Source organism: Micromonospora sp. NPDC003197, assembly GCF_053590565.1.
The window spans coordinates 1-55,549 of record NZ_JBSFTE010000038.1 but is presented as its reverse complement, the minus strand read 5'-3'; the positions used below and the strand labels follow the sequence as shown (position 1 = coordinate 55,549).

At 69.3% G+C, this 55,549-nt stretch carries 57 protein-coding genes, 3 tRNA genes and 1 riboswitch (1 of these 61 cut by a window edge); of the genes, 26 read left to right on the top strand and 34 right to left on the bottom strand.

Features of this window, described 5'->3' with window-relative positions; genetic code table 11:
- From ACWDV4_RS28785 to purB, 5 genes are all read left to right on the top strand, one after another.
- On the top strand, positions 1-643 hold the 3' end of the coding sequence (locus ACWDV4_RS28785; protein WP_449985064.1) for an acetyl-CoA C-acetyltransferase. 650 nt of this gene lie to the left of the window's left edge; only the last 643 of its 1,293 coding nucleotides appear in the window; its start codon lies beyond the left edge, outside the window; it ends in the stop codon at positions 641-643.
- Between the two features lie 87 nt (positions 644-730).
- On the top strand, positions 731-1,285 hold the full coding sequence (locus tag ACWDV4_RS28780; RefSeq protein WP_449985061.1) for an ArsR/SmtB family transcription factor: 555 nt from the start codon (positions 731-733) through the stop codon (positions 1,283-1,285).
- A gap of 1 nt (position 1,286) precedes the next feature.
- The gene (locus tag ACWDV4_RS28775) at positions 1,287-2,579 is read left to right on the top strand and encodes an MFS transporter (RefSeq protein ID WP_449985058.1); all 1,293 of its coding nucleotides are present in this window, start codon (positions 1,287-1,289) and stop codon (positions 2,577-2,579) included.
- 71 nt (positions 2,580-2,650) lie between these two features.
- Positions 2,651-4,369, top strand: coding sequence for a sugar ABC transporter permease (locus tag ACWDV4_RS28770; protein ID WP_449985056.1), 1,719 nt, complete (start codon positions 2,651-2,653; stop codon positions 4,367-4,369).
- A 73-nt stretch (positions 4,370-4,442) separates the two neighbouring features.
- On the top strand, positions 4,443-5,867 hold the full coding sequence (gene purB / locus ACWDV4_RS28765) for an adenylosuccinate lyase (protein WP_449985054.1): 1,425 nt from the start codon (positions 4,443-4,445) through the stop codon (positions 5,865-5,867).
- 20 nt (positions 5,868-5,887) lie between these two features.
- On the opposite strand, the gene ACWDV4_RS28760 is transcribed toward purB, so the two are convergent.
- Together ACWDV4_RS28760 and ACWDV4_RS28755 are read right to left on the bottom strand one after the other, a co-directional pair.
- Positions 5,888-6,340 (bottom strand): YbjQ family protein, encoded by a 453-nt coding sequence (locus ACWDV4_RS28760; RefSeq protein ID WP_449985051.1) that lies wholly within the window; start codon positions 6,338-6,340, stop codon positions 5,888-5,890.
- Between the two features lie 129 nt (positions 6,341-6,469).
- The gene (locus tag ACWDV4_RS28755) at positions 6,470-7,144 is read right to left on the bottom strand and encodes a S1 family peptidase (protein WP_449985049.1); all 675 of its coding nucleotides are present in this window, start codon (positions 7,142-7,144) and stop codon (positions 6,470-6,472) included.
- 537 nt (positions 7,145-7,681) lie between these two features.
- On the opposite strand from ACWDV4_RS28755, the gene purS reads away from it, so the two are divergent.
- From purS to ACWDV4_RS28735, 4 genes are read left to right on the top strand one after another with little or no spacing between them, the layout of a single operon-like run.
- Positions 7,682-7,945, top strand: coding sequence for a phosphoribosylformylglycinamidine synthase subunit PurS (gene purS, locus ACWDV4_RS28750; protein ID WP_449985046.1), 264 nt, complete (start codon positions 7,682-7,684; stop codon positions 7,943-7,945).
- The gene (purQ, locus tag ACWDV4_RS28745) at positions 7,942-8,625 is read left to right on the top strand and encodes a phosphoribosylformylglycinamidine synthase subunit PurQ (RefSeq protein WP_449985044.1); all 684 of its coding nucleotides are present in this window, start codon (positions 7,942-7,944) and stop codon (positions 8,623-8,625) included. The genes purS and purQ overlap by 4 nt, the downstream gene beginning before the upstream one ends.
- A 47-nt stretch (positions 8,626-8,672) precedes the next feature.
- Positions 8,673-11,264: a phosphoribosylformylglycinamidine synthase subunit PurL gene (gene purL, locus ACWDV4_RS28740; RefSeq protein WP_449985115.1), complete on the top strand. Its 2,592-nt coding sequence runs from the start codon at positions 8,673-8,675 to the stop codon at positions 11,262-11,264.
- A 4-nt stretch (positions 11,265-11,268) separates the two neighbouring features.
- Positions 11,269-12,042 (top strand): 2-phosphosulfolactate phosphatase, encoded by a 774-nt coding sequence (locus ACWDV4_RS28735; RefSeq protein WP_449985041.1) that lies wholly within the window; start codon positions 11,269-11,271, stop codon positions 12,040-12,042.
- Between the two features lie 123 nt (positions 12,043-12,165).
- On the opposite strand, the gene ACWDV4_RS28730 is transcribed toward ACWDV4_RS28735, so the two are convergent.
- The gene (locus ACWDV4_RS28730) at positions 12,166-13,944 is read right to left on the bottom strand and encodes a carboxypeptidase regulatory-like domain-containing protein (protein ID WP_449985113.1); all 1,779 of its coding nucleotides are present in this window, start codon (positions 13,942-13,944) and stop codon (positions 12,166-12,168) included.
- 76 nt (positions 13,945-14,020) lie between these two features.
- On the opposite strand from ACWDV4_RS28730, the gene ACWDV4_RS28725 reads away from it, so the two are divergent.
- The 6 genes from ACWDV4_RS28725 to amcA all read left to right on the top strand — a co-directional run bounded on the left by ACWDV4_RS28725 (position 14,021) and on the right by amcA (position 19,245).
- Entirely contained in the window at positions 14,021-14,467 is a 447-nt protein-coding gene (locus ACWDV4_RS28725; RefSeq protein WP_449985120.1) for a hypothetical protein, read from the top strand.
- Positions 14,430-14,768, top strand: coding sequence for a sterol carrier family protein (locus ACWDV4_RS28720; protein ID WP_449985111.1), 339 nt, complete (start codon positions 14,430-14,432; stop codon positions 14,766-14,768). Before ACWDV4_RS28725 ends, ACWDV4_RS28720 begins: the two co-directional genes overlap by 38 nt.
- Before the next feature lie 122 nt (positions 14,769-14,890).
- Positions 14,891-16,459, top strand: a complete 1,569-nt coding sequence (purF, locus tag ACWDV4_RS28715; protein WP_449985109.1) for an amidophosphoribosyltransferase — start codon at positions 14,891-14,893, stop codon at positions 16,457-16,459.
- Positions 16,460-16,599: 140 nt separating this feature from the next.
- Positions 16,600-17,769 carry a phosphoribosylformylglycinamidine cyclo-ligase gene (gene purM, locus ACWDV4_RS28710; protein ID WP_449985038.1) on the top strand — a complete coding sequence of 390 codons (1,170 nt, stop codon included), beginning with the start codon at positions 16,600-16,602 and terminating at the stop codon, positions 17,767-17,769.
- A 173-nt stretch (positions 17,770-17,942) separates the two neighbouring features.
- Positions 17,943-19,046, top strand: a complete 1,104-nt coding sequence (gene amcB / locus ACWDV4_RS28705) for a cyclophane-forming radical SAM peptide maturase AmcB (RefSeq protein ID WP_449985106.1) — start codon at positions 17,943-17,945, stop codon at positions 19,044-19,046.
- Positions 19,015-19,245 (top strand): multiple cyclophane-containing RiPP AmcA, encoded by a 231-nt coding sequence (amcA, locus tag ACWDV4_RS28700; RefSeq protein ID WP_449985035.1) that lies wholly within the window; start codon positions 19,015-19,017, stop codon positions 19,243-19,245. The genes amcB and amcA overlap by 32 nt, the downstream gene beginning before the upstream one ends.
- 218 nt (positions 19,246-19,463) lie before the next feature.
- Here amcA and ACWDV4_RS28695 read toward each other — a convergent pair whose 3' ends face one another.
- Both ACWDV4_RS28695 and ACWDV4_RS28690 read right to left on the bottom strand, forming a co-directional pair.
- A complete protein-coding gene (locus ACWDV4_RS28695) occupies positions 19,464-19,682 on the bottom strand; it encodes a DUF3073 domain-containing protein (protein WP_184534769.1) in 219 nt (72 codons plus the stop codon).
- A 470-nt stretch (positions 19,683-20,152) separates the two neighbouring features.
- Entirely contained in the window at positions 20,153-21,238 is a 1,086-nt protein-coding gene (locus ACWDV4_RS28690; RefSeq protein ID WP_449985032.1) for a Glu/Leu/Phe/Val family dehydrogenase, read from the bottom strand.
- A 253-nt stretch (positions 21,239-21,491) separates the two neighbouring features.
- On the opposite strand from ACWDV4_RS28690, the gene ACWDV4_RS28685 reads away from it, so the two are divergent.
- Together ACWDV4_RS28685 and ACWDV4_RS28680 are read left to right on the top strand one after the other, a co-directional pair.
- Positions 21,492-22,331 carry a hypothetical protein gene (locus tag ACWDV4_RS28685; protein ID WP_449985029.1) on the top strand — a complete coding sequence of 280 codons (840 nt, stop codon included), beginning with the start codon at positions 21,492-21,494 and terminating at the stop codon, positions 22,329-22,331.
- 362 nt (positions 22,332-22,693) lie between these two features.
- Positions 22,694-22,903, top strand: a complete 210-nt coding sequence (locus ACWDV4_RS28680) for a BldC family transcriptional regulator (protein ID WP_007073996.1) — start codon at positions 22,694-22,696, stop codon at positions 22,901-22,903.
- A 100-nt stretch (positions 22,904-23,003) separates the two neighbouring features.
- On the opposite strand, the gene ACWDV4_RS28675 is transcribed toward ACWDV4_RS28680, so the two are convergent.
- Positions 23,004-23,258 carry a hypothetical protein gene (locus ACWDV4_RS28675; protein ID WP_449985026.1) on the bottom strand — a complete coding sequence of 85 codons (255 nt, stop codon included), beginning with the start codon at positions 23,256-23,258 and terminating at the stop codon, positions 23,004-23,006.
- A 145-nt stretch (positions 23,259-23,403) separates the two neighbouring features.
- Here ACWDV4_RS28675 and ACWDV4_RS28670 point away from each other — a divergent pair, with 145 nt between their 5' ends.
- Both ACWDV4_RS28670 and ACWDV4_RS28665 read left to right on the top strand, forming a co-directional pair.
- Positions 23,404-24,261 (top strand): 3-hydroxyacyl-CoA dehydrogenase family protein, encoded by an 858-nt coding sequence (locus tag ACWDV4_RS28670; RefSeq protein WP_449985024.1) that lies wholly within the window; start codon positions 23,404-23,406, stop codon positions 24,259-24,261.
- On the top strand, positions 24,258-24,995 hold the full coding sequence (locus tag ACWDV4_RS28665) for an enoyl-CoA hydratase/isomerase family protein (protein WP_449985022.1): 738 nt from the start codon (positions 24,258-24,260) through the stop codon (positions 24,993-24,995). The genes ACWDV4_RS28670 and ACWDV4_RS28665 overlap by 4 nt, the downstream gene beginning before the upstream one ends.
- Positions 24,996-25,070: 75 nt before the next feature.
- Here the strand turns inward: ACWDV4_RS28665 and ACWDV4_RS28660 are convergent, their stop codons facing one another.
- Positions 25,071-25,631: a hypothetical protein gene (locus ACWDV4_RS28660; protein WP_449985020.1), complete on the bottom strand. Its 561-nt coding sequence runs from the start codon at positions 25,629-25,631 to the stop codon at positions 25,071-25,073.
- A 204-nt stretch (positions 25,632-25,835) separates the two neighbouring features.
- On the opposite strand from ACWDV4_RS28660, the gene ACWDV4_RS28655 reads away from it, so the two are divergent.
- Together ACWDV4_RS28655 and ACWDV4_RS28650 are read left to right on the top strand one after the other, a co-directional pair.
- The gene (locus ACWDV4_RS28655; RefSeq protein WP_449985019.1) at positions 25,836-26,225 is read left to right on the top strand and encodes a hypothetical protein; all 390 of its coding nucleotides are present in this window, start codon (positions 25,836-25,838) and stop codon (positions 26,223-26,225) included.
- Between the two features lie 118 nt (positions 26,226-26,343).
- Positions 26,344-27,072, top strand: a complete 729-nt coding sequence (locus ACWDV4_RS28650; RefSeq protein WP_449985016.1) for a DUF2786 domain-containing protein — start codon at positions 26,344-26,346, stop codon at positions 27,070-27,072.
- On the opposite strand, the gene ACWDV4_RS28645 is transcribed toward ACWDV4_RS28650, so the two are convergent.
- From ACWDV4_RS28645 to crtI, 9 genes are all read right to left on the bottom strand, one after another.
- Positions 27,044-27,562, bottom strand: coding sequence for an SRPBCC family protein (locus ACWDV4_RS28645; RefSeq protein ID WP_449985013.1), 519 nt, complete (start codon positions 27,560-27,562; stop codon positions 27,044-27,046). The genes ACWDV4_RS28650 and ACWDV4_RS28645 overlap by 29 nt on opposite strands.
- A 147-nt stretch (positions 27,563-27,709) precedes the next feature.
- On the bottom strand, positions 27,710-27,994 hold the full coding sequence (locus tag ACWDV4_RS28640) for a hypothetical protein (protein ID WP_449985011.1): 285 nt from the start codon (positions 27,992-27,994) through the stop codon (positions 27,710-27,712).
- 247 nt (positions 27,995-28,241) lie between these two features.
- A tRNA-Phe gene (locus tag ACWDV4_RS28635) sits at positions 28,242-28,315 on the bottom strand.
- A 110-nt stretch (positions 28,316-28,425) separates the two neighbouring features.
- A tRNA-Asp gene (locus tag ACWDV4_RS28630) sits at positions 28,426-28,499 on the bottom strand.
- A gap of 26 nt (positions 28,500-28,525) precedes the next feature.
- Positions 28,526-28,598, bottom strand: a tRNA-Glu gene (locus ACWDV4_RS28625).
- A 163-nt stretch (positions 28,599-28,761) separates the two neighbouring features.
- Positions 28,762-29,595 (bottom strand): polysaccharide deacetylase family protein, encoded by an 834-nt coding sequence (locus ACWDV4_RS28620; protein ID WP_449985008.1) that lies wholly within the window; start codon positions 29,593-29,595, stop codon positions 28,762-28,764.
- Positions 29,596-29,685: 90 nt separating this feature from the next.
- Positions 29,686-30,666: a MerR family transcriptional regulator gene (locus ACWDV4_RS28615; protein WP_449985007.1), complete on the bottom strand. Its 981-nt coding sequence runs from the start codon at positions 30,664-30,666 to the stop codon at positions 29,686-29,688.
- Complete coding sequence (idi, locus tag ACWDV4_RS28610) at positions 30,656-31,219, bottom strand: isopentenyl-diphosphate Delta-isomerase (RefSeq protein ID WP_449985003.1); 564 nt, start codon at positions 31,217-31,219, stop codon at positions 30,656-30,658. Before idi ends, ACWDV4_RS28615 begins: the two co-directional genes overlap by 11 nt.
- Positions 31,216-32,787: a phytoene desaturase family protein gene (gene crtI, locus ACWDV4_RS28605; protein WP_449985001.1), complete on the bottom strand. Its 1,572-nt coding sequence runs from the start codon at positions 32,785-32,787 to the stop codon at positions 31,216-31,218. The genes idi and crtI overlap by 4 nt, the downstream gene beginning before the upstream one ends.
- Before the next feature lie 165 nt (positions 32,788-32,952).
- On the opposite strand from crtI, the gene ACWDV4_RS28600 reads away from it, so the two are divergent.
- Both ACWDV4_RS28600 and ACWDV4_RS28595 read left to right on the top strand, forming a co-directional pair.
- Positions 32,953-33,831 carry a phytoene/squalene synthase family protein gene (locus ACWDV4_RS28600; protein WP_449985000.1) on the top strand — a complete coding sequence of 293 codons (879 nt, stop codon included), beginning with the start codon at positions 32,953-32,955 and terminating at the stop codon, positions 33,829-33,831.
- Positions 33,832-33,981: 150 nt separating this feature from the next.
- Positions 33,982-35,400 carry a dihydrolipoyl dehydrogenase family protein gene (locus ACWDV4_RS28595; RefSeq protein ID WP_449984998.1) on the top strand — a complete coding sequence of 473 codons (1,419 nt, stop codon included), beginning with the start codon at positions 33,982-33,984 and terminating at the stop codon, positions 35,398-35,400.
- A gap of 82 nt (positions 35,401-35,482) precedes the next feature.
- On the opposite strand, the gene ACWDV4_RS28590 is transcribed toward ACWDV4_RS28595, so the two are convergent.
- The gene (locus ACWDV4_RS28590) at positions 35,483-36,463 is read right to left on the bottom strand and encodes an SDR family NAD(P)-dependent oxidoreductase (RefSeq protein WP_449984995.1); all 981 of its coding nucleotides are present in this window, start codon (positions 36,461-36,463) and stop codon (positions 35,483-35,485) included.
- 120 nt (positions 36,464-36,583) lie between these two features.
- Here ACWDV4_RS28590 and ACWDV4_RS28585 point away from each other — a divergent pair, with 120 nt between their 5' ends.
- Positions 36,584-37,204, top strand: a complete 621-nt coding sequence (locus ACWDV4_RS28585) for a TetR/AcrR family transcriptional regulator (protein ID WP_449984992.1) — start codon at positions 36,584-36,586, stop codon at positions 37,202-37,204.
- On the opposite strand, the gene ACWDV4_RS28580 is transcribed toward ACWDV4_RS28585, so the two are convergent.
- From ACWDV4_RS28580 to ACWDV4_RS28570, 3 genes are all read right to left on the bottom strand, one after another.
- Entirely contained in the window at positions 37,188-37,934 is a 747-nt protein-coding gene (locus ACWDV4_RS28580; protein ID WP_449984989.1) for a crotonase/enoyl-CoA hydratase family protein, read from the bottom strand. The two genes, ACWDV4_RS28585 and ACWDV4_RS28580, sit on opposite strands and share 17 nt — an antisense overlap.
- A 111-nt stretch (positions 37,935-38,045) precedes the next feature.
- A complete protein-coding gene (locus tag ACWDV4_RS28575) occupies positions 38,046-39,059 on the bottom strand; it encodes a ribonucleotide-diphosphate reductase subunit beta (protein ID WP_449984986.1) in 1,014 nt (337 codons plus the stop codon).
- The gene (locus ACWDV4_RS28570; protein WP_449984984.1) at positions 39,050-41,518 is read right to left on the bottom strand and encodes a ribonucleoside-diphosphate reductase subunit alpha; all 2,469 of its coding nucleotides are present in this window, start codon (positions 41,516-41,518) and stop codon (positions 39,050-39,052) included. The genes ACWDV4_RS28575 and ACWDV4_RS28570 overlap by 10 nt, the downstream gene beginning before the upstream one ends.
- Positions 41,519-41,683: 165 nt before the next feature.
- Positions 41,684-41,901, bottom strand: a riboswitch (cobalamin riboswitch).
- Positions 41,902-42,152: 251 nt separating this feature from the next.
- Between ACWDV4_RS28570 and ACWDV4_RS28565 the strand changes: the two genes are divergently transcribed.
- Positions 42,153-43,004: a Rieske 2Fe-2S domain-containing protein gene (locus tag ACWDV4_RS28565; protein WP_449985104.1), complete on the top strand. Its 852-nt coding sequence runs from the start codon at positions 42,153-42,155 to the stop codon at positions 43,002-43,004.
- A 98-nt stretch (positions 43,005-43,102) separates the two neighbouring features.
- Here ACWDV4_RS28565 and ACWDV4_RS28560 read toward each other — a convergent pair whose 3' ends face one another.
- From ACWDV4_RS28560 to ACWDV4_RS28505, 12 genes are all read right to left on the bottom strand, one after another.
- Positions 43,103-44,197, bottom strand: coding sequence for a LysM peptidoglycan-binding domain-containing protein (locus tag ACWDV4_RS28560; protein ID WP_449984982.1), 1,095 nt, complete (start codon positions 44,195-44,197; stop codon positions 43,103-43,105).
- Between the two features lie 12 nt (positions 44,198-44,209).
- Complete coding sequence (locus tag ACWDV4_RS28555; RefSeq protein WP_449984980.1) at positions 44,210-44,680, bottom strand: hypothetical protein; 471 nt, start codon at positions 44,678-44,680, stop codon at positions 44,210-44,212.
- Entirely contained in the window at positions 44,680-45,180 is a 501-nt protein-coding gene (locus ACWDV4_RS28550; protein ID WP_449984977.1) for a TadE/TadG family type IV pilus assembly protein, read from the bottom strand. The genes ACWDV4_RS28555 and ACWDV4_RS28550 overlap by 1 nt, the downstream gene beginning before the upstream one ends.
- The gene (locus ACWDV4_RS28545; RefSeq protein WP_449984974.1) at positions 45,177-45,563 is read right to left on the bottom strand and encodes a TadE family protein; all 387 of its coding nucleotides are present in this window, start codon (positions 45,561-45,563) and stop codon (positions 45,177-45,179) included. The genes ACWDV4_RS28550 and ACWDV4_RS28545 overlap by 4 nt, the downstream gene beginning before the upstream one ends.
- A gap of 40 nt (positions 45,564-45,603) precedes the next feature.
- Complete coding sequence (locus tag ACWDV4_RS28540) at positions 45,604-45,810, bottom strand: hypothetical protein (RefSeq protein WP_449984972.1); 207 nt, start codon at positions 45,808-45,810, stop codon at positions 45,604-45,606.
- Positions 45,811-45,942: 132 nt separating this feature from the next.
- Positions 45,943-46,806, bottom strand: a complete 864-nt coding sequence (locus tag ACWDV4_RS28535) for a type II secretion system F family protein (RefSeq protein ID WP_449985101.1) — start codon at positions 46,804-46,806, stop codon at positions 45,943-45,945.
- Positions 46,806-47,714, bottom strand: coding sequence for a type II secretion system F family protein (locus tag ACWDV4_RS28530; protein ID WP_449984969.1), 909 nt, complete (start codon positions 47,712-47,714; stop codon positions 46,806-46,808). Before ACWDV4_RS28530 ends, ACWDV4_RS28535 begins: the two co-directional genes overlap by 1 nt.
- Before the next feature lie 67 nt (positions 47,715-47,781).
- Positions 47,782-49,332, bottom strand: coding sequence for a CpaF family protein (locus tag ACWDV4_RS28525; protein WP_449984966.1), 1,551 nt, complete (start codon positions 49,330-49,332; stop codon positions 47,782-47,784).
- Entirely contained in the window at positions 49,322-50,122 is an 801-nt protein-coding gene (locus tag ACWDV4_RS28520) for a ParA family protein (protein WP_449984964.1), read from the bottom strand. The genes ACWDV4_RS28525 and ACWDV4_RS28520 overlap by 11 nt, the downstream gene beginning before the upstream one ends.
- A 2-nt stretch (positions 50,123-50,124) precedes the next feature.
- Entirely contained in the window at positions 50,125-50,784 is a 660-nt protein-coding gene (locus ACWDV4_RS28515; protein ID WP_449984962.1) for an SAF domain-containing protein, read from the bottom strand.
- On the bottom strand, positions 50,781-51,806 hold the full coding sequence (locus ACWDV4_RS28510) for a hypothetical protein (protein WP_449984959.1): 1,026 nt from the start codon (positions 51,804-51,806) through the stop codon (positions 50,781-50,783). The genes ACWDV4_RS28515 and ACWDV4_RS28510 overlap by 4 nt, the downstream gene beginning before the upstream one ends.
- On the bottom strand, positions 51,800-52,366 hold the full coding sequence (locus ACWDV4_RS28505) for a hypothetical protein (protein ID WP_449984956.1): 567 nt from the start codon (positions 52,364-52,366) through the stop codon (positions 51,800-51,802). The genes ACWDV4_RS28510 and ACWDV4_RS28505 overlap by 7 nt, the downstream gene beginning before the upstream one ends.
- Before the next feature lie 678 nt (positions 52,367-53,044).
- On the opposite strand from ACWDV4_RS28505, the gene ACWDV4_RS28500 reads away from it, so the two are divergent.
- Positions 53,045-53,839 (top strand): prepilin peptidase, encoded by a 795-nt coding sequence (locus ACWDV4_RS28500; RefSeq protein WP_449984953.1) that lies wholly within the window; start codon positions 53,045-53,047, stop codon positions 53,837-53,839.
- A gap of 28 nt (positions 53,840-53,867) precedes the next feature.
- On the opposite strand, the gene ACWDV4_RS28495 is transcribed toward ACWDV4_RS28500, so the two are convergent.
- Together ACWDV4_RS28495 and ACWDV4_RS28490 are read right to left on the bottom strand one after the other, a co-directional pair.
- A complete protein-coding gene (locus ACWDV4_RS28495) occupies positions 53,868-54,257 on the bottom strand; it encodes a DUF742 domain-containing protein (protein ID WP_449984950.1) in 390 nt (129 codons plus the stop codon).
- Positions 54,254-54,670, bottom strand: a complete 417-nt coding sequence (locus ACWDV4_RS28490) for a roadblock/LC7 domain-containing protein (RefSeq protein ID WP_449984948.1) — start codon at positions 54,668-54,670, stop codon at positions 54,254-54,256. Before ACWDV4_RS28490 ends, ACWDV4_RS28495 begins: the two co-directional genes overlap by 4 nt.
- Positions 54,671-55,549: the final 879 nt, after the last annotated feature.

Sequence of the window (55,549 nt, the reverse complement as noted above, 5' to 3'; positions counted from 1 at the left end):
CCTGATGACGCCGTACCTGGGGCTGACCCGGGACCAGAACCTGCGCCCGGACACCACGATGGACCGACTGGGTGGCCTCAAGCCGGTCTTCGGCACCCGAGGGGCGGACGGCGCACAGGCCACCATGACCGCCGGTAACTCGTCACCGCTGACCGATGGCGCGTCGACCGTGTTGCTCGCCTCCGAGGCCTGGGCAGCCGAACGCCACCTGCCCGTGCTGGCGTACCTGACCTTCTCCGAGGTGGCCGCCGTCGACTACGTACACGGCGAGGAGGGGCTGCTGATGGCCCCGGCGTACGCCGTACCCCGAATGTTGGCCCGGGCCGGGCTGGCGTTGAGCGACTTCGACTACTACGAGATCCACGAGGCGTTCGCCTCGCAGGTGCTGGCCACCCTCGCCGCCTGGGAGTCGGCGGAGTTCTGCGAGACCCGGCTCGGGCTGAATGCCCCGTTGGGGCCGATCGACCGGAGCCGGCTCAACGTCAACGGCTCGTCCCTGGCCGCCGGGCACCCGTTCGCCGCCACCGGTGGGCGGCTGGTCGCCACCCTGGCCAAGCTGCTCGCCGGGCGAGGCTCTGGCCGGGGGCTGATCTCCATCTGCGCCGCCGGTGGCCAGGGCGTGGTGGCGATCCTGGAACGCTGAGGTGTTAGGAAGGGGCCCCTCCTAACGCTTTCGCACCCCCCAACAGTTGTTTGACGGTTGTCGAGTGAGGCGCTTAGACTCCCCAACATGTCTTTGGGAGATGAGGCGGTTGACCGTGATCCCACCGTCGAGTTACGGGCGCTGGCCCACCCCGTACGGCTGCGGATCCTGTCCCTGCTCACCGCGACGGAGCTGACCGCCGCCGAGGTGGCCCGGGAGTTGGATCTCACCCACGCCAACGCCAGCTACCACCTGCGGCACCTGCTCGACGCCGGTGTCATCCAGGTCGCTGGCGAGGAGCGGATCCGGGGCGGGGTCGCGAAACGCTACCGGTACGACGCGACACGCGACTTCGACCGCCGCCAGACGCCACCAGACAGCCCCGAGCCGACCCAGGACCACCGGCTGCTGTACACGGCGCTCGCCACCGAACTACGCCGTCGCAGCGAGCAGGTCCGCCGCTCGTCGGGCAACTTCCTCACCGACGCCGAACTCTGGATCGACCCGGAGACCTGGCAGACGGTACGGGCGCAGATCGCCACCGCCGCCGAGACACTGCATCGGGCGGCTGCACCACCCCGTACTCCGGGAGCCATTCGGGTGAGCGCCACCGTCGCGCTGTTCCAGATGGCGGAGGACTGAGATGGCAGCCGCGAAGACTGAGAGGGCCACCACACCGTCCACCTGGGCTCCGCTACGGCACAGCGCCTTTCGCTACCTGGTGGCCGGTCGGTTCACCACCATGCTCGGTAACTCGGTGGCCCCGATCGCGCTCGCCTTCGCCGTACTCGACCTGACCGGCTCCGTACGCGATCTGGGGCTGGTCGTCGGGGCCCGGTCGCTGACCAATGTGCTCTTCCTCCTCTTCGGCGGAGTGCTGGCCGACCGGTTGCCCCGACAGGTGGTGATGGTGGCTGCCTGCATGCTCGCCGGAGTCACCCAGGCCACGGTCGCGGTGCTGGTGCTGACCGACACCGCGACGATTCCGCTGCTGATCGCGCTCGGCGCGGCCAACGGGGTGGTGACCGCGTTCGCCTTCCCGGCCGCCGCTGCCCTCGTGCCACAGACCGTGCCGGCAGAGTTGTTGCAGTCGGCCAACGCGCTCAACCGGCTCGGCATCAACGCCGCCATGATCGGTGGGGCGTCACTGGGCGGGATCCTGGTCGCCGCCGTCGGACCGGGCTGGGGGCTGGCCGCCGACGCCGCCACCTTCGGACTGGCCGCGCTCGCCTTCGCCCGGGTACGCGTCACCGCTGTCCGCGACCGAATCCAGAAGGACAGCACCTGGACCCAGTTGCGGCAGGGCTGGACCGAGTTCATCTCCCGATCGTGGCTCTGGAGCGTCGTACTCGGCTTCATGCTGATCAACGCGGCGTTGACCAGCGGCGTCAACGTGCTCGGCCCGGCGGTCGCCGACGACACCATCGGGCGGCAGTCCTGGGGGATCGTGCTCGCCGTACAGACCGCCGGGATGGTCGTCGGGGCGTTGGTCGCGTTGCGGATCCGAGTCCGCAGGCTGCTTCTGCTGGGCGTGCTCTGCATGCTGGCCGAGGTGCCGCTGCTGGTCGCCCTCGCCTGGACTCCCCAACTCGTGGTGCTGCTGCTCGCCGGTTTCGTTGCCGGCCTGGCGGTGGAGCAGTTCGGCATCGCCTGGGAGACCTCCATGCAGCGCCATATCCCCGCCGATCGGCTGGCCCGGGTCTACTCGTACGACGCGCTCGGCTCCTTTCTGGCCATCCCGATCGGACAGATCGCGGTCGGACCGTTGGCGTTGGCCATCGGCACCGGGCCGACCCTGCTGGCCGCCGCCGGTCTGGTGGTGCTGGCGGTGCTCGGCATGGTGGCCAGCCCAGGGGTCCGGCGGCTCACGAATCCCCCGACAGTCGAAGCGGTAGGTGCGCCAGTCGATCCGGAGCCCGCCGTAGCGGCGAGGTAGTAGATATCGGATCAGCGCTCCTTCACTTGCGCGCTCTGTGGTGGGGTGGCCGACCCCGTTAACCTCGACGGGTGACCGCCATCCCACCCCCTGCGCCAGGGCCACCGTCCACTCCGGCCACTCCGGCCGTTGTTGCGGCACAGCCGCCGGCCCGCGTCCCGGGTTCGGGCCCGAGCCTCGGCGTACGCATCGGGCTGGGTCTGGCGTTGTTGGTGCCGGCGGTCGTCGCGCTGCTCTGGTCGTACGTGATTCCGAGCATCTCGACGGTGGAGATGAGTTTTCAACGTGCCAGGCCTAATCTGCCGCCAGCGGCCGCCGGCGGGTTGAACTACGACCGGTTGTCCGCGCTCGGGTTCTTCGACTCGATCGGGTTCGCCCTGCTGCTCAGCCTCGTGCCGTTGCTGCTGGCCCTGGTTGCTGCCCCGCTGCTCGCCGTCGTCGCCGACCGGGCCGGTCGGGTTGCCCGCCTGGTGACCCGGGGACTGCTCGCCCTCCCACTGGCCTGCTACGCCCCGACCGCGCTGGCCGTTGCCTGGTGGACGTACCGGGTCGACCTGGACACCTGGATGGAGAACCAGCGCCTCACCAGTGTGGGCGCGGCGGCAGGGATGACGTTTGGGCTGGTCGTCGCAGTCGCGGCCACCCTGTTTCTGAGCGTGGTACGGCGTCGCGCCACCGCTGGCGGACGGATCGGACTGGCGCTGGTCGCGGTCGGCGGCACCCTCGGGCTTGGCGTCGTCGCTACCGGCCTCCAGTCGTTCACCTTGCAGAACACCATCCCGTCGGTTCGGAACGAGGCGGCAACGCCGGTGTTCGTTGCCCTGGTGAACAGCATGCGCCGGTTCGACTTCGGCCTCGGTGCCGCCGCGCTCACCATCCTTCTCGGCATCCTCGCGGTGCTCGGCCTGCTGGCCGTCGGGTTGCTCATCGCCACTCGTACCCGGATCGAGTTCGAGGGGCGGCGGGACCGTACGTCCGAAGGGGCAGCCAAGGTCCCTTCTGCCTCGGCGCCGTCGGTTGTAGCGGGTCGGCAGCAGTCCAACCCGGTCATGATCGTCCTGCTGGTGCTCGGCCTGGTGGGGTTCCTGAGCATCCTCGGTTATGCGTTGTTCCCGTGGCTGCGGTCGTTCTTCGGCCCCAGCACACCGATGTCGGATCAACTGAGCACCGGATCGTTGGTGGTCAACACCTGGATACCGCCGCTGATCTCGGCGGTGGTCGCGGTCGGCATCGCCGTACTCGGCGGATTCGCCATCGGCGGACTGCGTCCGCTGGGTCGGTTCAGCGAACTGCTTCTGCTGCCGTTCGCGCCCTGGTTCTTCGTTGGTACCGGCCCGTTGGCGCTCGCCGGGTTCGAGCGGGCCCGGGAGGCCGACCAGTTCAACACCTTCGTTGGGCTGATCCTGCCGAGTTGGCTGTCGATTCCGGCGCTGGTGGCGTTCACCCTGCTGTTCCGGGGACAGCACGAACGCTGGCGGGCGGGCCAGGGTTTCGCAGCGAGCATGCTGCTGCCGGCGCTGCCGATGCTCGGGTTGGCCGGGCTGCTCACCTGGCTGCTCGGCGCGCAGGACCTGCTGTGGCCGTATCTCGTCACTGCCGGGGAGGTGACGACGGCCCCGCTGGCAACGATCATCGCGATGCGGCAGGGACTGCTGCCGGGCGGAAACATCTCGGAGGTGGTCGGCCTGGTCCTGCCGATTCCGGTGGTGCTGTTGCTACTTGTCGCGTTTGGCGTATTTCAGGTCTGCTACCTGGACCGGCTCGCCATTCGGGCTGGCCGTCGCGAGTAGCCGGCCGACAGCCGGCCGACAGCCGTCGGACCTGGGTCGGGTCACCGGATTCGGGTGGGGAAGAATCCGGGGCGTGACGAGTATCCCGAACGTCCTCGCCAACCGGTACGCCTCGGCCGAGCTGGCCGCCCTCTGGTCGCCGGAGGAGAAGATCCGGATGGAACGGCGGTTGTGGCTGGCTGTACTCCGGGCGCAGCGGGATCTCGGCATCGCGCTGCCCGACGGGGTGGTCGAGGCGTACGAGCGGGTGCTCGACCAGGTCGATTTGGGCTCGATCGCGGCCCGGGAGCGGGTTACCCGGCACGACGTGAAGGCGCGGATCGAGGAGTTCAGCGCGCTGGCCGGGCACGAGCACGTGCACAAGGGCATGACCTCGCGGGATCTCACCGAGAACGTCGAGCAGCTACAGGTGCGCCGGTCGCTGGAGCTGATCCGGGACCGGGTGGTCGCCACCCTGGCCCGGTTGGCCCGGCTGGCGGTGGAGCACTCCGACCTGGTTCTGACCGGGCGGTCGCACAACGTCGCGGCGCAGGCCACCACGCTGGGCAAGCGGTTCGCGTCGGCGGCCGAGGAACTGCTGATCGCGTACGAGCGGCTGACCGACCTGATCGAGCGGTATCCGCTGCGCGGGATCAAGGGGCCGGTCGGCACCGCCGCCGACCAGCTCGACCTCTTCGACGGCGACGCGGAGAAGGTCGCCGAGTTGGAGCGGCGGGTGGCTGCGCATCTCGGCTTCTCCCGGGTGTTGGAGAGCGTCGGCCAGGTCTACCCGCGCTCGATCGACTTTGACGTGGTCTCCGCGCTGGCGCAGACCGCCGCCGCGCCGTCGTCGCTGGCGACCACCATCCGGCTGATGGTCGGCCAGGAGTTGGCCACCGAGGGCTTCAAGCCGGGGCAGGTCGGCTCCAGCGCCATGCCGCACAAGATGAACACCCGGTCCAGCGAGCGGGTCAACGGCTTCGCGGTGATCATCCGGGGTTACCTGTCGATGATCGGCGAACTGGCTGGTGACCAGTGGAACGAGGGGGACGTCTCCTGCTCTGTGGTCCGCCGGGTGGCGCTGCCGGACGCCTTCTTCGCCGCCGACGGGTTGTTCCAGACCTTCCTCACCGTGCTGGACGAGTTCGGCGCGTACCCGGCGGTGATCAACCGCGAGTTGGACCGGTTCCTGCCATTCCTGGCGACCACGAAGATCCTTGTCGCGGCGGTTCGTCGAGGTGTCGGCCGGGAGGTCGCGCACGAGGCGATCAAGGAACACGCGGTCGGCGTGGCACTGGCCATGCGGGAGAAGGGGGCGACCGAGAACGACCTGTTCGACCGGCTCGCCGCCGACGAACGGCTGGGCCTGACCCGCGTCGAGATCGATTCTCTGGTGGCCGATCGGGCCGACTTTGTCGGTGCGGCTCCGGCCCAGGTGCGGGCGGTCGCCGAGCGGGTCGCCAACGTGGTCGCCGCCCATCCGGTGGCTGCGGCCTACCAGCCCGCGCCGATTCTCTGACCGTCGCCTGTCGCCCGTCCTCAGTTGCGGGGGGTCGGGGTGCCGGCAGCGCTGCCCAGGTCGGGAGCGCTGGCCGGTTCGGCGATCGCCCCCAGGCTGGAGCCGCTGGCCGGCTGCGCCGTCTCCGCCGCCACCAGCGGCTGGTCGGGCGCGGGCGTCGCCACCGGGTACGCGATCACGGCGGTGCCGTACGCGCACAGCTCCATCCACATCTCGCCGACCTCGCGGTGGTCGAATCGCATTCCGATCACCGCGTTGGCGCCGAGTCGCCGGGCCTCCTCGCCCAGTTTGGCCACCGAATCGGTACGCCACCGGGTGAGGTTCTCTGGTGCTTTCGGGTCGTACGCACCACCGCGCAGGTTCTTGACGCCCTCGCGGTACGGGTTACGAGTCCGGGCCATCGACGACACCACCTCGCCGAGGATCTGGCGGATCTCGTAACCGGGTAAATGGTCCATCGTCACGACCAGCACGTTTTGATGTTGGCAGAGCCCCGGACCGGCTGAATTGTGAGCGGGCTTCACGTGCCGCGTTCTGCGAAACGACGCGGCGCGGACGGCCCGACCGATCGGGTACGTCCGCGCCGCCGGAACACGAATGGGTTATACGCCGGACACCGAGGTGATCCAGGACCGGTTGTAGGCCACACTGCCGTAGTTCTGGATGCTCTGGCCGTCGGCGGTCGAAGCAACCCCAACCTGGGCACCGTTGTAGAACTGGGGCCCGCCGGAGTCACCCCGCCACGCGTTGCCGTTGATTCGAGTGCTGCGGATGGCCCGACCGCCGTACGCGTCGGTCACGTTGGTGCTCGTCACCTGGACGCTGGCGGTCTTGAGCTGGGACGACGCGGAGCAGCCGCTGTAGCAGGTCATGCCCCAGCCGTAGATCGTGTTGGTGGAGCCGACCGGCGGGTAGCTGCTGGACAGGGTCACGTACGAGGTGCTGACAGCGCTGCTCAGCTGGAGCAGCGCAAGGTCGTAGCGGGAGTACGAGGCGGAGACGGTCCGGGTGACGCCACCGGAGGCCCGGTAGACGCTGCCGACCCGGACCGACATGGTGCCGCTGACACAGTGCCGGGCGGTGAGTACCCACTGGGACGCGATGATCGTGCCGGAGCAGGTGAACGAGCCGTTGCTGAAGACGGCGGCGGCCCAGGGGGCCGACGAGACGGTGCCGCCACCGATGATCGGCTGCGGCGCGGCCGAGGCGACCGAGGGGGCGGCGAGCACCCCGGCGAGGGCGGTGGCGAAGATCGCCGTGGCGAGACGGAGACGCATGCGTGTGGCTCCTTCCGAGGGGGAGGCACCCGGGGTTCCGGGTCGGGGTGAGCCCCCGTAAGCGGCGAGGATTCCGCCGTACGGGTTGATGCCTTGGAACGTTTAGTCGGAGACATCAGCCGTTCCGACGCCACACGCTAGGTTGTTCGGCTGCCATATACAAGAGTCAAATCGAAGTTTGACGATCAGTTGGCAATCTGGTGGGCCCCCGTACCCAGGTGTTTGGGCAGGCCGCCGGCTGTTCTCCTGGTTGGGAGGCGATCGGCGATGCGGGTCGGTACGCGATGTGGCCGCGTTTCCGGCGGTCTCCAGCGCCGGCGGCGATGGACTCCAGCGCCCACAGCGGTGGGCGCCGGTGCGTCTGACGGCATTCGAGGCGATGCGCCCGGATCGATGCGGTACGCGGCTCGAAGCGCCAGCCGCCGGACGCGCCCCAGGCTGACCCGTGCGTCACCTGCTCTACCTGCCAGGTAGGCTGGCTCTTGCTCGCCCCTCGAGGGGCCGGATCCCAACTGCGTACACAGTCAGGAGTGCCCCGTGCCTCGCGTCGTCGTCGACGTCATGCTCAAGCCGGAGATTCTTGATCCCCAGGGCCAGGCTGTCGCAAACGCGCTGCCACGGCTTGGGGTCAGCGACGTGTCCTCCGTGCGTATCGGCCGCCGGGTCGAGATCGAGTTCACCGGTGAGCCGGACCTCGATCGAGCCCGGGAGATCGCCGACAAGCTGCTTGCCAACCCGGTCATCGAAGACTTCACGCTTCGCGTGGTCGAGGCGGACGACACCGAGGGCGCTCGGTCGTGACCGCCCGCATCGGTGTGGTGACCTTCCCCGGTTCGCTCGATGACGGGGATGCCGCCCGGGCGGTACGGATCGCCGGGGCCGAGGCGGTGCGTCTCTGGCACGACGACGCCGACCTGCACGGCGTCGACGCTGTGGTGCTGCCCGGTGGCTTCTCCTACGGCGACTACCTGCGCTGCGGAGCGATCGCCCGGTTCGCCCCGGTGATGGGGACGATCGTGACCGCGGCCCAGGGTGGGCTGCCGGTACTCGGCATCTGCAACGGCTTCCAGATCCTGTGCGAGTCGCACCTGCTGCCCGGTGCGCTGACCCGCAACGAGCACCTGCACTTCCGCAACCGCGACCAGTTGCTGCGCATCGAGTCGGCGGGCACGGCCTGGACCAACGCCTACCAGGCGGGCCAGGAAGTGCTCATTCCGGTCAAGAACGGCGAGGGCCGGTACGTCGCCGACCAGCGCACCCTGGACGAGCTGGAGGCGACCGGCCGGGTGGTGGCCCGCTACGTGGGCGGTAACCCGAACGGCTCGCAGCGCGACATCGCGGCGATCACCAACGAGGCTGGCAACGTGGTCGGCATCATGCCGCACCCTGAGCACGCCGTGGAGGCGCTGACCGGCCCCTCACTCGACGGCCTCGGCTTCTTCACCTCGATCCTCAAGCACTTGGCGGGGGCGCCGGCATGACCACTCAGTCCGACATCGGAGCGAACGAGGAGGGGGCGGCGGTGGCCATGCCAGCCGACGGAGTCGCTCCCGCGCCGCGGCACCCGGTCCCGGGCAACGAGCCGGCTCCGACCGATCCGCCACTGGCCGCCGCGCTGTCTGATGCCATCGCCGACGACCTGGCCGACGGTCCCGACACCGTCGGGCGCGCGGTCGCCAGCCCGGACGAGTTGCAGCCCTATCCGGAGCTGGGGCTCCGCGACGACGAGTACGACCGGATCCGGCAGATCCTCGGCCGTCGACCCACCCAGTCCGAGCTGGCCATGTACTCGATCATGTGGAGCGAGCACTGCTCGTACAAGTCGAGCAAGGTCCACCTGCGCCAGTTCGGTGAGAAGGCGCCGCCCAGCGAGCGGCTCCTCGCCGGCATCGGGGAAAACGCGGGCGTCGTCCAGATCTCCGACGAGCTGGCCGTGACCTTCAAGGTCGAGTCGCACAACCACCCGAGCTTCGTCGAGCCGTACCAGGGTGCGGCGACCGGTGTCGGCGGCATCGTCCGGGACATCCTGGCCATGGGTGCCCGCCCGGTCGCGGTGATGGACCCGCTGCGCTTCGGCGCGGCCGACCACCCCGACACCGCCCGGGTGCTGCCCGGCGTGGTCGCCGGGGTCGGCGGCTACGGCAACTGCCTGGGCCTGCCCAATATCGGCGGTGAGGTCGTCTTCGACCCCTGCTACCAGGGAAACCCGCTGGTCAACGCGCTCTGCCTCGGAGTGCTGCCGGTCGACCGGCTACAGAACAAGGCCGCTGCCGGCCCCGGCAACGTCGTCGTGCTGATGGGCGCGAAGACCGGCCGGGACGGCATCGGGGGCGTCTCCGTGCTGGCCAGCGCCACCTTCGAGGAGGCCAGCGAGCAGCGCCGCCCGTCGGTGCAGGTCGGTGACCCGTTCACCGAGAAGCTGCTGATCGAGGCCTGCCTGGAGCTCTACGACGCCCAGCTCGTCGTCGGCATCCAGGACCTCGGCGGTGCCGGGCTGACCTGCGCGCTGACCGAGACCGCTGCCGCTGCCGGCACCGGAATGCGGGTCTGGCTGGAGCGGGTGCCGCTGCGCGAGCCGTCGATGGAGCCGCACGAGATCCTGGCGAGTGAGTCGCAGGAGCGGATGCTGCTCGTCGTCGCGCCGGAGAAGCTCGAAGCCGTACTCAAGACCGCCGAGAAGTGGGGCGTTCTGGCCACCGCCATCGGTGAGGTCACCCCGGCCCAGGCCGACGGCGAGCCCGGTCGGCTGCTGGTCACCTGGCGGGACCAGGTCGTGGTCGACGTGCCGCCGGGCTCCCTGGTGGACGACGGACCGGTCTACGCCCGACCGATGCGCGAACCGGCGGACCTGATCCTGCTCCAGGCGGACCGGGCCGAGACGCTGCCCCGACCGGCCACCCCGGAGGCGCTGCGCGACACCGTGTTGCACATGATCGCCTCGCCGAACCTGTGCGACAAGTCCTGGGTGACCGAGCAGTACGACCGCTACGTGCTCGGCAACACGGTGCTCGCCCAGCCGGAAGACGCGGGCGTGATCCGCATCGACGAGGAGAGCGGCCTCGGTGTGGCGCTCTCCGTCGATGGCAATGGTCGCTACGCCCGGCTCGACCCGTACAACGGGGCGAAGCTGGCGCTGGCCGAGTCGTACCGCAACGTCGCGGTCAGCGGTGCGCAGCCGATCGCCGTCACCAACTGCCTCAACTTCGGCTCGCCCGAAGACCCGGGCGTCATGTGGCAGTTCGCCGAGGCGGTACGCGGCCTCGCCGATGGTTGCGCGGAACTGGGTATCCCGGTCACCGGGGGCAACGTCAGCTTCTACAACCAGACCGGTGCGGCGGCGATCCACCCGACGCCGGTCGTCGGGGTACTCGGTGTGCTGGACGACGTCGCCCAGCGGGTACCGATGGGCTTCGCTCGGTCGGCGAGCACCGACCGGGATCTGATCTTCCTGCTCGGTGAGACCCGCGTGGAGCTGTCCGGCTCCGAGTGGGCCTGGGTGACGCATGGCCACCTCGGCGGCGTTCCGCCCCGGGTGGACCTGGCCCGGGAGCGGGTACTGGCCGAGGCGATCGCCGAGGCGGCCCGGGTGGGTCACCTCCGGTCCGCGCACGACCTCTCCGACGGTGGTCTCGCCCAGGCGCTGGTCGAGTCGACCCTGCGGTACGGCGTCGGCGCGCAGATCGCGCTGCCGGAGGAGTTCGCGGGCGGCTCGATGCCATTCGTCTACCTCTTCAGCGAGACGACCGGGCGGGCCCTGGTGACCGTGCCGCACGGCCAGGAGAAGGCGTTCACCGCACTCTGCGAGGAGCGCGGACTGCCCTGGACCCTGATCGGGGTCACCGACCCGAGCAGCGGTGCACTGGAGGTCCGCGACCAGTTCCGGCTGCCGCTGGACGAGCTGCGGAACGCCTTCACCTCGACCATGCCGCGCCTTTTCGGCGGTACGGTGTCCGGCACCAAGGAGTCCGCCTCGGCGATCGTGGGCTCCGAGCAGGACGCCCCGGCCGACCAGGCTGAGTCAGGCGATCAGACTGCGGCATCCAGCCCGGTCGACCAGGTTGAGTCGGCGGACGGCCCGACGGACCCGGCGGGCGGTGTGCCGACCTCCGCCGACCACTGAGGCCTTGGCCAGGGCATCCACCCGGGCCGAGGCCGCCCACACCCAGCCGGGTACGGGCGCTCGCTTCGACTGGGGCCTCACCGGGGCTGCCGAGTTGGGGCGGGTCTGTGCCGCGCTGGTGGTCGTCGACGTGCTCTCCTTCACCACCTCGGTGCAGGTGGCGGTAGCCCGGGGGATGCGGGTACACCCCTTCCCCTGGGGTGCCCAGGCAACCGACTACGCGATGCGGGTGGGCGGAGTGGCAGCGGTCGCCAGGTCGGCGGCCACTCCGGACCACCCGTGGTCCCTGTCCCCAGCGGCGTTGACTACTGCCCCGGTCGTGACGGACCTGGTGCTGCCCTCCCCGAATGGCTCGGCGATCTGTGCGGCAGCCGCCGCGACCGGTCGGCTGGTGCTCGCCGGCTCCGTCCGTAACGCAACCGCCGTCGGACGCTGGCTGCGCAGCCGGGGGTACGGCACGACGGACGCCCCGATCGGGGTGATCGCCGCTGGGGAGCGCTGGCCGGATGGCACGCTGCGGCCCTGCGTGGAGGATCAGCTCGGGGCGGCGGCGATCCTTGACGTGCTCGCCACCGTACCGGCTGGACTGTCGGTGGAAGCAGCGATGGCGCTGGCGACGCTGGCCAGCATCACCGATGTGCCAGCCGCCATCCGAGGCTGTGTCTCCGGTCGGACACTGGCCGAACGGGGCTTCGCGAAGGACGTGGAGATCGCGGTCCAGGCGGATGTCTCCCGGGTGGTGCCGGTATTGCACCAGGGTGTGTTCGTCGCCGGCTGACAACGCTGACCTGGAATTCTCGGAAAGCACTGTGGCGGACCGATGCCCTCGCGAAGAGGGCTCGATCCGCCACCTGCGTACGTTCACCGGCTGGCGAGTCCTGGTCGGACCGACGGAGAACGGTCAGTCGTCCAACCAGTCCAATGAGCGTCGGTTGGACCGGTTCTGCTGTGGAGGGCCATCCACCCGGGTACGGTCCTCCGGCGCTGTGCCACCGTAACCGCCCTGATCGTAACCACGGGTGGTGTCGTATCCGTCCCCGCGCTGATCTGGGACCTGGCCGTAGCCGCCGCCCCGATCCTCGTAACCGCCCTGGTTGCCGTAGCCGCCGCGATCGGGGTAACCCGCCCGATCGTCGTAGCCGCGACCGGTGGTGGGCTGGTCATCGTAACCGGCTGCCCCGGACCCGTAGCCACGCTGATCGTGACCACTGGATCCGTAGCTGTCGCGCTGGCCGTAGTCACCGCCGGCACTCGGCGCGTCATAGCCGCCGGACTGGCCGTACTGGCCGTAGCCCCCGGTCGGCTCGGCTCCGCCGCCACTATCCCGGCCGTACTGGTCCTGACCGTAGCCTCGGCCGCCAGAAGCGCCGGACTGGCCTTGGCCATAGGAGCCGGTGGTGTAGGGATCGGATGCGGGGCCGTAGTCGTCCTTGCCGGGCTCGTAGCGTCCGGTTGGCTCGTCGTAGCGCTGACCGTAGCCGCCAGCCTGCCCGTAGCCGCTGGACGAACCGTAGTCGCGGTCACGGTTGTCGTAACCACTGCCGCTGTCGTAGCCGCTGCCCGAGGACGGGGTGCTGCCGTACCCACTACCGGACGCGGGAGCGTTGCCGTAGCCGCTGCCCGAGGACGGTGCGTTGCTGCCGTAGCCGCTGCCGGAGGATGGGGCGTTGCCGTAGCCGCTGCCGGACGAGGGGGCGTTGCTGCCGTAGGCACCGCCCGCCGCTCCGGCGCCATAGCTGACCTGAGTCGGGGCGCTGCTGCCGTAATCGTCGCCCGCCCAGCCCTGCTGACCGCCGCCGTAGCTCGGCGACTGTGGGTTCTGGCTGGGCAGCGGTGCGCCGTACGGGTCGGGGAACTCGTCGTCGACCAGGGGCCGGTTGTGCATCATGGTTGGCGCGTCCGCAAGTGACGCTCCGGCGACCATGGTCGGATCGGCCCCGGGCCGAGTGGTGATCCGGGTTTCGTCGAGATCGTTCCGGTAGGCGGCACCCCGTCGTCCGGACGGCGAATCGGACGGGCCGCCGTCGTCCTCGTCGTCCTCGGAGTTGTTCTCCTTGCGACGCATCATCAGCAGGACGATGGCTCCTACGCCGAGCGCGACGAGGAGACCGCCGAGGATGATCAGCACCCACGACATCCCGCTCCCGCCGGACTCGTCGCTGGCGGGGTCCTGGGCGGCAGCGGGCGGGGTTTCGGTCGCGTCGGCCGTCTCTTCCGGGGGGGTCTCGTCAGGGTCCACGGTAGGCGGAGCGCTGACGGTGGCGGTCGGTGTCGGACCGGCGATCTCCAACCGGAGCGACTGGCCGGTGAGCCGTTGCCCGGCCCCACCGGAGAGGTGCTTCGTGGTGGTGATGCCTTCCTTGGCGGCACCGAGGCTGAGCGCACCGGGAGCGATTGGCCGCTGCTTGCTGCCGGTGAACGAGAACCGGCCGCTGCTACTCGAAGTGGCCGAGAACCGACCGCCCTTCGAGTCGGTGAGTACGACATCCGCACCCGATATCGCGTTGCCGCTGGTACCGCTTACCCGCCCGGAGACCTCCGCGACCGTCTCCACCTCCGGCTCGGCGGCGGTGACGGTGAGCGAGAAGTTCGCGGTGCCCGGCTCGGATTCCGATTCTGCGCGGACCGTGACCGAGACGCCGTTGGCTGCCGGGGCATTACTGGCGGCCTTGATCGTCAAAAGTTGTCGTTTGCCTAGGGGGCCGGCCGAGATCTGACCGCAGCCGCTACTACAGCTCACTCCCTGCGGGAGGCCGGTGAGGCTGATCGTCACGCTCTCGTTTGGCACGTTGGAGCGGACGTTCACCGTTACGGTGGCATCGCCTCCGGCGCGCATCGTGACCGAACCGGGGGACACGCTGATCTCCGCAGCCGATGCGGGTGTGGCGGGAAGAGCTAGTAGGGCGCTCGCCGCCAGCGCCAAGACCACACCGGCCCGCTTCGTCCAGGCTCTTCGGTGTGTTGTCACGTCCACCGCCTTCCGGGCTGGCCTTCCGGCTACGCTGTGCGGCCGGCAGGCGTCACCGTACGAATACACCGTCGGCAACTATGCCTTGTCCGACCGGATCGGCGCGACCCAGGGGCAGCGTGGAATACCCCACCTGTCAGTTGTAACGTCCCGTTGTGTCCTTTCCGCACAAAAACTTCTCGCCGGTACCACTGGCGATGGCGGACCTAGACGCTGGTCGTACGCCGGAACGTGAGGTCCTGCGTGCTGCCGTCCGGGAGTTGCTTGCGGACCTGGCTCGACATGCACCAGGCCGTTCGGTGGAGGTGCGGGTCCCACCTTACGGTGCAGTTCAGTGCATTACTGGTCCGCGACACACGCGAGGGACGCCGTCGAACGTCGTCGAACTGGATCCGATCACCTGGATCATGCTCGCGACCGGCCGAATGGAGTGGTCGGCGGCGGTGGAGGACGGCCGGATCCGGGTCAGTGGAACGCGAGCGGACCTCTCCGCGTACCTGCCGATTCGGACGGTAACCGAGGAATCATCGACTTAACGCTATGTAGTCATCGAGTGGCGCTCGGTGTGGCGAGTGGGCTCGCGTACACTGTTGAAGCGATGGCGACCCCCGATACGGTGCGGATTGCAGTCCAAATGACCAGCATGAGGGAGCGGCAGGTGCCCCGAGGCGACGGCCGGTTGAGTCACGAACTAGACCCCCAACGGCCCGGCCCGCAAGACGCGTGCGGTGTGTTCGGAGTCTGGGCGCCCGGCGAAGAAGTGGCGAATCTCACCTATTTCGGTCTCTACGCTCTGCAACATCGGGGGCAGGAGGCCGCGGGTATCGCGGTGAGTGACGGCTCCAGCGTGGTCGTTTACAAGGATCTCGGTCTCGTCGCCCAGGTCTTCGATGAGCCCACCCTGGCGAGCCTGCGTGGCCACCTGGCCATCGGGCACACCCGCTACTCCACCACCGGCGGCTCTACCTGGGAGAACGCGCAGCCGACGATCCGGGCCACGACGACCGGTACGACGATCGCCCTCGCCCACAACGGCAACCTCGTCAACAGCGCCGACCTCGCCAGTGAGATTGGCGAGCGCGGGCTGAAGGCAGACGTCTCCACCTCCGACACCTCGCTGGTGACCACGCTGCTGGCCAGCCGGCCGGACCTCTCCGTGGAGGCCGCCGCGCTGGAGCTGTTGCCGACCCTGCGCGGTGCCTTCAGCTTCGTCTTCATGGACGAGACGACCCTCTACGCCGCCCGGGACCCGTACGGGGTACGCCCGCTGGTGCTGGGCCGGCTGGAACGGGGCTGGGTGGTGGCGAGTGAGACCGCCGCCCTCGACATCGTCGGCGCCAGCGTGGTCCGCGAGGTGGAGCCCGGTGAGCTGCTTGCGATCGATGAGGACGGCTTGCGCTCGGCCCGGTTCGCCGCGCCGGAGCCCAAGGGTTGCCTCTTCGAATACGTGTACGTCGCCCGTCCCGACGCGACCATCGCCGGCCGCAACGTGTACGCGGCCCGGGTGCAGATCGGGCGGCAGCTCGCCAAGGAGCACCCGGTCGAGGCGGACCTGGTGATCCCGGTGCCCGAGTCCGGCACTCCCGCCGCGATCGGCTACGCCGAGGAGTCCGGTATCCCCTACGGCGCCGGCCTGATGAAGAACCCCTACGTCGGGCGTACCTTCATCCAGCCGTCGCAGACCCTGCGTCAGCTCGGCATCCGCCTGAAGCTCAACCCGTTGCGGCAGAACGTCCGCGGTAAGCGGATCGTCGTGGTCGACGACTCGATCGTGCGCGGCAACACCCAGCGGGCGATCGTCCGGATGCTCCGCGAAGCCGGCGCACTGGAAGTGCACGTACGTATCTCCTCACCGCCGGTCAGCTGGCCGTGCTTCTACGGCATCGACTTCGCCACTCGGGCGGAGCTGCTGGCCAGCGGGTTGGACAATGACGGCATCCGCCGGTCGATCGGGGCCGACACATTGGGATACGTCTCCCTGACGGGTCTGGTCGGGGCGACCGAGCAGCCGAAGACGCGGCTGTGCCGGGCGTGTTTCGACGGGGAGTATCCGATCGAGCTGCCGACGGGGAACCTGATCGGCAAGCACGTACTCGAAGGGGTCGGCCGTCGGGTCCAGGGATCCTCGGCCGCCGACGAGCACGCTCAGCAGACCGGGGTCGAGGTACCCGAGGCCCAGTCCCTCGTCGCCACCACCGGCGGCCTCGATGCCACACACCGCCCATAACGCCCATTTGGTGCAGTCCGGCCTCGTGGGCCACGAGCCGCGCCCCCGCCCGTCGGTTGGTCGGGGATCGCAACAAACCGTTGAGCGACTTTCGATCGCCACCCCACGCGGCAACCGCGTGAGACACAAAGGGGAGAACCGTGACGCACGTGACTGAGCGAAGTGGCGCAGGAAGCGGGCCTGTCGGTGGCTCCAGCTCCGCCGAGGGAGCCGGCCACCAGCCTTGGACGGCCGGAGCCGGCCGGTCCGGCCGGAAGCGCAGCGTGTCGTACGCGGACGCCGGCGTCTCGATCCACGCCGGGGACCGGGCGGTCGAACTGCTCAAGTCGAAGGTGCGGCAGACGCGCCGCCCCGAGGTGCTGGGTGACCTGGGGGGCTTCGCCGGTTTGTTCCGGTTGGACACCAAGAAGTACCGCAACCCGGTCCTGGCCTCGTCCACCGATGGTGTGGGCACCAAACTGGTGATCGCCCAGCAGCTCGACATTCACGACACGGTCGGCATCGACCTGGTGGCGATGGTCGTCGACGACCTGGTCGCCTGCGGCGCGGAGCCGCTGTTCCTGCTCGACTACATCGCCACCGGTGAGGTCGTACCGGAGAAGGTCGCCGAGATCGGTGCGGGCATCGCCGACGGCTGCCGGTACGCCGGCTGCGCGCTGCTCGGCGGCGAGACCGCCGAGCACCCGGGTGTGCTGCGCCCCGACGAGTACGACATCTCCGCCACTGGTGTCGGCGTGGTGGAGGAGGAGGACATCCTCACCCCGGAGCGGGTGGAGGTCGGTGACGTGGTCATCGCGATGCGTTCCTCCGGTCTGCACTCCAACGGCTACTCGCTGGTCCGGCACGTGCTGCTCGGGGCCGGCCGGATGCGGTTGGAGACCGTCGTCGAGGAGTTCGGCCGGCAGCGCACCCTCGGTGAGGAGCTGTTGACGCCGACCAGGATCTACGCCCAGGACTGCCTGAAGCTGATCGCCGAGACCGAGACGCGGGCGCTGTCCCACATCACCGGCGGAGGCATCCCCGGCAACCTGGTCCGGGTGCTGCCCGAGAACGTCGACGCGATAGTGGATCGGGCCAGCTGGAAGCCGCAGCCGATCTTCGACCTGATCCAGGCCAAGGGCCGGATCGAGGATTCGGAGATGGAGTCGACCTTCAACATGGGGGTGGGCATGTTCGCGATCGTCTCCGCCGAGGACGCTGACCGGGCGCTGGCGACCCTTACCGGCCGTGGTGTCGACGCGTGGCAGGCTGGCGAGATCATCGAAGGCACCGGTCAGGTCCAGATGATCGGCCAGCACACCCGGGGCTGAACGGCCCAGGGTGATCGTCGGCTTACTTGATCAGGTCTTCACCCGAGTGGCTGTCGCGGCCTAGCCTGAGGACGATTACCTGCACCGGCGGCACGATGCGGTCGCCGGTGCAGGTAGCACCCTCAGGTACGGGGAGGAGGCCGATGGCTGTCCCACGGCAAGGGTTCTCCGGGATGCGGGGCATCGCCACGATGCCCAGTTACGTCGTGATGCAGCCGACGACCTTGTGCAACCTCGACTGCGCGTACTGCTATCTGCCCTTTCGGGCCCGGGATCGGCGGATGCCGGTTTCCGTCGCCACGGCGGTGGCCGGTCAGGTCGACGGCTGGGCCCGGGCGGGCCGGTTCTCGGTGGTGTGGCATGGCGGCGAACCGCTCGCCGCCGGTCGTGACCACCTGGCCGCGCTGTTGGCCCCCTTCGACCCGAGCGTCGAGCACCATGTGCAGACCAACGCCACGCTGATCGACGACGCCTGGTGCGAGTTCTTTGCCACCCACCGGGTGCGAGTGAGCGTCAGCGTGGATGGGCCCCAGGAACGCAACGCCGATCGGGTTACCCGGGGCGGGCGGCCAGCCTACGAGCGGATCATGGCCGGGGTCGAGGCACTACGCCGCAACGGGATCGGGTTCTCCGCCCTGTGCGTGGTCGCCCGGCCCGAGCCCGGACTGGCGACGGAGCTCTACGACTACTTTCTCGACCTGGGCTGTGACGTACTCGGTATCAACATCGAGGAGCTGGAGGGGGTCAACACCCGGGACAACGGCCATCCGGCCCGCGCGGTGACCTCGTTCTGGGCGGAGCTGGTCGCCGCCTGGCGTCGGACACCGCGCATCCACCTTCGAGAGATCGAGTGGTCGTTGCGGTACGCCGCAGCAGTGCTGGACGACACCGCGGACGGGGTCCTGCCCCGCCAACTCGACCCCATCCCGACGATCGGTCACGACGGCTCCGTGGTGCTGCTCTCTCCCGAGCTGGCCGGTTTCTCCGATCCGAGGTACGGGGACTTCACCAGTGGGAACGTGCTGGAGACCCCACTGGGGGAGATCCTCGCCAAGGCCACCACCACATCCTGGGTGGCGGAGTTCCTCACCGGGATCGAGGCGTGCCGGGCGCGGTGCCCGTACTTCGGGTTCTGCGGGGGTGGGCACGCCGCCAATCGCTACTTCGAACACGGGAGCTTCGGCGGTACGGAGACCAACCACTGCCGTAACAGCAAGATCCGCCTATTGGAGGGAGTGCTGGAACATGCCCGAGACCAGGAAGCAGCAACGGCCTGACCAGGTCGAGGAGTACCCAGACACGATCGCCGAGCGGTTGCGGGGTGCCCGCCTGGGCCTGACCTCGTTGCTGGGCGAGGCCGAAGAGGCGCGTCGTCAGCGGGCAGAGGCGATGGCGGCTGGCGACGGCGCAGTGTGCGCCTGGAACCACTTCGAGAACATCCCGACGTTCTACAACTGGAACAACCGCCCACGCTGATCCGGCGAGGTGTCACTCGTGCCCGTTTCGGCGGTTTCCCGAGAGCAGGGGACGCCAAGACACAGAGTTGTCGATGCCCGTAGTTTCGATCAAAGACCTGTCGCAGGACGGATCAGACGATCCACTGCGACAGGTCTTTGAACGACGGTGTCACATCGACATGCCGCCCGCACAGTTCTGCGCACGCGGAAGCTCCGCGTGCGCAATTACGAGCGGTGTCAGCGGGTTGGCGGCGCCCAGTTTCCCGGGCGGTCGTCCGCGTCGTGGTCCTCGTCATCGTCGTCGACATACTCTTTGTAGTCGTCGTCGAAGTCGCGGTCCGACTTGCCGCTGCCGCCGAGTTCTCGCTGCAAGGCGGCGAGGTCGGTGTTCGGGGAGTGGTATTTCAACTCCCGGGCCACCTTTGTCTGCTTGGCCTTAGCACGGCCGCGCCCCATGGCTCGACCCCCTCGCACAGAATTCGGGGCAGCCCGAAGGCGGGCCCCGATGACGTCAGGCATCTCTCGTGGCTCTTACGGTACATGGGAGGACCCTGGTTCGGCACCTCGGGTTACCGCCGGCCGTGCCAGCGCGTCGCGCGCGGCCCGACCACGCCAAATTCTACCCGGTAAGGACCACGCGCCTAGCCTGGTCGTGACGGGCCGGGGCGACTTCTCTTGCCGGCCAATTCGTCCCGCTTTGCGGATCGATCCTCGCTGACGTTACTTCCCGGCGATCCACTGGCCAAACCAGCGATCCTTCGGGCAAATCAGTGACTCGGGGGCGAAACAATAAACCCACTGGCCAAATCGGGTGAAACGGTCAGGTGAGGGCGGTGGGGCGGCCCGGACCCGACAAGTCCTCGACCGCCCCGTGATTCGCAACCGGGGATGCCCGTCAGTGGGCGACCCGACGCAGCGGGCCGAGATCAGCCCAGACGGATCGTCCGGAGCCGGCCGACCTCGGCCATCCGTAGTTCGGCGAGCCGGTCGGCGGCCACCGCCGGCGGTACGCCCTCGGCGTCGGCCAGCCGCAGGATGCGTTGCGTGGTTTGGAAGATCCCGGTCGCCCGGAGCTTGGCCCGCTCGAAGTTGAACCCCTCGATCTCGTCCGCGACCTGGATCACGCCCCCGGCGTTCACCACGTAGTCCGGTGCGTAGAGGATGCCCCGATCGGCCAGCATCTTCTCGATTCCCGGGTGGGCGAGCTGGTTGTTGGCCGCACCAGCAACAACCCGGGCCCGGAGCACCGGGACCGTCTCGTCGTTGAGCGCACCGCCGAGCGCGCATGGGGCGTACACGTCGATGTCCGACTTGATGAGCGCGTCGGTGTCCGGGACCAGATCCACCTGGGGGTAGGTCTCCCGGGCCCAGGCCAGGGCCTGCTCGTTCACATCGGTGGCGACGACCGACGCGCCGTCCTCGATCAGGTGGCCGGTCAGGTACCTGCCGACCTTGCCCAGGCCGGCGACACCGACCCGGCGGCCGGCCAGGCTGGGCGTACCCCAGGTGTGCTCGGCAGCGGCCCGCATGCCCTGGAACACGCCCCAGGCGGTGAGGATGGACGAGTCTCCCGCGCCGCCGTGCTGCACGCTGCGGCCGGTGACGTAGCGGGTCTCCCGGGCGATGTGGTCCATGTCGGCGACGTAGGTGCCGACGTCGCAGGCGGTGTAGTAGCGCCCACCGAGCGATTCGACGAAGCGGCCGTACGCACGCAGCAGGGGCTCGGACTTGATCTGCTCCGGGTCACCCCAGATGACCGCCTTGCCGCCGCCGAGGTCGAGGCCGGCGAGAGCGTTCTTGTACGCCATCCCGCGCGACAGATCGAGTACGTCGTGCAGGGCCTCTTCCTCGGTCGCGTACGGGTAGAACCGGGTGCCGCCGAGGGCGGGACCCAGCGCCGTCGAGTAGATCGCGATGATCGCCTTGAGACCGGTCTGCTTGTCCTGGCAGAAGATGACCTGCTCGTGTCCGGTCGCTTCCCGGTCGTCGGTGCTGTTGGCGAATACGCCCATTGTTGCTCCTGGTGGCGGGGGCACCCTTTTGGGATGCGAACCTGCGGTGGCCGGCGGGGTGACGCCGGTGATGGTGAGCCTAATATCGCTCGCTACCACTGATGGTCCTGCGCCCGACCGCTTCCGTCCCGCCTGCCGGACGGCACGGGTACGCAGACACCGGACAGCGTGGGCACCGGACGGCGCGGGTACGCGGATACCGGACAGCGCGGGTACGGGGAAGCGAGCTTGCGTTTCGTGGGAGGATCGCGCCGTGCCGTCACTCTTCGCTTCGTACCTGCGGGTGTACGAGCCGCTGGCCGCGTTCGACCGCGACCGGCAGACCTTCTGGCGTCGATACGTCCGGGAAGGGCGGGCGGTCGCCCCGACGGAGGGACCGGGCCGGCAGCGGACCGCGGTGATCGAGGCGCTGGGCGCGGGCTGGTCCCGCCTGCCGGAGCTGCCGGACGAGGCGTACGTCCTGGAGACCGACGACACGGTGCTGATCTGCCCGTGGAATCTCCGGATCCGGGTGGCCGAGGCGGCGTTGAACGCCCGGGACGGGGTGCCGGCGGTGCTGGCTGATGCCTTCGTGCCGCCGGTGCTCGCCGGGCAGGCCAAGGCGGTGGTGGAGGACTGGCGCAGCGGGGCCCGGGTGCTCGAACAGGGGGTGCCTCGGGTGCACGAGCAGATCGCGACCTGGGGCGTACCGCTGCGTTGGTTCGTTTTCGTCGATGCTGGGGAGCGGGAGTTGACCACCCGGCCGGAGCGGCGGGTGCTGCGCTACCGCACCGAGATCTCCAAGGCTCGGCGGCGTGCCTCGCGGGGACTGTCGGTGTTGCGTAAGACGGTGGGGAACGCGCCGATCACCGAGGCGGTTGAGGAGGCGGCCCGCTGGTTGGAGGAGTTCCATCCCCGCTCGGTGGTGGAACTCGACTACGGCGGGTTGGTCGACCTGTTGTCGGACGAGTCACTGGCGGCGGACGATTCGCCGGGTCTGGTGGCGGCCGGGTTGGCGGGGCTGTCTCGAGGGGACGCGGAGGCGGCCTCCGAGGCGTACGAGAACCTCGTCGCGCGCTGGCGGGCGGTGCAGTTGCTGGAACGCTCCAACTGATCATGGTGCTGGCCGGTCGGGTGTTGGCCCGGTCGGCCGCCTAGGGGTAGCTGAATCCGCTGGTTGGAGGCGTTGGGAGCGCGTCCGGGAAGGGGTGCGCCCGGGGTGTCGACAGGGCGATGAAAACGTTTCCAAGGTGAAGTCTGCTCGTAGCTAGTGAGTCACGAAGCGTGAGTATGAGTCCGAATAAGCCGGTTTCTGCTATATAAAAGCCGTATAAATCGGGCATGGTTCATCCGTCCATCCAGGGACGTTCGGCCGTTCGGCCCATGTCGGACATCGGGGACTAGCCGGACCATGGGAGACGCGTCGGCCGGCGGGACCCCGGCCGATGTCTATAGGTACATGTGGAGGAGTGACCGATGGCATCGCGAACGCACGAACCAGAGCCGCTACTTACCCCGGCCGAGGTCGCGTCGATGTTCCGTGTCGACCCGAAAACCGTGACCCGGTGGGCGAAGGCGGGCAAGCTCAGCGCAATCCGGACGTTGGGTGGCCATCGCCGCTACCGCGAGTCGGAAGTACGCGCTCTGCTGCAGGGGCAGATCCCCCAGCAGCGTCAGGGCGACTGACCAGTATTCGCACGTCCGGCCTGACACAGGGGCGGAGGAGGTACGCAAAGGTGCCCCCGCCGCCCCTGACTCGTGTCTTGGATCAGGCGGTCGTCTTGGATCAGGCGGTCGGTGGGTGGCCACCGTCGCCGTCGACCACCTCGTCCGGCGTACCGTCCTCGTCCAGGTCGACCATGGTGATGTCCACCTTGCCGTCACCGTCGGTGTCGAACTGGAAGAGGTCGGCCTTACCGTCGGCATCGGTGTCGACCACCCACACGTCGGTCTGACCGTCGTTGTTGGCGTCCGCCGCCAGCAACTCGACCCGGTCCTCGCCGCGCGTCTCGATGATCTCGGTCTCCGGTGAATCGCTCACGTAACTCTTCCCTTCCTCGGGTGAAGCCCGCTGGTAGCCCGGTACCCGTCCGTGGCGGCACGGGAAACCCCCTCTCGTGGGGGGAACACAACACCGGGTGGACCCATGCAAGCAGCCGGCGACAACGCCGCATATGGTCGCCCCCATGAGCGAGCGGTTTGTGGTCATCGGAGCAGGCACGATGGGGCTCGGCATCGCCTACTCGGCAGCCGGCGCGGGCTACGCCGTGGACCTGGTCGAAGTCGACGCCGGACGAGCCGAAGCAGCGATCGAGGCCCTGGGGCGACTCTGGGACCGGGCCGTCGAACGCAGCAAACTGACCGAAGAGGACGCGGCGGCGAGCCGGCAGCGGCTGACCATCCGCCGGGACCTGAGCGAGGTCGCCGAAGGGCCCGACGTGATCGTCGAGGCGGTGCCCGAACGGGCCGATCTCAAGCGGACGGTGCTTGCCGCCGCCGAGGCCCGGCAACCGGCGCTGCTCGCCAGCAACACCTCCAGCCTGCCGATCGGCGGTCTGGCCGGCGGGCTGGCCCACCCGCAACGCTTCCTCGGCCTGCACTTCTTCAACCCGGTCTGGGCGATGCCGCTACTGGAGATCGTGGTCGGGCCGGACACCGCCGAGGAGACCACCGCAGCGGCGGTCGCGCTCGCCGGCCGGCTGGGCAAGGACCCCATCGTCGTACGGGACATGCCCGGCTTCGCCACCTCCCGCCTCGGCGTGACGCTCGGCCTGGAGGCGATCCGGATGGTCGCCGACGGGGTGGCCAGCCCGGCCGACATCGACAAGGCGATGGTGCTTGGCTACCGGCACCCGGTCGGCCCGTTGGAACTCACCGACCTGGTCGGACTCGAAGTACGGCTGGACATCGCCCGAGCGTTGCAGGAGGCGTACGGGGACCGGTTCGCGCCACCGCCGCTACTGGAGTCGATGGTCGCCGAAGGACGGTTGGGCAAGAAGTCGGGCCACGGCTTCTACCGCTGGGAAGGTGGAGTGAAGCAGTGAGTCTGCGGATCGAGGAGCTGCCCGACCGGCTGGTGGTGACCCTGGACCGGCCGGAGAAGCGCAATGCCGTCGACGCCGACCTGGTGGCCGCCCTGCACGAGGTGTGCGCTCGATTGGAGCAGGAACCTCGGCTGTTGCTGCTGACCGGTGGCACGGACGGGATCTTCGCGGCCGGCGCGGACATCGGGCAACTGCGGGAACGGGGCCGGCTTGACGCGCTCGCCGCGATCAACTCGGCGCTCTTCGGGCGGATCCGGGCGCTGCCGATGCCCACCGTAGCCGCGATCGACGGGCCGGCGCTCGGCGGTGGTGCGGAGCTGTCGTACGCCTGCGATCTGCGGGTGTGTACGACGCGGGCGTTCTTCGGCCAGCCGGAGGTACGGCTGGGCATCATCGCCGGAGCCGGCGCGACCCATCGGTTACCCGCACTGGTCGGCGAGGCGCGGGCCAAGGAGCTGCTGTTCACCGGCCGGCGGGTCGATTCGGCCGAGGCGTTGCGGATCGGGCTGGTCAACCGGGTGGTCGACGAGCCGGGCGAGTTGCTGGGCGCGGCGCACCAGCTGCTGGATGAGATCGCGAAGGGCTCCGCGCTGGCCCTGCGGTTGACCAAGCTCGCGGTGGACGCCCCGGCGGCCGCACACCCACACCTCGACCTGGTCAGTCAGGCCGTTCTCTTCGAGGACGAGGAGAAGCGGCGGCGGATGACGGAGTTCCTCGACCGGAAGAAGAAGTGACCACTGCGGCCAGTCGCCGGTGTGCGGCGGTCGGTTGACTCGACCACCGCACACCGGCGCCCCCGTTACTACAGATCAGGCCGCGGCGTACGGGTTGCTGTCCGGGTCGGAGTAGGTAACCTCGTCCGGCACTCCGTCGTAGTTGGTGTCCCGGATCAACTTGTCGGTTCGCCCGTCCTCGTCCAGGTCGATGCGGGTGTAGTCCGGTTTGCCGTCGTGATTGGTGTCCCGGATCCAGGTGTCGGTCTTACCGTCGTGATCGGTGTCGGCGGAGATCGAGTCGATCCGACCATCGTTGTTGTGGTCGTACCCGTAGGTGTCGATCTTGCCGTCGGCGTTGGTGTCGATCTCCATTCGGTCGACCCGGCCGTCGTCGTCGTAGTCCTTGAGGATCGTGTCCATCCGACCGTCGTGGTCACTGTCGATGTAGACGACGTCGGCGACGCCGTCGCTGTCCTCGTCGTGCCGCGTCTCGTCGGCCCGGCCGTCGCCGTTGCTGTCGACGATCATGTCCGTCGACCCGTCCAGGTTGTGGACGGTGATCGTGTGCGGATCGGTGTGTGGATCGGGGCTTTCCTGGTCGTCGACCGGGTCCACGTCCTCGGTTAGGCTGGGGTCGGAGTAATCGTCGCTCATGTCCAAGCACCTTCCCGGTTCGCTGTCTGCCTACGACCGTACGGCCTACGACGCCAGCGGAGATCCCGGAAACGTGCCACCCCTGGGATGCCTGGTTTCGCGGGGTCCCGGGTTTCCCGGGTTTCCCGGGTTCGCCGGCTTCTGGCGCTCAGGTTTCCCGGGTTCGCCGGACGGAACTTGACCTGGCGGCATACCCTTCCGCACGTGACGGACGTACCGCAGGAGACCCTCGCCGACGCCACCGCGGTGCTGCATTCGGCGTTGGCCGGCGACAGTGACGCCGTGGTCGGCACGTTCGACGCCGTGGTCGACCGGTCGGGTGTGGCCGGAGCCTACGACGTGGCCTGGTGCCTGGCGGCCACCATGGTCGGTGACCGGGTGCCGGTGGGAGCCTGGACTCTGGACTTCCCCGACATCGACGAGGCGGCGTACGACGCCCGTTGGGTGGCCCGGTTCGTCAGCGCGTACGTCAACCGGGACATCGACACCGGGGAAGCTCTGTTTGGGGCGGCACTGGCCGACGGGCAGCTGCCCGACTGCCTGCTCACCCTGGCTGGGTCCGCCGTCGCGACCCTCCGCCACCGGGCCAGCTGACGACCCTGCGTTGCACAGCCGACCGACGACCTGCTGGGCCGGCTGGCGACCTGCTGGGCCGGCTGGCGGGCTTCCCCGGTGGCTGGTGGCGGTTGCCAGACGTGATAGCTGTGGTGGCATGTCCGACGCGATGCTGAGCAAGGTACGCAAGCTGTTGGCCAAGGCGGAGGACCCGGCATGCACCGCGGCGGAGGCAGCAGCATTCACCGCCAAGGCAGCCGAGTTGATCGCCCGGTACGGCGTCGACCGCGCCCTGCTCGCTGCCCGTGAGCCCGCCACTGACCCGGTCTGCGACCGGACTGTGGACGTGATCGCCCCATACGCGCTGGACAAGGCTGGGCTGCTTGCCACCGTTGCCGACGCGCTGCGGTGCCGTGTGGTGCGTCGACGGCTTGGCAGCGGCTACGCCATGCACCTGTTCGGCTTCGCCAGCGACCTCGAACGGGTCGAGTTGCTCTTCACCTCGCTACTGGTGCAGGCCGCCCACGGACTGGCTGCTGCCGAAGTGCCGCCCGGGGAGCACCCAGCTGCGTTCCGCCGATCATGGTTGGCCGGCTTCGCCGGTGCGGTGGGTGGCCGACTTCGGGAGGCCGAGTCGGCCGCGACCCGGTCGTCGGGGCCATCTACCGCGTTGGTGCTCGCAAACCGCTCGGTACGTGTCGACCGCCGGCTGGTCGAAACCTATCCCCGGGTACGAACGGCCGGTGCTCGCCGCTTGATCGGTGGTGGCCTGGCCCAGGGGGCGGATGCCGGCCGCCGGGCCGATCTCGGGGGCACCCATCTGGGAACGGCGTCGCCGAATGCGGTGACCTTTCCAGCTAGCGGTGCGGGCCGGGTTCGACCGTGAGCGCGTAACGGGACAGCAGCTCGCGCCAACCGGCCGTGAGTGCCTGTCGATAGCCCTCGGCGGCTTCGCCGTGTCGGTCGAAGTGCCGGTGATCCACCACTACCCGGGTCCGATCTCCCTCGTCTGGAGCGAACGTGCATTCGACCTCGCTGGCCCCAGTCGGGTCTGGCAGCGGGGCGCGGTCCGGGCCGATCTGCCAGGCGAGAACCATGCGGTACGGCGGCTGCCACGCCAGCACCCGTCCCCAGTCGCAGCGGAAGCCGTGCGGGCCGATCTCGTACGCCAAGCCCCCGTCTCGTGGCTCGATGCCGATCTCGGCCAGGGCGTCGGGGCCGGACCAGGTGTACTCCTTCACCCACCAGTCGGCCAGGCCCTCGGTGAACACGGAGAATGCCCGCTCAAGCGGCGCGGACACGTACAGAGTGCTGCGGAGGGAGTACGTCGACACGTCCTGCTGGATGCCGTCCAGGTTGCTGGTTCCCTGTCCCATGGGCGGGACCCTACCGGCGGTTCAGCTACCTCGCAGCGGGAGAGATTCCCTGCTCCAGACGCAGGCCACCAGGAGTGGTTCGGGTAGGGGTCGAGCATGCAATTGGTGTCATGCCTCGGGCCAGGGCTCCAACTCGTGAAGGCTGTCTTAATGCTCGGAAAGGGCCAGGGTCGCTCCGGCAACTCCTAAACGGGCAAGGGTGGTCTGCACGAATTCGCGGAGGTAGGGGTACATGACTCGGTAGCTATAGGTCTGCCCAAGGGCGAGCGCGCGATCATGGTCCGGTTCGAGCAACGATTCAGCTTTGAAGTGGACAACTATGGACGCCTCAACGATGGCGGCAGCGTCGGCACCATCCTCGTCGCCGCCAATGGATACCTTGGCGTCGTGTTGGAAGGTGAGACCGTCTTCGTCGAAGCGATGTGCCAGCATCACGGTTATGTGAGCGGGCATGACTGTTCGGCGTGTCCAAGGCCCCGCCGGACCGCACCGGCTGCTGTGACCGGGACGAAGGGGTCTGGTTCAACGATCACGGGCGGTCTGCCGGGAAGCCGGGGCAACAGGGGCGACCGGGGCAGCCAGGGGCAACGTCTGTAGCGCCCAAGGACCCGGGAAATGCAGAAGCGGTGACCCGTGTTTCCGCAGGTCACCGCTTCCATAAGCCCGGCGAAAGGCTATGTGGCCAGAGGCGGGGTCGAACCGCCGACCTTCCGATTTTCAGTCGGACGCTCGTACCAACTGAGCTATCTGGCCTGGTACTTCGACTCATACTACCTGCCAGGCGGATGGGCTGCCGGTCAGGTGTGTCGAGCCGTCTACGCAGAACGCCGCGCGTTGGGTAACGCGCGGCGATCGGCGCTTTGCGGTCCTGACGGGACTTGAACCCGCGACCTCCGCCTTGACAGGGCGGCGAGCACTCCAACTGCTCCACAGGACCTTGCTCCGGCTAGGCCGGTCCGTACGTGCCCCCAACGGGATTCGAACCCGTGCTACCGCCTTGAAAGGGCGGCGTCCTAGGCCGCTAGACGATGAGGGCGGCCCCGCAATCATTGCACATCGGCAACTTCCTGCGGTTGTTGCTCCCATCCGGCCCCGCCGGAGGCTTCGAAAGCATACGTGATCGCGGGACGCGGCACCAAATCGGTATTCCGTCGGGCCGACCTCCACGGCAAATCAGCAGCTCAGAAGCACTTCAGGCGCTACAGCCGTCGGATGCCGTACCGCTTGCGCAGGGTGGAGAGGATCTGCGGGCAGGCGGCCACGGTGTTGGCGCGATCGCCGCCGCCGTCGTGTAGCAGCACGATCGACCCGGCTTGGGCCTGACGGAGCACTCGGCTCTGGATGGTCGCTGCGTCTGGTTTGTCCCAGTCTCGGGGGTCCACGTCCCAGTGCAGAGGAACCATGCCCAGCGACCGAGAGATCTTCGTCACCGCTGGCGTCCACTTACCGCCCGGCTGGCGGTAGTAGCCGACCTTGGCACCCGGTACGGCTCGAACGATTTCCCGGTTTGTCCGCTCCAGATCTGCCCGGATGTCCGCCTCGGGCTTCTTGCCCAGTTCGAGGTCGTGCTGCCAGCTGTGGTTGCACAGCGAGTGGCCCTCCCGCACGATCCGGGCAACGAGGTCGGGATGCTGGCGGACCTTCGTGCCGACCAGACAGAAGGTTGCCTGAACCTTGGCCTCGCGGAGTTGGTCGAGCACCTTCGGGGTCCAGACCGGGTGCGGCCCGTCGTCGAAGGTGAGCGCCACTGCCTTGCTCCCGGTCAACCGACGGGTCCCGTACGGGCCGGTCTTCTTTTCGCCGTTGCCAGGTGACCGTGTCGGTGACTTGGTCGGGGCCGGCGTGGTCGGTCGGGAGGTTGGTGGCTGGGCCGGTTTGGTGGGTTCGGTCGGATCGGGCGCCGGGGCGGTGGCATCGGATGACCCAGAGGCATCCGGTGCCGGATGGGCGCTCGTGCGGTCGCCGTCGGCGCAGCCGCCGAGGAGCAGGATGGAGAGGGCCAAGAGAGCCGCCGGAGCGGCACGTCTGGACATCGGTCGACTCCCGAGGGGGCATCGGGCAGGGGCCAACACACGCTAGTCCAGCCGAACGAACCTCGCGTTCCCGCACCCGATCGACCCCGGCTATCGCCCCGGCTGGCCTGGTACGCCCCGAACCAGTGCGACCGCACCGTCGAGGCTGGTGGGGTGAATCACCTCGCCCGGCAGGTCCGCCAACCGCCAACCCGGCCCGGCGGCTGCCACCAGCAGCGGTCGCCGGGGACTCGCCAGCAGCGCCGCGAGTTGGCCAGGATCGGCAGTAGCCGGGGCATGTGACCAGATGACGACGGCGACCGGTCCGGTTCGGTTGACCGCCTCGACCAGGGCCGGCGTCGGCACCCGGGCACCGAGCAGCCGGCAGGGAACACCGATCTCGGCCAGCGCCGCTGCCAGCGCCTCCAGTGGCAGGGAGTGCTGCTCCTCATCGGCGCAGGCCAGCAGGATTCGGGGTGGTTCCGCGCTGGCGGGCGAGCGGTCCACCACGGCGAGCGCTTCCGATACACACCGGGAGACGAGATGTTCCACCTCGATCAGGCCGGTGGTGGCGGCGTGCCGTTCGCCGATGCCGACCAGCACCGGGCAGATCATGTCGTTCCAGGTGGCGATCACGCCTTTGCTGGCGATCGCCCGGGTGACGCTTTCGCGTAGGCCCACCGCGTCCAGCCGCAGCGCCGCGCGGGCCAGCCCTCGGGCTGCCGGCCCGGCCCGCCCCACCGGAATGGCCCGGCCGCCACCCGCCCGGACCGGCTCAGCCTGGTGCGGTTCGGCCTGGTGCGGTTCACCCCGGACCGGTTCCGGTTGAGGTGCCGTTGCCGCCGGCTGCTGACCGCGTACGTCTGGCGTCTGCCGCGCCCAGCGGGCCGCCTCGGCTGGGGGCACGCCGTCGGCGGTGAGCCGACGCATGATCTCCAGTCGAGCGAGATCGGCGGGTGTGTAGCGCCGATGCTGGCCAGCGACGTGCCGGCTCGGACCCAACCCGTACCGCTGGTGCCAGGTGCGGAGCGTGGTGACGGCCACCCCCAGCCGGCGGGCGACCATGCCCGCGCTCAGGGCGTCATCGCCCACCCGACCGCCCCGACAGGTCATCGGCGAGGAGTAGTTGCTGGAGTACGCCTCCGAGCCAGGGGGAGTAGCGCAGTGGCTCGGCGGCCAGCGCGGTGACGAGCTCCGCCGGCTCGACCCATCGCAGGTCGGCCACCTCGGCCGGGTCCGGACGCAGCTCGACGTCGGGGCTCAGCTCGCCCCGCAACACATGGTCGTACTCGTGCTCGACCCGGCCGGTGGCGGGGTCCTCGGCGCGATAGACGTACGTGCCGATCTCGGTGAGCGGGATCGGATCGATGCCCAGTTCCTCACCCAGTCGGTGGTTGGCGGCTGCCTCGCGGGACTGGCCCGGGGTGGGATGGCCGCAGCAGGAGTTGGCCCAGCGCAACGGGAACCGGGTCTTGACCGGTGCGCGCTGTTGCAGCAGCACCCGGCCGTCCGGGGCGACCAGCAGTACGGAGAAGGCGCGATGTAGCCGCCCCGGGGCCTGGTGCGCCTCGGCCACGGTGGTCTCGCCGACCGGCTGGCCGGTGTCGCTGACCAGTTCCACAAGGTGTGTCTCCCGGGACGTCAACGCGCACCTCCGGTCACCCGGGCGGCAGCGAGCTTCCCGGAAATCAGCACCATGGGTACGCCCACCCCTGGTTGCGTACCCGATCCGACAAATACCACATTGGACAGTGTGCGGTGCAGGTTGTTCGGGCGGAACGGCCCGGTCTGAAAGAGGTTGTGCGCGGCGGCGAACGGCGTACCGGCGGCCATCCCAGCGTCCGCCCAGTCGGCCGGGGTCACCATCCGGGCCACCTCCACACCGTCGGCGAACCCGACGTAGCCTCGGCGTTCCAGCGTGTCCATCAGCTCGTCGGCGTACCGCCAGGCCAGGTCGCCCCGCCAGTCGAGGTCCGCCCGGTCGAGGTTGGGTACCGGCGCGAGTACGTAGTAGGTGTGCCGCCCGGCCGGGGCTACCGACGGATCGGTCCGGCTGGGGTTGGTGACCAGCAGTGACGGGTCGGACATCAGTTTGCCCTGTTTGATGACCTCGTCGAAGGTGCCCTTCCAAGCCCGGCCAAAGTGGATGTTGTGATGGCCGATCTTCTCGTACCCCTGGCGGGAGCCGACGTGCAGCACCACGCAGGACGGCGAGTAGCGCAGCCGGCGTTGCCGGCTCGGCGGCAGTAGTTGCTGGTACGCCACCGGCAGGTCGGGGTTGAGTACCACCACGTCGGCGGGGATCCGCTCGCCGTCGGCGGTGTGTACGGCGGTGGCCCGGCCGGCCGAGGTCTCCACCCGGGTGACCGTCGTGTCGTACCGGATCTGCACCCCGTGCTTCTCGGCCGCGCCGGCCAGCGCCCGGGAGACCGCGTGCATGCCGCCGCGCGGGAAGTAGACCCCGGCGACCGAGTCGAGGTAGGCGATGACGGTGTAGATGGCCAGCGCGTCGTGTGGTGACATGCCCGCGTACATGGCCTGGAAGGAGAAGATCCGTCGGGTACGGGGATCGGTGAAGAACTGGTCGACCTTGGTCTGTAGTCGGCGGAAGGCGCCGGCCGCGACCAGCCGCAGCAGGTTGGCAGTGAGCAGGTCGGTGGGGGCGTCCAGGTTGCGCTCGATGAAGTCCTGGCGTTCCAGTTGCCAGAGTCGCCGGGTGTATTCGACGAATCGCAGGTAGCCGTCGGCCTCGCGAGGACCGCAGACCCGGGAGACCTCGGCGGCCATCCGGGCGCTGTCGGCGATCACGTCCAGGGTCGACCCGTCCGGGTAGTGCGCCCGGTAGGCCGGGTCGAGCGGGCTCAGCTCCACCCAGTCGGAGAGTTCCTCGCCGACCGCAGCCAACGCCTCGGCAATCAGGTCGGGCATGGTCAGCACAGTCGGCCCGGTGTCGAACTCGTACCGTTCGGCCTCGGCCTCGGCAGCGTCGGGGCCGGCCGGAGTGGCGAGGCCAGCGCCGAGTGCGCTGGAGCCGAGTGTGTCGCTGCCGGAAGCGGTGAGACTGAGTCGTCCGGCCCGACCGCCAGGCACCGGTTCACGTTCCAGGATGGTGACCTGCCGCCCGCTACCGGCCAGATGTAGCGCGCAGGCCAGCCCGCCCAGCCCCGCACCGACGATCACCACCTGATCGGTGCGTCCGTTCACGGTTCGCACGCGATCACCTCCTCAGCACCCGCACATCATGCCTGCCGCCGAGTCGATCCGTCACCGGTTACCGAAGTGGCGGACCGTGCCGGGCGAGTCGTTGGCGTACCGGGCGAGCGTACCCTAGGCTTACAAGTTGCATCGATTGATGCGTCGATTAGTCGAGGGGGAACGGTGGCCACCGATCTCACCGCTGCCTACGAGAACTGCCGTGAGCTGCACAGACGACACGGTCGCAGTTACTATCTCGCGACCCGGCTGCTGCCAGCGTGGAAACGACGGCACGTGCACGCCCTCTACGGATTCACCCGCTACGCGGACGAGATCGTGGACCGCACCGAGGAGCTACCCCCCGACCAGCGGGCCGCCCAACTCGCCGAATGGTCCGACCGGTTCACCGCTGGCCTGCGGGGAGAACCAGTCGACGATCCGCTGCTGCCCGCCGTACTGCACACCATCGCCGTGTTCGACCTCGACCGCCGCGACTTCACCCTGTTCCTGCAGAGCATGGCGATGGACCTCACGGTCACGTCGTACCCGCGTTACGACGACCTGGTCGCATACATGGAGGGATCGGCGGCGGTGATCGGCACGATGATGCTGCCGATTCTCGGCAGTCCGGACCTGGCAGCCGCCCGGGAACCGGCCCGCCAACTCGGCTTCGCCTTCCAACTGACCAATTTCATCCGGGACGTCGCCGAGGACCTGGGCCGAGGTCGCACCTATCTGCCCGACGAGGACCTCGATCGATTCGGCCTGACCCGCGACGACCTCACCGCCGCCGCCATCCGGCGGGTGGCGACCCCGGCCATCCGGCAGCTCATCGCGTACGAGGTGACCCGGGCCCAGGCGCACTACGCCGCCGCCGCGCCCGGCCTGGCCCTGCTCGCTCCCGCCTCGCGCGCCTGCATCCAGGCCGCCCACGACCTCTACCGTCGCATCCTCGACGAGGTTGCCGCCGCCGACTACGACGTGTTCGTCCGGCGAGCCGTGGTGCCCCGCCGCCGCCGGCTCGCCATCGCCGCCCGGGCCCTCCTGACCCCGGCGGCCTGACCCGCACCTGCGCCGTACCGCGTCACCGCGTCACCGCGTCACCGCGTCACCGCGTCACCGCGTCACCGCGTCACCGCGTCACCGCGTCACCGCGTCACCGCGTCACCGCGTCACCGTGCCGACGGGCGGCCGATGGGGGATGCTGGCGGGATGGTGGACTCGGATCAGGCAGACGTCATCGTCCTCGGACTGGGGGTGGGCGGCGAGGAAGTCGCCGGCAAGCTCGCCGAGGCTGGACTATCGGTCGTCGCTATCGAGCAGAACCTGGTCGGTGGCGAATGCCCCTACTGGGGTTGCGTACCCAGCAAAATGATGATCAGGGCCGCCAACGCACTCGCCGAAGCCCGTCGGGTGGACGAACTCGCCGGTCAGGCCCGGGTGACCGCCGACTGGGCGCCGGTCGCCAAGCGGATCCGGGAGGAGGCCACCGACTCCTGGAACGATCGGGGCGCGGTCGAGCGGCTCACCGGCAAGGGCGCCCAGTTCGTACGTGGCCGGGGAGTCATCACCGGCCCGGACGAGGTACGCGTCGACGACCGCCACTATCGGGCCAGCCGGGGCATCGTCATCGGCACCGGTACGACCCCCTCGATCCCACCGATCGACGGGCTGGCGGAGACGCCGTACTGGACCAACCGGGAAGCGATCGAGACCGAGGAACTGCCCGAGTCCCTGATCGTGCTCGGGGGCGGAGCAATCGGGCTGGAACTCGCCCAGGTCTTCGCCCGATTCGGGGCCCGGGTCCGGATCCTGGAGGTAGCCGATCGGCTGCTCGCCACAGAGGAACCCGAGTCATCGGAACTGGCCGTCGATGCGCTGCGGGCCGACGGGGTGGAGATCCGCACCGGGGTACGCGTCGACCGGGTGTCGCACGAGACCGGCCGTTTCGCCGTACACCTGTCGGACGGCGCCGTGATCGACGGCGAGCGACTACTGGTGGCCACCGGCCGGCGGGCGCAGCTTGATGGACTCGGGCTGGAGACCGTCGGGCTGGACCCGAACGATCGGTTCCTGACCGTCGACGACCGGATGCGGGCCGGTGCCGGGGTGTGGGCGGTGGGCGATGTGACCGGGCATGGAGCGTTCACCCACGTGGCGATGTACCAAGCGGGCATCGCGATCCGGGACATTCTTGCCGAGGCGGGACAGGCCGCTGCCAGTAGTGAACCGGCCCCGGCCGGTCCGCCCGCCGGCGCGGGACCCCGAGCCGACTACCGCGCGCTGCCCCGGGTGACCTTCACCGATCCGGAGATCGGCGCGGTCGGGTTGACCGAACAGCAGGCCCGGGACCAGGGCCTGAACGTACAGGTGGGAATGGCGCAAATGCCCAGCTCGGCACGGGGCTGGATTCACAAGGTGGGCAACGAGGGGTTCATCAAGCTGGTCGCCGACGCCGAACGGGACGTGCTGGTCGGGGCGACCTCGGCTGGCCCGGCCGGTGGTGAGGTGCTCGGTGCGCTGGTGGTGGCGGTGCACGGTCGGGTGCCGGTATCGACCCTGCGGCACATGATGTACGCGTACCCGACCTTCCACCGGGCCATTGAGGACGCCCTGCGCAACCTGGGTTAGGTGCTTTGGGTGCTGGGTGCTGGGTGTTAGGAAGGGGCCCTTCCTATACAGAAAGCGATAAGAAGGGGCCCTTCCTAACAGGTCAGTCTTGCGCGTCCAGCATCGCGTTGATCATCTGTTGCAGCTGCTCTCGACCACCCGTGCCGAGTGCGCCGCCAAGTGCGACGGACAGCTTCTCGAACTGATCTTCGCGGGGCAGGTCTGCCAGGGCGTGCGCGAGTTCGTCGACCGTCCAGAGCGTGTCCTCCTTGGACACCTGGGCGCCCCGGGACCAGCCATGGTTCACGACCACCGAGCCGCCCCGGACGGAGAGCACCTGGCCGGTCATCGGGCACTCGGCGGTCGCGAGGTAGGCCACGACCGGGGCGCTGGTGACGGGGTGCAGCGGGTCGAACCTGCCCGACTCCGGGACACTGTCCATCCCCGGCACGCCACGGGTCAGCCGGGTACGGGCCATGGACGGCGAGACACAGTTGACCCGGATGTCGTACCGGGCGAGTTCGAGGGCGTTGACCACCGTCATCGCCGCGATGCCGGCGTTGGCCGCGGCATAGTTCGTCTGGTTGGGCAGCGGATTGAGCAGGCCGGATCCGGAGGCGGTGTTGATGATGGCCCGGTCGGTGCGGACGCCCGCCGCGAACCGGCTACGCCAGTAGCGGGCGGCAAAGTGGCTGACGGCGAAGGTGCCCTTCAGCTTTACCGCGATGACGTCGTCGAACTCTTGCTCGGTCATGTTGACCATTGCCCGGTCGCCCTTGACGGTCGCGTTGTTGACCACGATGTGTAGGTCGCCGAAGGCCGCCAGGGCCGTTTCCACCATTCGCTCGGCACCGGTCCAACTGCTGACGCTGTCGGTGTTGGCCACCGCCTGACCACCGGCAGCGACGATCTCGGCAACGACAGTGGCGGCCACCCCGGGATCACCGCCGGTGCCGTCGGCGGCGACGCCCGGGTCGTTGACGACGACTCGGGCCCCCTCGGCGGCGAAGAAAAGTGCCTCCTCCCGGCCGATCCCACGACCAGCGCCCGTGATCAGGGCGACGCGTCCGTCCAGGCTTCCCATTGGTCCGACTCCCGTCCTCAGCTTCAGCTGCACTCAGCCCTAGGTGCACTCAGCTTTAAGTGCACTCAGTGCATTGATTCACTCAATATACATATTCCTGAGGTGTAGTAAAGTGTCGGCATGATCGATGAGCCCGGCCGGCGGGAACGCAAGAAGCAGCGGACGCGTCAAGCGCTGATCGATGCGGCAGTCGAGCTCTTCGAGCGCAAGGGCTACGAGGAGACCACCGTGGCCGAGATCGCGGCGGCGGCGGACCTGTCGACCCGTACCTTCTTCCTGCACTTCCCCACCAAGGAGGACGTGCTTCTGGTCAACGCCCAGACCCGGTTCGACCTCGCGCTGCGGATCATCTCCGCGCCACTGGCCGGCGAGACCGGCACCGAGCTGCTGGCCCGGGCCATGCAGGAGATGATCACCAACAGCTGGAACACGGACCTGCCCAGCGGACTGGCAGCGCTCCGGGCACGGCTGCTCACCTCGGTGCCGGAGCTGCGGGCGCGACTCCTGCACCACCTGCACACCGGACAGGAAGAGATGGCCGATGCCCTGCACCGGACGTACCCGGAGCAACTCGACCGGGTCGATGCCGCAGCCCTGGTGGGGGCCGCGCTGGGAGCAGTGAACGCCGCAGCGCTCACCAGCATCCGGCAGGGGGACACGGCCGAGACCGTACGGGCCGCGATGCGGCGCGCCGTCGACCTTGCCGTACGTGGCTTCGAGGTCGCTAACCCCGGGACCTAACCTGCTTCAGGTCGACACCCTCGGTCGGGTACACGGCCAGCGACGCCATCCCGTAGGCGAACTCCGTCACCATCGCCTCGGCCTCGGGTAGCCCGGCACCAGCCAGCACCGCCAACCGGTCGTTACGCAGGCAGGTCTGCGGCAGCCGGGCGATCTCCGCCGCCAGCTGCTCGGCCGCCACCCGCGCGCCGCCCGGCGGGGCGAGGCGGTTGACCAACCCCATCTCGTACGCCTCGACGGCCGGCACCGCCCGCCCCGTCAGAATCAGGTCCATCGCCCGGCTCTGGCCGATCAGCCTCGGCAGCCGTACCGTGCCACCATCGATCAGCGGCACCCCGAGGCGGCGACAGAACACGCCCAGCGTCGCATCAGACTCGGCGACCCGCAGGTCGCACCAGAGTGCCAACTCCAGGCCACCCGCGACGGCGTACCCGGAGATGGCCGCGATCACCGGTTTGCTCAACCGCAGCCGGGTCGGACCCATCGGCCCGTCGCCCTCCGGTTCGACCCGGTTACCGCGCGGCGCACCGATGGCCGTCAGGTCGGCGCCCGAGCAGAACGTGCCACCGGCACCCCACAGGACGGCGACAGCGGCCTGCGGGTCGGCATCAAAGGCTCGGAAGGCGTCGGCGAGCGCTCGGGCGGTGGCCCCGTCGACCGAGTTACGGGACTCCGGCCGGTCCAGGATCACCGTCGTCACCGGACCGTCGCGCTCTACCCGAATGCCCACCGCATCAGGATGCCCGCCCGCCGGGTCGGCGTACAGCCTCCTGGCGGCAGGGTGTGTGCGCATCCTGTGCTGCTCCAACAGCAAGAGATGCGCACACACCGGCTGGTCCAGTCAGAACGCCTCGTCCAAGGCGACCGAACCGGAGACCGCCACCTGGTACGCCGACACCCGCCGCTCGAAGAAGTTCGTCAACTCCTGGACGTCCTGCAACTCCATGAACGGGAACGGGTTCTCCGCGCCGTACCGGGGAGCCAGGCCGAGTCGGGCGAGCCGGGCGTCGGCGACGTACTCCAGATAGCGCCGCATGTCGGCGGTGTTCATGCCGGGCAGCCCGTCCCCGCACAGATCGCGGGCGAAGGCCAGTTCGGCGGCGACCGCCTCCTCGATCATGCGGGTGACGTCGGCGGTCAGCTCGTCGTCGAACAGGTCCGGCTCCTCCCGGCGTACCGTGTCGACGACGGCGAAGGCGAACTCCATGTGCATCGACTCGTCGCGGAACACCCAGTTGGTGCCGGTGGCCAGCCCGGGGAGCAGACCGCGCGAGCGCAGCCAGTAGACGTACGCGAAGGCACCGTAGAAGAACAGCCCCTCAACGCAGGCGGCGAAGCAGATCAGGTTGAGCAGGAACGCCCGCCGGTCGGCCCGGGTCTCCAACCGGTGCAGCGAGTTGATCGAGTCGATCCACTTGAAGCAGAACGCCGCCTTGTCGCGGATCGACGGGATGTGCTCGACTGCGGCGAACGCCTTGGCCCGTTCGTCGTGGTCGGGTAGGTAGGTGTCCAGCAGGGTCAAATAGAACTGGACGTGTACCGCCTCCTCGAACAGTTGCCGGGAGAGGTAGAGCCGCGCCTCCGGCGCGTTGACGTGCTGGTAGAGGTTGAGCACCAGGTTGTTGGCGACGATCGAGTCACCGGTGGCGAAGAACGCCACCAGCCGGTGCACCAGGTGGCGTTCCTGGTCCGACAGTTTCGCCAGATCGGGTACGTCAGAGGCCAGATCGACCTCCTCCACCGTCCAGGTGTTCCGGATCGCGGCCCGGAACCGTTCGTAGAAGTCCGGGTATCGCATTGGCCGCAGGGTCAAATCCATGCCGGGGTCGAGCAACATCTGACTGGTCACTGGCATGCCTCGCAGATCTCCGGGTTCTCCAGGGAACAGGCCACCGCATCGTCCGCTGCGGCTGCCCCGGTCGCGTCAACGGCTGGCCCGGTGGCGTCGGTGGCGTCGGTGGCTGAGGTGTTAGGAAGGGCCCCTTCCAAGGCAGAAAGCGATAACAAGGGGCCCTTCCTAACGGTTGTCTGGGCGATCCGCGTTGCCGGCCTTGAACGCAGGTAGTACGTCGTCTTCAGCCCGGCCCGCCACGCGTAGGCGTACATGGAGGAGAGCTTGCCGATGGTCGGGGCGGCCTGGAACAGGTTCAATGACTGCGACTGATCGATGTACGGCGTGCGCGCGGCAGCCAGGTCGATCAGTGCCTTCTGGGGTAGCTCCCAGGCGGTCCGGTAGAGCGTCTTCAACTCCTCCGGCAGGTCCAGCGACTGCACCGAACCGTCAGCCGACTTGATCGCGTCCCGGGTCGCCGGAGTCCACCGGCCCAGCCGCTTCAGGTCAGCCACCAGATGCCGGTTGACCTGGAGGAACTCGCCGGACAGCGTCTCTCGTTTGAAGACGTTGGAGACCAGCGGCTCGACGCATTCGGAGCAGCCGGCGATCGAGGCGATGGTGGCGGTCGGTGCGATCGCCACCAGCAGCGAGTTACGCAGGCCGTGCCTGGCGACCTTCTCCCGTACCGCCGCCCAGGCCTCCGGCCGGGTCGGCGAGGCGGTCGGGTAGTGGTCCAGGTGCAGCACCCCGCCAGCGGCCCGGGTCTGCCCGTACGCCGGGTGGGCGCCCCGCTCGGCGGCGAGCGTGGCCGAGGTGTCGTACGCGGCCAGGGCGATCTCCTCGGCGATCCGGGTGGAGAGCGCGAGCGCCTCGGGCGAGTCGAACGGTAGCCGCAGCGCGGCGAAGACGTCGGCCAGTCCCATCACACCGAGTCCGATCGGTCGCCACCGTCGGTGTGCGGCGGCAGCCTGCTCGGTCGGAAAGTAGTTCCGATCGATCGCCCGGTCGAGGGCGGCCACCGCGACCCGGACCGTGTCAGCCAGCGCGGCGAAATCGACCGTACCGTCCACCACGTGCGCGGCCAGGTTGATCGAGCCGAGGGTGCAGACAGCGGTCTCCCCGTCGCTGGTCACCTCCAGGATCTCGGTGCACAGGTTCGACAGGTGTACCACGCCGCCACCGTTGCCGACCTGGTTGCAGGTCCGGTTCGCAGCGTCCTTGAAAGTCATCCAGCCGTTGCCGGTCTGCGCCAGGGTACGCATCATCCGGGCGTACAGGCTCCGAGCCGGCAGGGTCTTCACAGCCTTGCCCGCGACCTCCGCCGCCCGGTAGGCCGTGTCGAACTCGTCGCCCCAAAGGTCGACCAGCTCAGGTACGCCCTTCGGGTCGAACAGCGACCAGTCCGCGTCCGCCTCCACCCGGCGCATGAACTCGTCCGGGATCCAGTTGGCCAGGTTCAGGTTGTGCGTACGCCGGGCCTCGTCGCCGGTGTTGTCCCGCAGCTCCAGGAACTCTTCGATGTCGGCGTGCCAGGTGTCCAGATAGACGCAGGCCGCGCCTTTACGGCGGCCGCCCTGGTTGACCGCCGCGACGCTGGCGTCCAGGGTGCGCAGCCACGGCACGATGCCGTGCGAGTAGCCGTTGGTGCCCCGGATCAGCGAGCCGCGCGAGCGCACCCGGGACCAGGAGATGCCGATGCCGCCGGCGTACTTGGACAGCTTTGCCACCTGCGTGTAGCGCTCGTAGATCGAATCCAGCTCGTCCCTGGGCGAGTCGACCAGAAAGCAGGAGGAGAGCTGTTGGTGCTGGGTGCCGGCGTTGAACAGCGTCGGCGAGCTGGGCAGATAGGCCAGTCGGGCGAGCAGACGGTAGAGGTCAGCGGCCTGCTCGACCGTCTCGGCCAGACCGGTCGCGACCCGGAGGAAGAAGTGCTGCGGGGTCTCCAGCACGCTGCGGGTCTCCGGGTGCCGCAGCAGGTAGCGGTCGTAGACCGTACGCAGGCCAAAGAACTCGAAGTTGTCATCGGCGTCGACCGGAGCGTCAGCGGAGGTCGAGCCGACGCGGCCAGCATCGTCGGGGTCCACCAGGGCGTCGAGGGCGGCGGCGTGCGCGGTGACGAAGCCGGCGAAGTCCGGGTCGAGCAACCCCAACCGGTACGCCGTGGCGACCGACTCGCTGAAGCTGCGTACGCCCTGGTCGGCGACCTCCTGACGGACCCGGTCGGCGAGTAGTCGGGCGGCCAGTTTCGCGTACTGCGGTTCTTCGGCGATCAGCCCGGCGGCGGCCGAGATGGCGAGCTGGGTCAGTTCGTCGTGGTCCGCGTCGGCGGTTCGGCCGGACCGGACGATGTCCAGCACTCGATCGACGTTGGTGTCGGGCAGATCGTGCCGGTGCCGTTCGATGACGCTGCGCAGTCGCTGCTCCGGCTGCTGGTCGGTGGCCTCCGCTGTTGACGGATCGATGATGGCGGGTGCCGTCATGTGCTCTCCTCGGTCATTTGGGCCGGACCGGAGGCTCGCGGAAGGACACGTCGCACGCCGCAGCGCCGCCGGTCGGTGAGCCGGCGGTGCCCGTACGTTTCGACGGCCCTCCCACGAGGCCCCGAGGTGCTACGCACGCCGAACTGGCTGTCGGCGCGCACTGCTGGCAGGTCTTCGGACTCGCGGGCAGGGCGCGTTGCCGCGCTTGCCTACTGGCCGTCGCTTCCCAGACTCCGGCTGGCCCGTACGGCCGGATGGCTTCCGGCCGGACACCGTGGTCCAGTGCTGTTGACGGCGGTCGTTCCCGCTCACCGCTGCGGGGCAGTCCCGGATTCACACCGGGTTCCCTCTTCGGCGGCGACATCTGGCTGGATGCCGTCGCCTGGCCGCCCGGCCATGGTGGGCACGGGCGAACCAGCAATGGACTTATCCTAGATGTAGTGGCTGTGGGTTCGTCAACGCACCAGATGGTGTGGCGTGTCGCGGCTGATGGGTGTGGATCCCGGCCATCGTGCCGAGGTTAGGAAGGGGCCCTTCCTATGCAGAAAGCGATAAGAAGGGGCCCTTCCTTAAAAGGGGCTGCTGGTTTGCCGATGGCTCGACCGGGAAGTCGTTCAGCGTGCGGACGATGATGGTGCGATCGATGATGACGAAACTGGAGCGGGCGTCGGGGCTGGACCGGGTCGGCGACCGGCTTCAGAGTGGCGTCTTCGCCGTACTGCGTGGCCAGCGGGTCCGGGACTTCCTGCACGGGGTGTGGCTCGGCCACCCACTGCACCCAGCACTGGTGCAGCTGCCGGTCGGCGCCTGGGTCAGCGGGGCGATCCTGGACCTGGTGCCGGGCCAACGCCGGGCCGCGACCGTACTCGTGGCGGTGGGGACCGCCAGTGCGCTGCCGGCCGCGTTGGCCGGGGCGAACGACTGGGCTTCGCTCTCCCGCGAGCAGCGCCGGGTTGGCCTGGTGCACGCGATGGCCAACACCGTCGGAATCGCCCTGTACGCCGGATCGCTGGCCGCGCGACTGAGCGGACGGCACAACGTCGGTCGACTGCTCGGGTTCTCCGGCTTGGCGGCGGCCAGTGGTGGGGCATACCTGGGTGGGCACCTGGCCTACAAGCAGGCCGCCGGAGTCAACCAGGGTGTGCAGGAACTACACCGGATCGAGGACGGGTGGCATCCGGTCGCGGAGGTGGCAACCCTGCCCGAGTCCACATTGCTGACCCGACAGATCGAGGACGTGCCGGTGGTGGTCTTCCGGGACGGTGACGAGATCACGGTGATGTTGGAACGGTGCGCGCACCAGAGTGGGCCGCTGGGCGAGGGGCGACTCACCCGCGTCGACGGTCGTACCTGCGTGGTCTGTCCCTGGCACGGAAGCACCTTCATGCTCAACGGTGGCGAGGTCGTACGCGGCCCGGCCAGCACCGATCAGCAGGTGTTGCCCACTCGGGTGGTCGGCGGGATGCTGCAGACCCGACTGCCCTGACCCGGCTGCCCTGACCCGGGTGGTAGCCGACGCGGACAGCCGGACCGAGGGTTCAGTTCCGCTGGCTGGTAGCCGATTCGGGCAGACCGGTCGACGGCTCAGTCTCGTCGGTGCCGGCCGATCACGACAGCCCGGGTCGCCGCGGCCCGGGTCGCTGCCGACCGCCGGTCGGCCGGCCGTCGGCGCAGTCCGAGCACCGCACCGATCTGTGCGCCGACGATGCTGGCCACCGTGAGCACCGCTGACACCGCCAAAGGCCGGTTGAGTTGATTCACCTCCCCGGGCCGGGCGGCACCCACAGCCAGGGTGGCCTCCCCTGGCTCCTGCCGAACCGGGGTCACCTCAGCCGAGGGGGTGTTTCGCGCTGGACCCGGCGTTTCCCGCGCTCCCACTGGCGGTACGGCAGGCCGGGTGCCGGGTGGTGGCGGTACGGCGACCAGGCCGGTGGCGTGGACTCGTACCCCCCGATCGGCCGCGTCCGCCGGCATCCGGAGGAGCTGACCTGGCCGGATCCGGTTCGGATCGCGGATCTTGTTGAGTTTGGCGAGTTCCCGGTATCGGTCGAAGTCGCCGAGGTACCGGTCGGAGATGTAGCCGAGATAGTCGTCCTTCTCCACTCGGTAGACCGGCTCCGAGTGCGGTACGGGCGATGTCAGGGCGGTCCGGTGCACTGTCCCGGCGGGCGATGCCAAAGACAGGCGATGCGCTGTCCCGGTGGGCGGCACCGACATCGAGTCAGGGATCGCTGGAGCAGCGGCGATCGCCACCGCAGTGGCGGGTGTGGCGGCGGCAGCTGCCGGAGTCGCCACCGCGATCAGCGCGATCGACCCGACCAGCGCGGACGCCACCCGCTGCTGTCGGCTCAAGCCAGGCAACCGGGGGGCCGGCTTGCGACGGATCCGGGCCGGCAGCTCCACCAGTACGGAGAGCGCGAAGCTGGCCCATCCCGCCCAGCCGACGATCGCCAGCGCCCGCAGGAAGAGCTGCCCGTCGTCCCGGCTGGTCAACGTGGCGGTGATCTCGTCGACGCCGGGCAGGTGGTCGGGGAGTGGGTTGCCGGCGAACATGGCCAGCGCGAGCGGTGCACCGACCAACAGTCCTAGTAGGACGACCAGCGCGGCGAACCCGGTGACGATCTGCCCGGTTCGGCGGGCCACGGTTGGTCGTACGGCTGACACGTATGTGGTGGGCATCAGCTTTCCTCCCTACGGGTCGGTCCGCAGGTGGGCGGTGGCCTCGCCACGGACCAGGATCTTGTCCTTGAAACCGAAGAGGTCCAGCAGGTAGGTGTCGTACTCCACGTCGACGGTGACGGTGAGTTGCTGCCCGCTGTCGAAGCGGACGGTCCAGTCGCGTACGCCCGCCACGCCGGCCAGGTAGTTGCGGATGGCGGCGCGCGCCTGCTCCTGGTCGATAACCTTCGGGCGGCCGTCGACCGCTGCGGCTCGATCGATGGCCTGGCCACCGGTCCGGGCCGCCTCGGCGGCCAGGTTGTCGGCCCGCTGCATCGATCGCAGCTGTCCGGTGCCGTCGAAGGCCAGGCCGATGATCACCAGTACGCCGGTGAGCGCGACTGCCAGGAACAGGCTGACCCGCCCCGCATCCCGGTGCTCGCCCAGACCGCTCCGGCTACCCGAGCCGGGCGTCTCGATGGTGCGCCACAGTCGACCAGACATCAGCCGCTCCGGCTTCGATAACGGTCCAATGGGGAGACGAAGGTGGCCTTGACCAGCTTATCGCTGGGCATTCCTGGCAGGATCGACATCCGCAGGTTCTGGAAGGACACCCGGCAGGAGACCGTCACCGAGACCGACGCGTCCTGCCCGACGGGGCTGCGAAACGCCGCGTCGAAGGTGGCGGGCCGGCCGGCGACCGTACCGGCGAAGTCGAGGCGGGGCGAGTTCGCGCAGGAGAGCCCTTCCCAGTCGAGCCGCTCGCGGGCCGCTACCCGGGCTGCTTCCCGGGCCGATCCGGCGGTACGGGAGATCGAGGCGGCTCGGGCGGCGTCGTGCGCGGCCACCTCGATCGCCTCGTACGCCAGCGCGGTCCGGCCACTCACCCCGGCGACCACGACCAGCGCCAGGAAGGCCGGGATGAGGACGGCCACCTCCACCGAGACCGAACCCCGGGTGCCAGGTCGCGAGTGGTTGCCGGTTCGGGTCATTCCGGCTGTCATGGTGGTGGCTCCGGGGTGACCCGTTCCACGGTGCCGCTGGCGGTCTCGCTGACCGCCGGCAGCGGAATCAGCGGCACGATCCGCAACGGCTGGCCGGTCACGGTTGCGCTCACCCGTTCCGCGCCCGGCTGGACGGTGACCTTCGCGCCGGGCAACCAGTCACCGGCCCGCCGGATGAACTCCTCGGCCCGTTGCTGTCCGACACCGTCGGGGGCCCGGTAGGCGCGTTGGGCGCTCACTGCCTCCTGAGCTGCGTTGAGCGCGGTGGCCCGAGCCAGGAACCAGGCGGCGGCCTGGATGGAGGCGAAGAGCAGCACCAGGATGGCGGGGAGTACGACGGCCAACTCGACCGGGTTCGCGCCCCGGTCCCGGTCCAGGTGCACTTCCCGTCTCTGGCTTGCCCGGGTGCGGTGCCGCACGGGTCTACTTCACGTCGCCCGGAGTGGGGATCTTGTCCAGCCAGCCCTTTGCGGCGGCCAGGGCGCCGGCGGTCACCACGGTGGCTACGACCACCAGTCCCATGATGATCACAGCGGTCGGCACCGGGCTGTCACCCCGTTCGCCGTCGCGGCGCAGCTCGGCGAGGCGTACGGCGAGGAATGTGTGCAGGTAGGCGGCGATGAGGGTCATGTCTTGCTCCTTTCCGGAGGGCGGCGTTTCGGTGGAGCGGCGTTGCGGTAAGGCGGCGTTTCGGTGGAGCGGCGTTGCGGTGGAGCGGCGTTGCGGTGGAGCGGGGTTGCGACCTGCATGTGGGGCGGCGGATCAGATGCGGGACATGAACGGATAGATGACGAAGCCGACCAGAACGAAGACGAGCAGGGCACCCGGAATGTCCAGGCGGCTGGTGACCGCCTCGGCCCGGGCCAGGTTGTCGGTACGGATCTGGTCGCGCAGCGAGTCAGCCCGGCTGCGCAACGTCTCGTGCACCTGGGCACCTTCCGTGCCGGACGACTGCATGATCGAACCGACGTCACCCAGCTCCGGTACGCCGATCTTCTCGGCGAGTTCCCGCAACTCGTCCCAGGGCGAGTGCATCTGGAGCTGGGCCATTCGGAGCGCCTCGCGGATCCGTTCGAAGACCCAGCCGTCGCAGACACTGGCCGCCCGTTCCAACGCCTGCACCGGCCCGTGTGCCGCCGACAGTTGCAGGGCGACCAGGTCGAGATAGGCGCAGACGGCCTGGCTGAATTCGCGTCGGGCCTTCTCCGCCTGCACGAGCACCGAGCGGTGTGCCAGTACGACCGCGGTGAACGCCATCCCCAACCCGACGACGGTGGGAACGACGATCGGTGGCCGTACCCCGAGCAGGAAGAGCGCCACCGTCGACAGGGCCGGCATCGCCAGGCCGAGCATTGCGGAGAGCAGCAGCGAGAGGGCGTACTGCTCCGGGGTACGGCCGATCAGGGCCAGTTGCCGGTGCGGCGGGCGTAGCGCTCGGGTCAGGCCGGTGAGCCAGTCCAGGCCACCACCGGCAGCGGATCGGGCCGTCCCGGCCGGCTGGTGTAGTCGCCGCAGCGCCGGCCCGAGCGCCGGGGTGGCCGGCAGCGCCTCCCGAACCAGCAGGAACAGGCCGAGGCCGACGATCGCGCCACCGACGACCCCGATGGTCAACTGCCAGTTGAGGATCATGCGAGCACCTCGTCCGGGTCGGGTGGGGCGAGGAACCGGGCCGGTCGGGGCGGCAGGCTCATCGCCCGTACCCAGGCCAACAGTCCGGCGAAGCACCCGCCGAGGAACACCATCACGATCTGCCCGGCGGGGGTGCCGTACGGGCGCATGTAGTCCGGGTTGATCAGCCCGTACGCCAGGATCAGCAGGGTCATCCCGGTGAGGAAACGCACCGCGAACCGGGGCTGGGTACGTTTCGCCTCCACCTCGCGCCGGGTGGCGACCTCGGCCGCCGCCGCCGACGCGATCGACCCGAGTACGTCGCCCAGCCGCTCGCCCCGATCGGTCAGGTGCAGGATCAGCGCCGCCACCACCTGGTCGCAGACCGGGTCACCGATCTCGTCGGCGAAGGCGAGCAGGGCGGCCCGACCCAGCCAGCCGGCCTGCAATCGGGCGGCGAGTAGTCGTACCTCGTCTTCGATCTCCTCCGGTGCGGTGGCCACCGTGTTGATGACGGCCTGCTGTAGCCCCTGCCCGGTGCCGGACACGTCCTTGAGTCGACGCGTCCATTCGCCCACCGCCTCGATCCGGGCGATGGCCCGCTGCTCGGCCCGCCCCACCGAGAACAACCACGGCGTACCGGGCACCGCGACGGCGACCAGCAGCCCGACCACCGGCAGTCCGCTGAGCAGGAACGCCAGCGCGCCGGCCAGTAGGGCGGTGACCAGCAGCGACCGATGCCGGCGCTGCTCGCGGGCACCGCTGCCCGACCCGGACAACAGCCGCCGGAGGAACTGGCCGCCGGACGACGGTGGCCGTGCGGGGCGGCTGGTGCCGACCAGCGCCACCACGGCGAGGACCAGCCCAGCGACGCTGGCCGCCCCGGACAGGACCGCGATCAGCTCGATACCGGCCGGCAGGTTCATCCGCCCACCCCGCTCCGGTCGACGGCGGTCCGGACGCCCCGGGCCTCGGAGCCGACGCCCGGCGCGCTCATACCCGCCGCCGTAGCTGGCTGTGCCGGGGACGCCGCCAGGCCCCGGTGCCGGCCTCGATGTAGCGGGACAGCACGCGCGGGTCGTAACCGACCCGCATGAGCTGCTCGCGGATCCGCTCGGGCAGATGCCGGGGTACGGCGCGACCGTCCACCCCCGGCCCGAACACCGTGGTCGTGGTGATCCGGTTGTTGTCCCCCGCCCCGATCACCTCTTCGATGTGCGAGACGAAGCGGTACTTCCGGCCGCCGATCGCGGTCTCGTCCTCGACGGTGACGTAGACGATCAGGTCCAGCGCGTTGCCGGCCATCCGGCGGGCCTGCTCGACGGTCATCTCCCGACCGTGCGACAGTGCCAACTCGACGATCCGTTCCCCAACTCCGCCCGGGGTACGGGCGTGGATGGTGCACATCGAGCCCCGGCTGGTGGTCATCGCCTGCAACATCGGGACAATCTCCCGGGAGCGGACCTCACCGACGATGATCCGCAGTACGCCCATGCGCAGCGCCACCGGAATCAGGTCGGCGATGGTGACCTCACCGGCCGGCCGCCCGTCCAAGCCCCGTTCGCCGTGGCCCTCGCGGGATTCGAAGCTCATCACCGCCCGGTGCCGGAGTCGTTGCCGGGCCGGCAGCAGTTCCCGGCTCTCCTCCAACAGCACGTACGGCTCGTCGGCGGGAATCTCGTCCATCAGGGCGCGGATGACCGTGGTCTTGCCGGCCCCGGCCAGCCCGGCGACCATGATGTTGAGCCCGGCCGCCATCGCCGCCCGCAGGAAGTCCCGGACCAGCACGTCGACCATCTCGTCCAGGTCGGGCCGGCCGCCGGCAAGTTCGTCCAGGGTCACGTCCAGCGTGTTGTGCTTACGGATCACCGCGTACGGCCGGCGGCTGACCAGGTAGACCGCGGCGAGCCGGCTACCGTCGGGCAGTTGCAGGTCCAGCGTCGGCTTCGAGGTGGAGAGGGAACGTTCGGTGGCCCCGGCCCGCCGGGCGGCGGCCTGGAGAATCTCCACCATCTCCTCGTCGCTGTCGGCGATCGGCTCACCCCAGTCGACCCCGCCGCCGTGCCGGGTGATGCGGACCAGGTCGCAGCCGAGGATGTGCACCTCCTCGATCGAGTCGTCGACCAGCAGGCTCTGCAACCGGCCCAACCCGACCAGCTCGGCGGTGACCTGGTCGAGCAGGGCCCGCTCCTCGGTGGCGGGCATCGGGGTACCGGCGCGGCGGGTCGCGTCGGCGTACTCGGCCACCACCACCGCCGCGAGCCGGGTCCGCTCGGCGTCCTCCTCGTCGGTGGTGAACTCCCGTCCCCGCTGCCACAGGGTGAGTCGTTCGCTGAGTTCGCGGCGCAACTCCCGGACCACCGCGAAGTCGACCCGGGGCCGGGGCGGTGGCGGGGACGGGGGGACGCCGCCCGGCGGGACCGCGGCCAGCGGGGTGACGGCTGGTGGATGCGGTTGGTGCCCGTTGACCGGCAACGGTGGAACGGTCGAGGTGGCGCCGTTGGTGCGTACCCGGGGGTCGTGCTGGACCGGCTCAAACCGCATCTGGCACCTCCTGGCCGGCGGACCAGGTGAGCCGGGCCCGGCGTCGGTCGAGCAGCGTTCGGATCGGCACCTCCAGCGCGCCGGCCGCGCGCATCAGCGGCCGTCCGGCGCGGACGGTGCCGCCGTGGCTGAGCACCTTCGCGGTACGGGCGTCGTGCGGCAGTTGGGCGATCACCGGTAGTTGCAGTGCCCGGCTCACCTCGATACGGCTGTGCCCGGAGCCGACCAGCAGCAGCCGCAGCGAGCCGGGCGGCACCCGGTGCTCGGCGAAGTCCCGTTGGATGGCCCGAACCGTCGCTCGGGCGCTGGACAGGTCGGGCAGGTGGGCCGCGGTGACGACCAGTACGACCGCAGCGGCGCGCAGGATCGGCCAGGGTGGGCCGACCGCCTGCAACCGACCACAGTCGGCGATCACGTCGTAGCCGGGGCGGCCCCGCTCCAATTCGGTGAAGACGTCGGCGAAGCGTTGCCACAGCGGGTTGACGCTGCCGGCCTGCGCCGGGTCGATCACCCCGGGCAGCAGCAGCCGTTCCCGGTGTGGCGCGTCGAGGTCGACCAGCTGTGACCAGAACACCGCTTCGAGGTTCCCGTCGCGTAGTTCGCCGACGGCCAGTTCACCGATGCCCCGAGCCCCGTCGAGCACACCGCCCAGGTAGCCGGCGAGCACTGAACCACCGGCCGGATCGCATTCGGCGAGCACCAGCCGGTGGTGCCAGGACAGGGTGCAGGCCAGGGCGGTGGTGGTGACTCCGGGCGAGCCCTTGGCGGAGACGAGGGCGATGATGGCCATGGTCAGGCGGCCGTCTTCAGGACAACGGCGATCCGGCTTTCCCCGGCCAGTACGACCACCGCCGGTACGTCCCGTTCGGCCAGCGCCAGGTAGAGCACCAGTTCGCCGTTCTCCGGGGTAGCCGTGTCGATTACCGTCGCCTCGAATCGGATACTCGCCGTACTGCCACCCTCTGCGTCCCGGGCCGGACGACTGACCAGCAGGAGCTTGTCACCGGGGTGGAGTTGCCGGGCCGGCACCTCGCTGGCCTTGAGCCCCAGCGAGATCTGCTGCTGTCCGGTGCCGAGCAGGGGTTGGTCGGTGAGTTGTTCCCAGGTCAGCAGGGTGCCCGGGGCCAGCGCCACGGCGGCGCGTTTGCCGATCACCTCGTCGACCCGACCGGCGGAGATCGGGGCCAGGCCCTGCCCGCCGGCCACCTGGACGACGAAGAGGTCGTCGGCGGCGAGCACGGTGCCGACTGGTACGGCCCGGCCGACGGCGAGGTAGCTGCCGGTGGCCCGGACCGAGGTGACCGCGAACGCCGCGCCGAGGCCGCCGAGCGCGACCAGCAGCACCGCGAGACCGAGCAGGCCGGGACGCATCCGACGCTGCCGGACGACCCGGGGTGGGGCGATCGGCGCGTCGACCGAGTTGGACGTTCCGGGGGTGGCAGCCAAGGTCATTCGGTCACCACCTGGAGTTCGTCGACCCGGATCTCCCTGGGGTCACTGGTCCGGGTCTGCAGCGGGAGGGTGCCCTGGCGGCCGCCGCCGGTCCAGGTGACCCGCCAGGTCGTGGTGGCGGTGATCTTGTACGTCCCGCCCGGCTGGCTCCGGCTTGACCGTGGATAGCCGGCGTAGCCGCACGTCGGGGTGGTGTCGCGGTGCAGAACGGGGTTGTAGACGACGCCAGGGTTGGTGCAGGTGATCGGCCTGCTGCCGTTACCCATGGTCCAGACGATCTTCTCCACCCGAGCTTCGATGCGGACGGTCAACCCGGGCGCGCTCGCCGATGCGCGCTGTGGCCCCCAGGTCTGCGGGCCGGGATCGGTCCACAGCCAGACCGGCAGGCCGACCAGCCCCGGGCCCTTGTTCGGCGCGATACCGACAGTGGGCTGGCGCAGCGTGATGCTGGCCAGCGCCCGTCTGGCCAGTTCGGCCGGGTCGGGTGGGGTGCCGAAGCCGTCGGGTGGAGCGTCCAGCCACACCGGTTCCTGCGAGGCTGGCCCGCCGGCACAGCTGCGCATGTAGAGCTTCTTACCGGCTGGCCCGCCCGGCGGCTGTGGCCGGGCGAGAGCGTAGTAGCAGCCGTCGGAGTTGTTGAACCAACCGAGCAGCGGGTCGTAGCAGGGCAGAGGCACGCCATCGCGTTGGCAGGTACGGCTACCGCCGCCACCCCCACCACCGCCGGGCGTACCGGGTCGGCCCGGCTTGCCGGGCTCGTCGTCCCAGACGTTGCAGTCGTCCTGCCCCGGCGGACACCCCGCTCCCGGGGCGGCCCGTTGGGCCATGACGACCCGCTCGGCGATTCCAGCCCCGGCCCTGGCTTCGGTGATGATTCCGGCCCCGGCCCTGGCGGTGATTCCGGCTGCTGCTGCGGCTGCTTTGGCGGGGGCGGGGAGGACAGACAGCACCAGCGCGGTCGTGGTGCCGGCGGCCAGAACCAGTACGCCCGGTGTCTTCACCGGCAGCAACCGGGTCAGCATGGCAGGTCCCGATGGGCGGTGCCGGCGCTGATCAGCCAGCGGCCGTCGGCGTACTGGGTGGCGGTGGCGGTGGCGATGTAGCGCCCGCTGGTCGACCCCGGCACCACCGATCTGTCCTTGATGTAGACCAGCTGGTAGTTGGTCGTGTCGAGGCAGTCCTGGATCGAGACGGTCGCCGGGACGGTGTCCAGGCTGACCGACTCCACCCTCGGATCGGAGATCAGCGTTCCGGTACGCATCGCACCGTGCTCCTTAGCATCGCGAATGGCAAGCCCGACCCGGGTGAGCAACGGATCGGCAAGATATTTCTCAAGCTCGGGATGTTGGGGATCCGCTGACTGTTCGGCTTCCCGGGTGGCGGCCAGATAGCCCGCGTACGCGGCCAGGGCGGCCTTGATCGCTGTTGCCGTACGAGGATCCGGGCTGGGGGAAGAACGGGCCGAATGTCCGGCGTCCGGACGCATTCCTGGCCGATCTTCATTCGCGCAGGCGACCAGGCAGCCGAGGGCGATGATCGCAACGAAGGTGCCGGAAATCCTTCCGGGATGCTTTGTTCGCAACGGTGCGCCCTCCTTTCCACCACCCGCTCTGGACCAGGGGTGAGTGGACCTTCGCCCAGTTCCCGACCAGGTGCGAGGCATCGCCCCCGGCTTCTTGGGCAGGACGGGCAGCCGGCGATGGCCCTCGGGCGGGGCCGAAAGCTACCCGTCGTGGGTTATTCAATTAATTGATCTAGTGCTGTGCTGATCGGTTCTCTTGTCGTCAGCCTTGTGGATATTCCTGTCGGCTGTTCTGCGCTCAAGGGGCGAGCATAAGCTCATGATTGGCAATGCGACAGGGGGAACTCAAAAGGAATACGTACCGTCACGATCTCTATTGTTGATCGCGGTTAGGAGTGCTGATGTCATCGCGCAAAGCGGTGTTCCGATAATGATCGGAAGTCGAGTGTCAGAGCGGCTGGCGATGTTGGGCTATCCGCCTCGATTGCGCCGCGAAATACGGTGGATGGCGGCGATCTGGCCGATTCTCTGCCCCGGCGATTCCGACGATCCGGTCCCGACGTACGGCGTTGCCGGGCCGGTCGCAACCTCGTCACGGCCCGAGTGGCTGGACTCGTCGTACTCGACGCCCAACAGGGATGACGTGATCATGAAGTTACTGAGAGTGTCGGGACGCGGGTCGACCGTTGGACCAATCCGGCCACTGGCCACCGCGCCGGAGAGGAGTGTCCAGTGGCGATGACCGACCCACGAAGCACTGTCGGAGACCGGACCGACCCCGTCCACCAGCCGACTGCACTCCCGCCCTGGCCGGTACGGGTCCTCGTCGCAATAGCCGGCACGCCCCTGCTCCGGTGGCTCGTCGTGGCGCAGTCCGTGCCACCCGGCTCCCCGCTCCGCACCCACTGCGCCACCTGCCGTACGCCGATCGGCCTGGCCGGCTCACTCCGGGCGCTCTCCCCGGCCGGCCGGTGTGGCGGCTGTGGCAGCCGGCTCGGCGCGGCACCGGGGGTCCTCGAACTGGCCGTACTCGCCGTTGTGGCGGGGCTCGTTCTGGGGGGCCTGCCGATTGCCGAGTCGGCTGCCATCGCCTGGTGGGCCGGCTGTGCCATTCCGCTCGTCTTCATCGACGTCGCGGTACACCGGCTTCCCGACCGGCTCACCTACACCGCGGCGGTGGGCACCTGGGCGCTGCTCGGTGTCGCCGCGATCGTCGACGACCAGGGCGGGGCCTGGGGCCGGGCGATCTGCGGCGGGCTCGGGCTGGCCCTGTTGTTCGCCACGTCGACCCTGCTGTTCGGCCAGCGCGGATTCGGGCTGGGCGACGCCAAACTGGCCCTGAGCGGAGGTGCCCTGCTCGCCTGGACGGGCTGGGGCAGCGTGGTGTTCGGGCTGGTGGTCGCCTTCGCCGGCTCGGCGGCGTACGCCCTGCTCCTGCTGGTGGCCCGCCGGATCCGATGGACCGATCACCTCCCGTTCGGGCCGTTCCTCATTCTGGGCATCGTGGTCGCGCTCGTGTTGCCGGCCAACTAGTGGTCTGTTGCCGGCCAAATAGGCAGCACTACAGCGAACGCAAGCCGGCGAGCACCGCCTCCAGCATGTCCTCGCCCAGAGAGTCGTCCAGCACCAACGGCTCGTACGTCTCGATGAGCCTGGCTTCCATCAGGTCACCGAGTAGCACCCGGACGGTGCCCAACGGTAGGTCCAGCTCGGCGGCGATCTCCGCCACCGAGAGTGGGCGGGCGCAGCGCTCGACGATGCGGACCTGCTCGGGCGACAACTCCGCTGGTCGTGGTCCGGCCGCTGCCCGGGCCACGACCAGCGAGATCATGTCGAACTTGCCGGGCGCCGGTTGGGTACGCCCACCGGTCATCGCGTACGGCCGGACCACCGGACCAGCAGCGTCGTCGTACCAGAGCTCCGCGTTTTCCTTCCCGTCTGCGCTGCTCACCCGGCGGCTCCCGAGGCGGGTGCCAGGTAGGTGGGTAGGTGCCGGTCCGCCTGTCCGGCGAAGAGGGCGACCTCGTAGGCGAGGTCGCCGATCTCCGCGTTGGCGGTGAAGAGCACGACGAAGATCGCGCCGCCCCGGGTCGCGGTGACGAAGAGGTACGCCTCCACCATCTGTACGACGATCTGCTGCACCGACTTCGCCTCATGCTGCCTGCCAGCAGCCAGGGCCAACGCCTGTAGTCCCGCCACCAGGCTGGACATCATTTCGGCGATTTCGTCGTCGACCTCACGGGAGGCGGCCAGCAGCAGCCCGTCCGGGGAGAGCGCCAACGCCTGCCGTACCTCTGGGACGCGGTTGACGAAGTCGTCCAGGAGTTCGGTCAGGGTTCCCGTGGCGACCATCGATTGAGCCATCGTTCTCCTCTCGCTGCCGTCGGGTCCGTCATTGATCTGGATCCGATGCGCGTAGGCACTGTCGGCGGTATCCGGACCATCTGCCCAGGGGCCGGTCCGGTGCCGGCCGGTCGACCGGCAATGCGTCGCCCCGCTGGGCCTCGAAAGCCGGCAACCATGTCGAGTCGATGATTTCCAGGTACGGCAGTGATGGCTTCGGCCGACTCAGGTGCCGTGCGTCGGGGGCTCGGCGGAGTTGTCCGATCGTATCGATGTGGCCGCCGGAATGTGCAGCATGGATCGCATACTTTCGTTCGCCCAAGTCTCGGTACGCCCGTTCTGTGGGTGGCCCGCCGGTCGCCGGGCAGCATGGCATCGACGCAGGTAGAAGCCCTGTCATCGCGGGCAGGCCCGACTGGATGCGGGGGTACGGAACCAGCTCGGGCCGGGACGGGTTCGTGGCGAGTGGAATTGATCAGCGCGCCGGTCGGCGTTGTGGGCTGGGGGCCGATTTGGCGTTGGTGGACGGAGCGTGTACCTTTCAACGGCGGCAGGGAGACGGACGACCGACGGAGACGCGGACGGCCGGCCTGCTGAACCCCACCAACAAATACGACGAGGAATCGCCGTGTGAGTGAAGCGGGGTGAACCGCTCTAGCGAGAAGGATCCGGTCGAGACCGGATTTGACAGACGAAAGCGGTAAGGTAAAGTACTGAAAGCGCCCGGCGGAAACGGCGGGGGCAAGCAGGAAAGCCTCACAAGCAAATGCGACGAGGAATCGCCGCGGGAGTAAAGTGAGGCGAGCCGCTCTAGCGAGAAGGATCCGGTCGAGACCGGATTTGACAGACGAAAGCGGTAAGGTAAAGTACTGAAAGCGCCCGGCGGAAACGGCGGGAGCG

Bases quoted from the DNA above. Each gene is read 5' to 3' on its own strand.
- ACWDV4_RS28690 (WP_449985032.1), bottom strand. From the start codon at position 21,238: ATGGGCGTATTCGCCAACAGCACCGACGACCGGGAAGCGACCGGACAC.
- ACWDV4_RS28720 (WP_449985111.1), top strand. From the start codon at position 14,430: ATGGCGGACCTAGACGCTGGTCGTACGCCGGAACGTGAGGTCCTGCGT.
- ACWDV4_RS28695 (WP_184534769.1), bottom strand. From the start codon at position 19,682: ATGGGGCGCGGCCGTGCTAAGGCCAAGCAGACAAAGGTGGCCCGGGAG.
- ACWDV4_RS28525 (WP_449984966.1), bottom strand. From the start codon at position 49,332: ATGCGGTTTGAGCCGGTCCAGCACGACCCCCGGGTACGCACCAACGGC.
- ACWDV4_RS28500 (WP_449984953.1), top strand. From the start codon at position 53,045: ATGACCGACCCACGAAGCACTGTCGGAGACCGGACCGACCCCGTCCAC.
- ACWDV4_RS28575 (WP_449984986.1), bottom strand. From the start codon at position 39,059: ATGCCAGTGACCAGTCAGATGTTGCTCGACCCCGGCATGGATTTGACC.
- ACWDV4_RS28670 (WP_449985024.1), top strand. From the start codon at position 23,404: ATGAGCGAGCGGTTTGTGGTCATCGGAGCAGGCACGATGGGGCTCGGC.
- ACWDV4_RS28595 (WP_449984998.1), top strand. From the start codon at position 33,982: ATGGTGGACTCGGATCAGGCAGACGTCATCGTCCTCGGACTGGGGGTG.
- ACWDV4_RS28650 (WP_449985016.1), top strand. From the start codon at position 26,344: ATGTCCGACGCGATGCTGAGCAAGGTACGCAAGCTGTTGGCCAAGGCG.
- purL (WP_449985115.1), top strand. From the start codon at position 8,673: ATGCCAGCCGACGGAGTCGCTCCCGCGCCGCGGCACCCGGTCCCGGGC.
- ACWDV4_RS28660 (WP_449985020.1), bottom strand. From the start codon at position 25,631: ATGAGCGACGATTACTCCGACCCCAGCCTAACCGAGGACGTGGACCCG.
- ACWDV4_RS28555 (WP_449984980.1), bottom strand. From the start codon at position 44,680: ATGTCTGGTCGACTGTGGCGCACCATCGAGACGCCCGGCTCGGGTAGC.
- ACWDV4_RS28530 (WP_449984969.1), bottom strand. From the start codon at position 47,714: ATGAACCTGCCGGCCGGTATCGAGCTGATCGCGGTCCTGTCCGGGGCG.
- ACWDV4_RS28570 (WP_449984984.1), bottom strand. From the start codon at position 41,518: ATGACGGCACCCGCCATCATCGATCCGTCAACAGCGGAGGCCACCGAC.
- ACWDV4_RS28620 (WP_449985008.1), bottom strand. From the start codon at position 29,595: ATGTCCAGACGTGCCGCTCCGGCGGCTCTCTTGGCCCTCTCCATCCTG.
- ACWDV4_RS28560 (WP_449984982.1), bottom strand. From the start codon at position 44,197: ATGCCCACCACATACGTGTCAGCCGTACGACCAACCGTGGCCCGCCGA.
- ACWDV4_RS28780 (WP_449985061.1), top strand. From the start codon at position 731: ATGTCTTTGGGAGATGAGGCGGTTGACCGTGATCCCACCGTCGAGTTA.
- ACWDV4_RS28540 (WP_449984972.1), bottom strand. From the start codon at position 45,810: ATGACCCTCATCGCCGCCTACCTGCACACATTCCTCGCCGTACGCCTC.
- ACWDV4_RS28520 (WP_449984964.1), bottom strand. From the start codon at position 50,122: ATGGCCATCATCGCCCTCGTCTCCGCCAAGGGCTCGCCCGGAGTCACC.
- ACWDV4_RS28585 (WP_449984992.1), top strand. From the start codon at position 36,584: ATGATCGATGAGCCCGGCCGGCGGGAACGCAAGAAGCAGCGGACGCGT.
- ACWDV4_RS28515 (WP_449984962.1), bottom strand. From the start codon at position 50,784: ATGACCTTGGCTGCCACCCCCGGAACGTCCAACTCGGTCGACGCGCCG.
- ACWDV4_RS28550 (WP_449984977.1), bottom strand. From the start codon at position 45,180: ATGACAGCCGGAATGACCCGAACCGGCAACCACTCGCGACCTGGCACC.
- amcA (WP_449985035.1), top strand. From the start codon at position 19,015: ATGCCCGAGACCAGGAAGCAGCAACGGCCTGACCAGGTCGAGGAGTAC.
- ACWDV4_RS28775 (WP_449985058.1), top strand. From the start codon at position 1,287: ATGGCAGCCGCGAAGACTGAGAGGGCCACCACACCGTCCACCTGGGCT.
- ACWDV4_RS28755 (WP_449985049.1), bottom strand. From the start codon at position 7,144: ATGCGTCTCCGTCTCGCCACGGCGATCTTCGCCACCGCCCTCGCCGGG.
- ACWDV4_RS28510 (WP_449984959.1), bottom strand. From the start codon at position 51,806: ATGCTGACCCGGTTGCTGCCGGTGAAGACACCGGGCGTACTGGTTCTG.
- ACWDV4_RS28590 (WP_449984995.1), bottom strand. From the start codon at position 36,463: ATGGGAAGCCTGGACGGACGCGTCGCCCTGATCACGGGCGCTGGTCGT.
- amcB (WP_449985106.1), top strand. From the start codon at position 17,943: ATGCGGGGCATCGCCACGATGCCCAGTTACGTCGTGATGCAGCCGACG.
- ACWDV4_RS28680 (WP_007073996.1), top strand. From the start codon at position 22,694: ATGGCATCGCGAACGCACGAACCAGAGCCGCTACTTACCCCGGCCGAG.
- ACWDV4_RS28490 (WP_449984948.1), bottom strand. From the start codon at position 54,670: ATGGCTCAATCGATGGTCGCCACGGGAACCCTGACCGAACTCCTGGAC.
- ACWDV4_RS28640 (WP_449985011.1), bottom strand. From the start codon at position 27,994: ATGCTGGCACATCGCTTCGACGAAGACGGTCTCACCTTCCAACACGAC.
- ACWDV4_RS28645 (WP_449985013.1), bottom strand. From the start codon at position 27,562: ATGGGACAGGGAACCAGCAACCTGGACGGCATCCAGCAGGACGTGTCG.